Source organism: Actinomadura sp. NPDC049753, from assembly GCF_040674655.1.
Lineage (GTDB): Bacteria > Actinomycetota > Actinomycetes > Streptosporangiales > Streptosporangiaceae > Spirillospora > Spirillospora verrucosospora.
Genome location: NZ_JBFARL010000040.1, coordinates 1 through 48,237, shown reverse-complemented (window position 1 = coordinate 48,237; position 48,237 = coordinate 1). Strand labels below are relative to the sequence as shown.

Sequence of the window (48,237 nt, the reverse complement as noted above, 5' to 3'; positions counted from 1 at the left end):
GGCCAACCCCAGCACACGCCGCCGCCGCAGGCCGCCGGGGGCCGCCTCCTCGATCCTCGGCAGCGGCGGCGGCGGCGTCACGGGCCCGGCCGAGACCCGGTTCGCCTCGGCCTCCCTGGCCGCCAGGTCCCGTCGCAGGGCGGGGGAGAGGAGCGCCGAAAGGTCGGCGGGGGTCAGCGCCGCGAGGACGTCCGTGAGCGCAGGCCGCTGGGCCGGTTCCTTGTCCAGGCAGGCGGCCACGGTGCTCCGCAGCGACGCGGGAAGCCCGTCCAGACGGGGCTCGCCGTACATGATCTCGTAGAGCAGCGCGCCCGGGTCGCCCTCGCCGAACGGCCGGGCCCCCGTGGCCGCGTAGACCAGCACGCCCCCCAGCGCGAACACGTCCGCCCCGGGCCCCGCGTCCTTGGCCCCGGCGACCTGCTCGGGCGCCAGGTACGCCAGCGTGCCGATCATGCCGCCGGTACGGGTGATCTGCGTGGCGTCGACGACCTTGGCGATCCCGAAGTCGATGATCCTGGGCCCGTCCTCGGCCAGCAGGATGTTGCCGGGCTTGAGATCGCGGTGCACCAGCCCCGCCCCGTGGACGGCCTGCAGCGCCTCGGCGAGCCCCGCGCCCAGAGCGCGAACAGCGGATTCGGGCAGCGCCCCGCCGTCCTCGACGGCCTCCTTCAGCGTGGGCGCGGGCACGAAGGCGGCGGCGAACCACGGCTGCGGCGCGTCGGCGTCGGCGTCCAGCACGGGCGCCGTGTACAGCCCGCTGACCTTGCCCGCCGCGGCGATCTCACGCCGGAACCGCTCCCGGAACCCCGGATCCTCGGCAGAGTCCGGCCGAATGAGCTTGAGAGCCGCCAGCCGCCCGCCCGGCGACCGGGCGAGGTAGACGACCCCCATCCCACCCGCCCCGAGCCGCGCGAGGATCCGATAACCGCCGACCCCAACGGGATCCCCCGGCTGGAGTGGCCCCATCCCGCCCCCACCTCGACAGAACAAATCTGTCTGTAAGACTATCGGATCCGCTTAACCCGAGAGCGTGTCCGCAAACTCGCTACGGACAACGGCTGGATCGACTTCGAGTTGTGTGTGGGCATCGAGTTCATCGCAGTACACGTCATCGGTGCATCACCCACGATGCTCAAGGGATCTGGGGCAGTGCCCTGGAAGCACAACTAACGCTGAGCGGCGAGACGGACTGAGCACTCGTGACGCGTGTGTGGCTGACGCTGACCAACCTCCGGTCGGCTGCTGCATGGGGCGAGACGCCCAGCGCTTGGTGGTCCTGACGGCAGCGCGCCCCATTGGCAGCCGGTTGGGCTGATGCCAGCAAACGCGTCACGACGCACAGCCCGGCCCTCGGGGCGGCCCGCTCCGGCGCTCGAACTGAACAAGGCGCGGGCGGACGTCGACCGTCCTGATCTGTACTCGGTCGGGCTGGCGGGATTTGAACCCACGACCCCTGGCACCCAAAGCCAGTGCGCTACCAAACTGCGCTACAGCCCGCACACCACCGCCGAACGCGATGACGCGAGAAGTGTAGTCCCGATCGGCCCCCGCCCGCTCCGCCCCCGGCACGTCCACCCCGAAGACCCTGTACGCTACGGGATGGCGATCGAGGCCCACCCGGCCCCTGAGATCGCCTTGCGGGCGTAGCTCAATGGTAGAGCCCCAGTCTTCCAAACTGGCTACGCGGGTTCGATTCCCGTCGCCCGCTCCCACTGAGAAGGCCCAGGTAGGAACCCTGTTTCCCCACCTGGGCCTTACTGTTTGCCATGATCGCTAAGGTTTCCGTGCCCGTTGCGTGCCCGATCGTTTCAGCGTGCCCTCGTCGCTCTTGTCACTGGCCCGAGCGACCTTGAACGCCTCACCCAGCGCCGCCGCAATCACCCTGTCCCGATCCTGGCTGGCGTGCTGGTAAATCAGTGCCGCCCGCGATGTCATCCTGGTTCGACTGCGAACCTTCGTGATCAGGGGCCTGGCCGTCATTGGCGGAGATCAGCACGGTGGTGGATCTTGCGTCCTCAACTCGGCCCTTCGCTCCCGAGCGTGTCTCCAGCCGCCAGGTAGCTGGGCCTTCGGTGCGTCCGGGCCTGCTCTGCTGGGTCCGCGAGTGGATATCGGCGGTGCCGATCATGGCGTTCGTGTCGAGCGGTGTCTTCGCCCACGTGGTGAAGACGAGGGTGACCGTGCCGGCTGGGCGCGGCGGTCCCATTCGGCACGGTTCGGTTGGTCAGACCTCCCCCGCTGACGACGGGCCGGTGTGGCCGCCGTAGGTGGCGATCTTGTATTCGGTCGCGGCCAGCGACAGGGTCAGCTCCTTGAGCTGGCGGCGGATCGTGTCGCGGTGTTCGAGCAGCAGGTCAAGGCGCTCGGGGACGGTGTCGTCGCCCTCGTCGGCCAGTCGCATGTAGTGCTGAAGGTCGCGCATGGCCATCCCGGACAGGCGCATGCGGGTCAGGAACACCAGTCTCCGCACCGCCTGCGCGTCGTAGCTGCGGTGGCCGTTGGCGTCGCGCGCCACCTCGACCAGCCCGATCCGCTCGTAGTAGCGCAGCGTGTGCGGCGACATGTCGAGCAGGTCGGCGACCTCCGTGATGGTCATGGGGTCGGTGGCGGCGCCGACGTCGACGAGGCGGTGGATCACCTCGACCGACATCGGGCCGTCGACCTCGTCGAGGGCGGCGAGCGCCCTCGACATCAGATCGTCCGTGGCCATGGTGACACTCTAGATCGGCCGGGCGGATGCGGTGGCGCCGGGGAAGTCGGCGGCACGCGCGGTGGGGGCCCAGCGTTCGAGCTCCTCCAGGTTCTGCCGGTAGGACCTTCCGATGCGCTCGACCGCCTCACGCCCGAGCGGAAGGCGCAACGGCAGCTCGTCACCGGCGACCAGGTCCACGATGATCTCCGCGGCCCGTACCGGATCGCCCTCCTGAAGCCCGTCGGCGCTCGCCATGTCGTTGCGGACGGCCCCCAGCAGCCCGGTGTAGGCGGCGCTGGCGTCGGCGACCCCGAGCACGTCGGGCGCGTTGAACGAGGTGCGGAACCGGCTCGGCTCGACGATCATCACCCGGACCCCGAACGGCGCGACCTCGCCGGCCAGCGCCTCCGACCAGCCTTCGAGCGCGAACTTGCCGGCCGAGTACGCGCCGACACCGGGGAAGGAGATGCGCCCGCCCTGGCTGCTCATCTGCACGATCGTGCCCGACCCCTGCTCGCGGAAGTACGGCAGGACGGCCCGCACGAGCGCCGCCGGACCCAGCAGGTGCAGTTCCAAAGACGCGCGAAGCTCCTCCTCGCCGACCTCCTCGGCCGCGCCGACGACTCCGCGGCCGGCGTTGTTCACCAGCACGTCCACCCGACCGAACCGGTCGACCGCCGCCCGTACGACGTCACCGGCGCGCCCTGTGTCACGCACGTCGAGCTCGGCGACCAGCACCTGGTCGCGGTGGGCGTCCGCGAGGTCGGCCACCGAACCGGGCCGCCGCACGGCCAGCACCACGTTGTCGCCCCGCCCGATCACGCACTCGGCGATGGCACGGCCGAAGCCCGCCGACGCGCCGGTGATGATCCATGTCCGCTGAGTCCCTGCTTGAGATGTCATGCCGGTGACGCTAGGAGTTCGAGCGCGCTCGAACGCAAGCGCGGCGTCCGCGTCGCCTGGTTCCGAACCCAACGGCCGGATACGCCCACCACGAGCCAAAGCCGGCCTCGGTTCGCTGGGGACCCTTCAGTTCGCCGCGAACCCTGAAGGTATCGGTGGCGGAGTTCTGCGAACCGTCGGGATGTTCGCTCGGCAGCGGTGCATCGTGCGAGGTCGGAGCCGCGCTGACGCGAGGGCTGCGGTCGGTGACCGTAGTCATCCCGTTGGGGCAACCGGAGGGGGGCAGAATGCGTCTGAGTGTGGAGACCGCGGCTTGCGCCATGAGGCAAGATCCGCCACGACGGTTGGAGCCACGATGACCGCACCCGAGAAGCGCATTCCTGGGCAGACCAACGCCGAGTATGAACGACGCCAGAATCCCAACGCGAACTTCATCGGAGCGCAGTCGCTGCAGGGCGGCGGAGACCCTTCCTTTTCGATCAGGGCCTCTCAGGCTTTTCTCGCTTGGCTCGACCGTCGCAGGGGCCGCAAGTCGAGTTAGGTGCGGCGCGGCCCGTGGCGGCACGGTGGCTGGCCCCCGAAAGCGGCCGGTTTGCCGAGAGCGGGCGCAGTTCGGGGACGGGGGCCGCCGCCCACGCCTCACACCTTGACCGCGCGGGCGGCGGACCGTGCCAACGGCGCTTCGCCGCTGCTCGTGCTGTACTTCGCGGACGAGGCGCGAGATGGACGACGTGGTCGGACGGCTCGGGGCGGCCGGGCACGAACCGGTGCCGGTGGAGAACCCCTATTGGACCGAGAACGGCGCTCTGACCTTCGCAGGCCCGGACGGCTGGCGCGTCGTTCTGGTGCCCAAGCCCGTCTTCTGACGGCTGGACGTGCCCGCGATTCGCGCATCGACAGCGCCGTGCCGGCCGCCACCGTCGAACGCGGCGTCCGCACGGGGTGTGCGGACGCCGCGGTGGTCAGTGAGTGGCCAGGAGGGTACGGGCCTTTGTTGCCGCGGTGGTGATCGCTTTGGGGAGGTTCTCGGGGTGGCGGCCGCCTGCGTTCGCTAGTGGGCCCTTGCCTCCCGCGCCGCCGCCGACCTCGCGGGCCGCGCCGGTCAGCAGGTCGCGGGCCTGGACTCCGGTGGACGCGCCGGCCGCCGCGACGAGCACCGCCTTGCCGTCCGACTCGGTGCCGAGGACGACGAGGCCGCGCTGGTCGCGGCGGGTGAGGACGCCGGTCGCGATCGTGCGCAGGTCCGCGCCGGTCAGGCCGGGGACGGTGTGCGCCACCAGCCAGCCGCCGGGCACGGGCTCGGCGAGGGACGCCAGGCGGTCGGTGTGCCGGTCGAGTTCGGCGCGGTGCATCTCCTCCAGGCGGCGCCGGGTCTCCACGAGTGTTTCCAGGCGTTGCCGGAGGCGGTCCGGGGCCTGGTCGGGACGGACGTTCAGCAGCGCCGCGAGCTCCTTCAGCAGCAGCGCGGTGCGGTCGTGGTGGCGGAGGGCGTCGGCGCCGGTGAGGGCCTCGATCCGGCGCAGGCCGGTGCCGATGGAGGACTCGCCGACGATGTGGACGGGGCCCGCCTGCGATCCGTGGCCGACGTGGGTGCCGCCGCAGAGTTCGCGGGAGGCGTCCCCGATGTCCACGATGCGGACGTCGTCGCCGTACCGCTCGCCGAACAGTGCGATCGCGCCCGCGCGCTCCGCCTCCGCCCGGGTCGCCTCCCAGACGCGCACCTCGGGGTCGTCGAGGAGGTAGTCGTTGACGAGGGTCTGGACGCGGTCCGTGTCGACGGAGGAGAAGTGCGCGAAGTCGAAGCGGAGGCGTCCGGGCTCCACGCGGGAGCCCTGCTGCGCCGCGTGGTCGCCGAGGGTGCGGCGCAGCATCGCGTGCAGGACGTGGGTCGCGCTGTGCGAGCGGGCGGTTGCCGCGCGGCGTTCCGCGTCCACGATCGCCTCGGCGTCGTCGCCGGGACGGACCTCGCCGTCCACGATGCGGACGGTGTGGACGTGGAGGCCATCGAGTCCCGGGCGGGTGTCGACGACCTCCAGGGTCGCGCCGGACGTGCGGATCGTGCCCGTGTCGCCGACCTGGCCGCCCGACTCCGCGTAGAACGGGCTGCGGGTCAGGATCACCTCCAGTTCGTCGCCCGTGGTGGCGGTGGGTACCTCGCCGTCCGGGCCGAGCAGGGCGCCGATCTGTGTTTCCGCTGTTTCGGATGAGTGGCCGACGAAGTCGGTGAGGCCGTGCGCCGCGGCGACGCGGCGGTAGAGGTCCTGCCGCGCGACCGCGCCGCCCTTGCGGCCCTGGCCGGCGCGGTGCGCCTGGCGGCGCTGCTCGTCGAGGAGCTCGGCGAACGCGTCCTCGTCGACCGTGAGGCCGGCCGAGCGTGCCGCGTCGACCGTCAGGTCGATGGGGAAGCCGTAGGTGTCGTGCAGTTCGAACGCCGTCCGCCCGGAGATGGAGGTGGTGGCGCGGCCGATCGCCGCGTCGAGGAGCTGGGAGCCCTGGCGCAGCGTCCGCTCGAACGCCTCCTCTTCGGCCCTGACGACCTGCTCGATGAGCGCGGAGCGCCGGGAGAGCTCCGGCCAGGCGTCGCCGAGGTTGCCGACGACGCTGGAGGTCAGCGCGGGCAGGGTGGGGCCGTCGATGCCGAGCCTGCGCGCGTGCCGGATCGCGCGGCGCATCAGGCGGCGCAGGACGTAGCCGCGGCCGTCGCGGGAGGGCATGACGCCGTCCGCGATGAGGAACGCGACCGAGCGGGAGTGTTCCGCGACGACGCGGAAGGACGTCGAGTCGTCGCCGCCGTCGCGGCCCGGGTAGGCGCGGCCCGCCATTTCCTGGACGAGCCGGAACGTCGGCGCAAGCAGATCCGTCTCGCACACGGTGTCCACGTCCTGCAGCACCGCCGCGAGCCGGTCGAGACCGAGCCCCGTGTCGATGTTCCGTGCAGGGAGCTGGCCGAGAATCGGGTATTCGTCTTTGCCGGAGCCCTCCCCACGGAGGTTCTGCATGAAGACGAGGTTCCAGAGCTCCTGGTACCGCTCGCCGTCCACCGCGGGTCCGCCTTCACGGCCGAAGGACGGCCCCCTGTCGTAGTGGAGTTCGGAGGACGGGCCGCAGGGGCCGGGGATGCCCATCGACCAGTAGTTGTCCTCCATGCCGAGCCGCTGGATCCGCTCAGAGGGGACACCCACGCGCCGCCAGAGCCGGACGGCTTCGTCGTCGTCGAGGTACACGGTGACCCAGAGGCGTTGCGGGTCGAGGTTGTAGTGGCGGGTGAGCAGTTCCCACGCCCAGGCGATCGCCTCTGCCTTGAAGTAGTCGCCGAAGGAGAAGTTGCCGAGCATCTCGAAGAACGTCGCGTGCCGCGTGGTGCGGCCCACGTTCTCGATGTCGGACGTGCGCGCGCACTTCTGCACGGACACGGCGCGCGGGTGCTCGGGCGTGGTCTCGCCGAGGAAGTACGGCTTGAACTGGTTCATGCCCGCGTTCGCCAGCAGCAGCGTGGGATCGGACGGGATCAGCGGGCTGGACGGCACGACGCGGTGGTCGCGCTCCTGGAAGAAGCCCAGGAAGGTCGAACGGATGTCAGTCGAGCGCATGGGACGGCCTCACGAGGTCGATGGGATGACGGCGCACACCGCCGAGCCGGGCCGGGCACGTCTGCACGTTCCCCAGCTCGGCGCGGCTAGCTCGCCGTCCCACCTCGTGAATGACCATCGCCGTCCACGTTACCGCCGGGCGTCCTCCGCCTGCACGTCCATTTGGCGGGCGTCGTACTCGGCGCGGGCGGCGTCGATCTGGCCGAGGTGGTCCTCGGCCCAGGCGACGAAGGTGCCGGCCGCGTCCATCAGCGTCGCGCCCAGCGGTGTGAGCGAGTACTCCACGCGGGGCGGGACCACGGGGTAGACGGTCCGGGTGACGATGCCGTCGCGCTCCAGGCCGCGCAGCGTGACGGTGAGCATCCGCTGGCTGATGCCGTCGATCTCGCGCCGCAGCTCGGTGAACCGCTTGGTCCGCTCGCCGAGCACCGCGATGACCTGCAGCGACCACTTGTCGCCGATGCGGTCGAGGATCTCGCGGGCGCGGCATCCGACGGCGGTGTGCTCCATTGGTTCCCTCCAGGTGACCGGGGCAGAAAAAAGTGCCTTCTTGTGCCGGGTATCGGGTTGTCCGCACCATGGAAGCGGTTCCCGAAAGGAACTGTCTTACCTTCCATAACCGTAGGAGACACCATGACGGCCCAGCTTGTCGAGATCCCCGGCTACGTCGCCGGGACCTGGACCATCGACCCCCTCCACTCCGGGGTCGGCTTCACCGTCCGGCACCTGATGGTCAGCCGGGTCCGCGGCCGTTTCGGGACGTTCGAGGGGACGATCGTGACCGGCGCCGACCCCCTCGACTCGTCGGTGACCGCGACGATCGACCTGGCGTCGGTCGACACCGGGAACGCGCAGCGCGACGAGCACGTCAGGTCGGCCGACTTCCTGGACGTCGAGAAGCATCCCGCCATGACCTACCGCTCGACCGGCGTGCGCCGCGACGGCGAGGACTTCGTGCTGGACGGCGAGCTGTCGCTGCGCGGCATCACCCGGCAGGTCCCGCTCCGGCTGGAGGTCGGCGGCTTCGGTCCCGACCCGTTCCGGCAGGACGACCCGTTCAAGGGCGCCCGCGCCGGGTTCACCGCGACGGGTGAGATCAGCCGGCTGGAGTTCGGCGTGGGCGCGGCGACGACCGTGGCGGGCGGCGGGCTCGCGCTGAGCGACAAGATCCAGATCGTGCTGGAGATCGAGGCGGTCCTCCAGGACGGCTGACCCGGCGCCGCGCAGCGTCAGCCCCGGAGCAGGGAGGGCAGCGCGTCCAGCGTCGTGATGCGCGCGACGTCCAGGGGGGCGGGGGCCGGGCCGCCGGAGCGGTCGAGCCACACGCCGGTGAGGCCCGCGGCGGCGGCGCCCCGCGCGTCGATGACGAGCCGGTCCCCGACGTAGGCGGCCGCGTGCGGTTCGGCGCCGAGGGCCGCGCAGGCCGTCAGGAAGATCCCGGCGGCGGGCTTGGCGGCGCCCGCCTCGCTGGAGGCGACGACGACGGGGAGCCGGGCGGCGAACCCGATCCGCTCGACCTTCAGGCGCTGCTGCGCGGCGTCCCCATTGGTGATCACCCCGAGCCGCAGGCCGTGCGCCGCGAGGGCGTCGAGCGCCGGTCCGGCGTCCGGGAACGGGCGCCAGGCCGCCTGGTAGCGGGCCACGTACCCGGTGAGCCACGCGTCGGCGCGGGCGTCGTCCCAGTCGCCGAGGCCGAGCTCCCGGGCGAGGGTGACGATCCGGAGGCGGCGCTGCTCGGCGAAGCTCAGCTCGCCCGCCAGGTACCGGTCGACCGCCTGCTCGGTCAGCTCCGCCCAGCGCGGGGCGAGGCGCGCCGGGTCCTCGTCCGGGAACATCCCGACGACGGCCCGGCGCGCGGCGTCCTCGTGGTCGAGGAGCGTCCCGTCCAGGTCGAACAGCACCGCCGTGATCATGAGAGGCGGGCGGTGGGAGAGGCGTTGCTCCGGTCGTGCAAGAAGGCTCCTCGTGTCGTGCGTCCGGTCGTTCCCATGATGGACGCCCGAACGCCGCGGCGGAGGGACGCCGCTGGGGTCGGGCCCGGAAAAGGGGCGGGCCCCTGACCGGCGTCCGGTTGGTCAGGGGCCCGAAGTCTCGGCTGTCTGAGGGGCTGGGAGTACCCCTTCTGCGAACAGCTCAGCCGAGACCGCTCTTGATCGCGGTGATCAGCTCACCGCCCGTCGTGTCGCCGCTGAGTTCCCAGAAGAAGGCGCCGCCGAGACCCTGGTCGCCGGCGAAGCCCATCTTCCCGCGGATGGTGGACGGGGTGTCGTAGCTCCACCACTCGCTGCCGCACTTGCCGTAGGCGGTTCCGGCGACCGTGCTCGTCGCGGGGCACCGGCCCTTGATGACCTTGTAGTCCTCGATGCCGGCCTCGTAGGTGCCGGGCGCGGCGCCCGTCGCGGTGCCGCCCGGCTCGGACTGGGTGACGCCCGTCCAGCCGCGGCCGTAGAAGCCGATCCCGAGCAGCATCTTGCTCGCCGGCACGCCCTTGGCCTTGAGCTTGGAGATGGTGTCGGTGGTGTTGAAGCCCGCGTGCGGGATGCCCGGGTAGGACGTGAGGGGCGAGTGCGGCGCCGTCGGCCCCTTGGCGTCCCACGCGCCGAAGTAGTCGTAGGTCATGGGGTTGTACCAGTCGACGTACTGGGCGGCGCCTCCGTAGTCGGTGACGTCCATCTTGCCGCCGTCGCTCGCGTCCGCGGTGATCGCGGCGGTCACGAGGTTGCCGGACCCGAACTTGGCGCGCACCGCCGCCATCAGCTTCCTGAAGGCGTCCGGCCCGCTGGTGTCGCAGGTCAGCCCGCAGGCGTTCGGGTACTCCCAGTCGATGTCGATGCCGTCGAACACGTCGGCCCAGCGCGGGTCCTCGACCAGGTTGTAGCAGGACTCGGCGAACGCGGCCGGGTTCTGGGCGGCCTGGCCGAAGCCGCCGGACCAGGTCCAGCCGCCGAACGACCACAGCACCTTCAGGTCCGGGTGCAGCTTCTTCAGCTTGCGCAGCTGGTTGAAGTTGCCGCGCAGCGGCTGGTCCCAGTTGTCGGCGACGCCGTCGACGCTCTGGTCGGCGGTGTAGGCCTTGTCGTAGTCGGCGTAGGAGTCGCCGATCGCGCACCGGCCGCCCGTCACGTTGCCGAACGCGTAGTTGATGTGCGTCAGCTTGGCGGCCGAGCCGCTCGTCTCGATGTTCTTGACGTGGTAGTTGCGCTGGTAGACGCCCCAGTTGGTGAAGTAGCCGACGACCTTGTTCCCGCCGGGGTTGCCGCCGCCGCCCTCGTCGGTGGTGACCGACACCGGCGCCGACGCGGGGGAGGTGTTCCCGGCGGCGTCCTTGGCCTTGACGGTGAAGGTGTAGGCGGTCTTGGCCGAGAGCCCGCCGACGGTCGTGCTGGTGCCGGTCACCGACGCGGCCTTGGCGGAGCCGTTGTAGACGTCGTAGCCGGTGACGCCGACGTTGTCGGTCGACGCGGTCCACGCCAGCGACACGCTGGTGGCGGTCTTGCCGGTGGAGCGGAGGCCGGAGGGGGCCGAGGGGGCCTGGGTGTCCTTCTCGGGGGGCACGGAGCCGTCGCAGGTCGCACCGTTGATCGTGCAGCCGGTGAACCAGCCGGAGCCGGTGCCGCCGAACCCGAAGCTCGTGGTCGCGCCCGCGGCGATGGTGCCGTTCCAGCCGGTGTTGGCGAACGTGTAGTGGTTCCCGGAGACGGTCTTGGTCGCGTTCCAGACGTTGCCGACGGACGTCCCGGACGGCAGGTCCGCCTCCAGCTTCCAGCTGCTGATCGCCGCGCCGGTGCCGTTGGTGATGGTGCAGTTGCCGTCGAAGCCGGTGCCCCAGTCGGAGGTCTTCTTGCAGGTGGCGGTGACCGCCTCCGCCGACGACGCCGGGGGCGCCGTGAGCAGGGCCGTGGCCGCCGCAAGTGTCGCTGCGCCGGCGAGCGCGATGGCCCGCCGTCCGCCCGGTCGTGACATGGTTCTCCGTTCGGTTCGGCCCCCGAAGCAAACAGGAATCCCCGCCAACTCTTAGGAAAGTTTCCTAAGAATTGGCCCGATCGTAACCGCGCCGAACGGCCCCGACAAGGGCTCCCGGGAGACCCGCGGACGCCGGAACGAGTGGTCTAAGCGACTGCCTGGACTCATACGGTCACCGGGCGCGCAGAAAAATCAGGACGCGCCGAACCACCCCGGCATGTCGAGCCGCCACAGGTCCGCGGGCGTCATCCGGCGGAGATCGTCCTCCAGGGCCCGCATGCGGTCGGCGCCGAGCGCCCGGACCCAGTCGCCCCGGATCCGCTCGAAGATCCGCTCGGACCGGACGAGGGAGTCGACCCCCCGTGCGGTCAGCCGGACGATCTTGCGGCGCGCGTCCCGCGGGTCGGCGCCGCGCTCCAGGTAGCCCGCCCGCTCCAGCGACTCCACCATCTTGCCCGCGGCCTGCTTGGACACCCCGAGCCGGCGGCCGAGCTCCACCGCCGTCGTGCCGTCCGGGCCGATGGCCTGGAAGACGAAGCCGTGCATCGGGCGCAGGTCCGGATGCCCCTGCCGGGCCAGCTCGGCGTGCAGCTCGTCGATGATCACGCGGAACGCCAGGAAGAGCCGCAGCGGCAGCTCGAATCCGGGCGCGTCGCGCGGTCCGCCGTCACTTGACATGAAAGACAACCTCGTTGACTATATGGACAACCACATTGTCTAAGTTAGGGGACGGGGAGCCATGACGCTCATCCGCAACGCCGAGAGCCGCCGGACCGAGACGCCGAACGGCGTGATGACCACGGCCGCCACGCCGACCCAGGGCGGCACCGAGGGGATCGCGGTCTGGCGCGTGAAGGGGACACCGGGCAAGACCGGTCCGCTGCACGCGTTCGACACCGAGCAGGTGTGGACGTTCCTCGACGGCGACGCCACCGTCGACCTGGACGGCCGCAAGCTGGAGGCGGGCGCCGGCGACACCGTCGTCCTGCCCGCCGACGCGCCCCGCCAGATCACGGCCGGGGACACCGGCTTCACCGCCGTCGTCGCCGCCCACGCGGGCTGCCTCGCCTACGACCCCGAAGCCCTCGTGGACGAGACCCGGTGCGCCATCGCGCCCCAGGGGGACGAGCGGATCGTCCCGCCCTGGGCCGCGTGACCGGAGGCTCCGGGGATCAGGCGCCGAGGTAGGCCAGGACGGCGAGGACGCGGCGGTTGTCGTCCTCGGACTGCGGCAGCCCGAGCTTGCCGAAGATGCTGTTGGTGTGCTTGCTGATCGCCTTCTCGGTCACGAACAGCTTCGCGGCGATCGCGGCGTTCGAGCGGCCCTCCGCCATCAGCCCGAGCACCTCGCGCTCGCGAGGAGTGAGCTGCTGCAGCGGCTCCTCGCGGGCGTGCCGGGTGAGCAGCTGGGCCACCACGTCGGGGTCGAGCGCGGTGCCGCCGCCCGCGACCCGGCGCACCGCCTCCACGAAGACCTTGACGTCCGACACGCGGTCCTTCAGCAGGTAGCCGATGCCGCCCGTGCTGTCGGACAGCAGCTCCCGCGCGTACAGCTGCTCCACGTGCTGCGACAGCACCAGAACCGGCAGGCCCGGGACCTCCTTGCGCGCCTCCAGCGCGGCCCTGAGCCCCTCGTCGGTGAACGTCGGCGGGAGCCGGACGTCCACGACCGCCACGTCCGGGCGGTGCGTGGTCAGCGCCCGCAGCAGGGACGGCCCGTTGTCGACCGCCTCGACGACCTCGAACCCGAACGCCTCCAGCAGGCGGATCAGCCCGTCCCGGAGGAGGGCGAGGTCCTCGGCGATGACAACGCGCACGGCAGCTCCATGGTCACGACGGTCGGCCCGCCGACCGGGCTCGTCACCGCCATCGTCCCATCGAACGCCGCCAGCCTGCGCTCGATACCGCGCATTCCGCTCCCGGCCGCCGGATCGGCGCCGCCCGTCCCGTCGTCACCGACGATCATGAGCAGCCGGTCCCCGGGGTGCTCGATCTGCACCCAGGCGCGCCGCGCGGCCGAGTGCTTGACCACGTTGGCGAGCATCTCCGCGACCGCGAAGTACGCCGCCGACTCCACCGGGGCGTCGCCGCGCCCCGGCAGGTCGATCCGGACGTCGACGGGCAGCGGCAGGGTGAGGGCGAGGGCGCGCACCGCGCCGTCGAGGCCCCGCTCGGCCAGGACCGGCGGATGGATGCCCCGGACCAGGTCGCGCAGCTCCGTCAGCGCCGTCCCGCTCGCCTCGCGGGCCTCGGCCAGGAGCTTCTGCGCCGTCTCGGGGTCGTGCTTCATCATCTCCTCGGCGAGGCCGATGTTCATGCTCAGCGCGACCAGCCGGGCCTGCGCGCCGTCGTGCAGGTCGCGCTCGATGCGGCGCAGCTCGGCCGCCGAGGCGTCCACCGCCTCCGAACGCGTCTCGGTGAGCCGCTCGACGCGCTCGGCCAGCGCGTCCCGCGTCGGAGCGAGCAGCGACTGGCAGAACCTGGCGTGCGCCCTCAGGAACAGCGGCCCCAGCGGGACGGACGCCGCCGTCAGCGCCGCGCCCAGCACGAGGGTGCCGACGAAGCCGATGACGCCCCAGTCGCCCAGCGGCCAGAAGGGACCCCACCCGTAGTCGGTCAGCAGCGACACCCACGGCGCCACGAACACGCCCTCCAGCCCGTAGATCGTCATGCCGCCCGCGAGGATGCCGAGGACGAGCGCGACCGGCACGTTCAGGAGCGTCCACAGCAGGTCGCGCCACGAGGCCGGATCGGCGAGGACCCACTTCAGCCGGCCGAACACGCCCGCCCCGGCCGGCTCCGGCCGGTACGGGACGGGGATCCGCACCCCCGACCACCCGGCGGCCCACGCGCGCTGCTGGTTGGCGACCGTCCTGATCGCCTGGAACATCACCGGAGCCAGGACGACCCCGAACCCCAGCGGGATGAACGCGATCGACAGCACGGTCACGATGAACAAGGGCAGGTTCACCGCGTACGCCAGCACGATCTGGACGACGGACCGTCCGAAACAGGTGAGGGCGCGCCGCCCGTACCCGCGCAGTAGCTCGCTCACCGTTCCTCCAAGGGTTCGCCGTGGGACCTCCACCATTGTCATCGTTCGCCCCTCGTGGCTCGGTGGTGCTAGACCCCCTCTTCGTGACCGATGCGGTGGGGTTAGGCCTACCGTCATTCGAGCGTGACAAGACAACCGGCCCCGTTCCCTGGACAATGCACAGGCGACACTCAGGGGAGAAAGCGAATTCAAGCTGTGACAGCGACCATCAGCCAGACGTCCGACGGCCAGGGCCCCGGGCCCGCCCTGCGGCCCATCACCGAGCGCATCGCCGAGGAGATCGGCGTCCGCGAGGGGCAGGTGCGGGTCGCGGTGGACCTGCTCGACGGCGGGGCGACCGTCCCGTTCATCGCCCGCTACCGCAAGGAGGCGACCGGCGCGCTCGACGACGCCCAGCTCCGCGCGCTGGAGGAGCGGCTGCGCTACCTGCGCGAGCTGGACGAGCGCCGCGCCGCGATCCTGGAATCGGTCGAGTCGCAGGGCAAGCTCACCGACGAGCTGCGGGCGCAGATCATCACGGCCGACTCCAAGGCGCGGCTGGAGGACATCTACCTCCCGTTCAAGCCGAAGCGGCGGACGAAGGCCCAGATCGCCCGCGAGGCCGGGCTCGAACCGCTCGCCGAGATGCTGCTCGGGGACCCGTCCCGCGACCCGCAGGCCGAGGCCGCGGCGTTCGTGGACGGGGAGAAGGGCGTCGCCGACGCGGCCGCCGCGCTGGAGGGCGCCCGCGCCATCCTGGTCGAGCGCTTCGCCGAGGACGCCGACCTCATCGGCGCGCTGCGCGAGCGGATGTGGAACCGGGGGCGCATGGTCTCGCGCGTGCGGGACGGCAAGCAGGAGTCGGGCGCCAAGTTCTCCGACTACTTCGACTTCGCCGAGCCGTTCGCGAAGCTGCCCTCGCACCGCGTCCTCGCGCTGTTCCGGGGGGAGAAGGAGGAGGTCCTCGACCTCGACCTGGAGCCCGAGGAGGCGGGGGAGGACCCGGCCGCGCGCAGCTCCTACGAGGTGGAGATCGCCCGCCGGTTCGAGATCGCCGACCGGGGGCGTCCCGCCGACAAGTGGCTGTCGGACGCGGTCCGGTGGGCGTGGCGCACCCGGATCCTCGTCCACCTCGGCATCGACCTGCGCACCCGGCTGCGGCAGGAGGCCGAGGACGAGGCGGTCCGCGTGTTCGCCGCCAACCTGCGCGACCTCCTGCTCGCCGCGCCCGCCGGCACCCGCACGACCATGGGCCTCGACCCGGGCCTGCGCACCGGCGTCAAGGTCGCCGTCGTGGACGCGACCGGCAAGGTCGTCGCGACCGACACCATCTACCCGCACGAGCCGCGCCGCAGGTGGGACGAGTCGGTCGAGACGCTCGCCCGGCTGGCCCGCGAGCACCGGGTCGACCTGGTCTCGATCGGCAACGGCACCGCCTCGCGCGAGACCGACAAGCTCGCCGCCGACCTGATCGCCCGGCATCCCGACCTCAAGCTGACCAAGGTCATGGTGTCGGAGGCGGGCGCGTCGGTGTACTCGGCGTCGGAGTACGCGGGCCGCGAGCTGCCCGGCATGGACGTCTCGCTGCGCGGCGCGGTGTCCATCGCCCGCCGCCTGCAGGACCCGCTCGCCGAGCTGGTCAAGATCGACCCCAAGTCGATCGGCGTCGGCCAGTACCAGCACGACGTGTCCGAGGTGAAGCTGTCGCGCTCCCTCGACGCCGTCGTCGAGGACTGCGTGAACGCCGTCGGCGTCGACGTCAACACCGCGTCCGCGCCGCTGCTCACCCGCGTGTCCGGCATCGGCGAGGGCCTCGCCGACAACATCGTCGCGCACCGCGACGCCAACGGTCCCTTCCGTAGCCGCGCCGGGCTGAAGGGCGTCCCGCGGCTCGGCCCGAAGGCGTTCGAGCAGTGCGCCGGCTTCCTGCGCATCCCCGGCGGGGACGACCCGCTCGACGCCTCCAGCGTCCACCCCGAGTCCTATCCGGTCGTCCGCCGGATCCTGGACTCCGCGGGCACCGACATCAAGTCCCTCGTCGGCAACACCGCCGTCCTGCGCTCGCTCAGGCCGGCGGAGTTCGTCGACGACACCTTCGGGCTGCCGACCGTCACCGACATCCTCGCCGAGCTGGAGAAGCCCGGCCGCGACCCGCGCCCGGCGTTCCGGACCGCCACGTTCAAGGAGGGCGTCGACAAGCTCGCCGACCTCGAACCCGGCATGCTCCTGGAGGGGGTCGTCACCAACGTCGCCGCGTTCGGCGCGTTCGTGGACGTCGGCGTCCACCAGGACGGGCTCGTGCACATCTCCGCGATGTCGGACAAGTTCGTCTCCGACCCCCGCGAGGTCGCCAAGCCCGGCGACATCGTCCGGGTGAAGGTCCTGGACGTCGACCTGCAGCGCAAGCGCATCTCGCTCACGCTGCGCCTGGACGACGAGCCGGGCCGCGACCAGCAGGGCGGCGGCGGGCGGCGCGGCGAGCAGCGCGAGCAGCGCGAGGGCGGCGCACGTCCGGCTCGCGGCGGGCAGGACGGGCGCGGCCAGGGCCAGCGGGGCCAGGGCCAGCGCGGTCAGGGCCAGCGCGGTCAGGGCCAGCGGGGGCCGGGCCAGCGCGGTCAGGAGCAGCGCGGTCAGGACCAGCGAGGCCAGGACCAGCGAGGCCAGGACCAGCGCGGCCGGAACCAGCGCGGCGGGCAGCGCCGCGGTGGCCAGGGAGGCGGCGACTTCTCCGGCGGCGGCGCCATGGCCGACGCGCTCCGGCGCGCCGGCCTGGACAAGGGCCTCCCCAGCAAGGACAAGGGCCGCTCCGGCAAGAAGCGCTGACACCCGGCGACACGCGTCGAACGGCGTCCCGTTGCCCGGCGGCGGGGCGCCGTTCAGTCGTCGCCGAAGCCGCGCCAGCGCCCGTCCGAGCCCGTGTCGGTCGGCGGCCGCGGGCGGACGGGACGCCGCGGCTGCGGCGCCGCCTCGGGGCGAGGAGCTTCGGGCCGGGCGTAGGGGCCCTCGCCGAGCGGGTCCTGCGCGTACGGGGAACGCTGCTGCGGCACCTGCGGCGCATGCCGGTACGCCTGGCCTAGCCTCGGGCCGCCCAGCGCCGGCCCGCCGGCCGCCGTGCCGCCGAACGGGTCGATCGCGTCGGCGGCCTCCGCGGAGGCGTCGTCGGGCCCGGCCGGAACCGGCCGGTGCCGGGGGAACTGCAGGACGGCGACCGCGCCCAGCGCCAGCGCGCCCAGCCGCATCGCCGAGTGCGCCGCGTCCTGCGGCCACGGCTCCGCGTAGAGGAACGTGCCCATGGCCAGCAGGTAGGTCTTGGCGCTCACCGTCATCACGGTGGCGACGATCGAGACCCGGCAGCGCTGGAACGCCATGACCATGATCCCGAACCCGATGGCCGCCGCCAGCACCGTCAGGTACGGCCACGGCGTCGCGGCGATGCGCAGGCTCGTGGCGTGCGCGTCGTCGCTCCACCCCTTGATCGCCAGCTCGGCGGTGCCGACCGGGAAGCCCGAGCTCAGACCGTAGGCGATGCCGGTCACCGGGCGCGCGTGCCGGCCGTCGGGCCGGTGGTCGCCGAGGACGAGGATCAGCACCGGCACCAGCACCGCGGGGGCGACCACCGCGGCGATCCTCCACAGCGGCGCGTCGGCCGAGCCGATCGGCTCGTCCCCGCGCAGCGACGCGGTCAGCAGCAGGATCGCCCCGCCGATCAGCACCAGGCTGAGCCACTCGCGCGGGGTCAGCCGCTCGCCGAAGAAGACCAGCGCGATGAGCAGCAGCGGCACGATGCCGGACATGAAGATCGGTACCGCGGTGGACAGCGGCAGGTGGCGCAGCGCGAGGATCTGCAGGCCGAGGCCGCCGAGCACGATCCCGAGCGCGATCAGGAAGACCCAGTTGCTCACGATCGTCCGCACCATGTGCGGGATGCGGTTGCCCCGTACGGCGGGCATCCGGTCGGCCGCGAGCTTGAACACGGCGAACCCGAGGTAGTAGAGACCGGTCGCACCGAAGGCCGCGGCTATCCCGTTCATCCCGGACGAGTATGGGGGTCCCGGTGCTCCATGTCACTGCCCGTGCGGCGGCGCTGACTCGGATTCGCCGGGCTTGCGGGCCACCGATGTCCGCAGCCGGGGCCGCGACCCCATAGACTTGGCCGCGCGAAGGCGCGGAGCCGTATTTCGGCGTGCCCGCGCCGCAGAGAGACTGACCGGCCGAGCACCACGGCGCAGCCCGCTGCGTGGAGGCCGAGGGCTCGCACGTAAAGAGGAAGAGAACGCGTCGAACGCCGCGGCCGAGACAGCGCCCGATCAAGGAGACCGACCCCAGTGAAGACCGATGTCGAGGAGCTGACCCCCACGCGGGTCAAGCTCACCGTCGAGGTTCCGTTCGACGAGCTCAAGCCGAACCTCGACAAGGCGTACAAGGAGATCTCGCAGCAGGTGCGGATCAAGGGCTTCCGGCCCGGCAAGGTTCCCGCCCCGCTGATCGACAAGTACGTCGGCCGGGGCGCGGTCCTCCAGGAGGCGGTCAACGACGCGCTTCCCGAGCTGTACGGCCGCGCCGTCGAGGAGTCCGAGATCTTCGTGCTCGGACAGCCCGACGTCGAGGTGACCGAACTGGAGGACGGCACCCAGTTCGCCTTCACCGCCGAGGTCGACATCCGGCCGAAGTTCGAGGTGCCCGACTACGACGGCCTGGAGGTCGTCGTCGAGGACGCCGAGGTCACCGACGAGCAGGTCGGCGAGACCATCGACAACCTCCGCGAGCGCTTCGCCTCCCTCACCGGCGCCGAGCGCGCGGCCGAGGAGGGCGACTTCGCCACCATCGACCTCGTCGCGCGGATCGACGGCGAGGAGATCGAGGACGCCTCCACCGCGGGCTACTCCTACGAGGTCGGCAGCAACTCCGCGATCGAGGGGCTGGACGAGGCCATCGTCGGCCTCGCCGCGGGCGAGGACAAGACCTTCACCGGCACCCTGGTCGGCGGCGAGCACGCCGGCGAGGAAGCCGAGATCACCGTCACCGTGCAGAGCGTCAAGGTGAAGAACCTGCCCGACCTGGACGACGAGTTCGCCCAGCTCGCCAGCGAGTTCGACACGATCGAGGAGCTGCGCGAGGACGTGCGCGTCCGGCTCGGGCGGCAGGTGAAGCTGCAGCAGCTGTCCGAGGCGCGCGACAAGGCCCTCGAGGCGCTCCTGGAGAAGGTCGACATCCCGCTTCCCGAGAAGGTCGTGGAAGAGGAGATCGGCCGCCGCAACCAGCAGCTGGAGCAGCAGCTCCAGATGGCCGGCATGACCAAGGACGACTACCTCAGGGAAGAGGAGAAGACCGCCGAGGAGTTCGACACCGAGGTCGCCGACGCGGCCCGGCTCGCGGTCAAGGGCGGCTTCGTGCTCGACCAGCTCGCCGTCCAGGAGGAGCTGAACGTCGAGAACGAGGAGCTCAGCGAGTACGTCGTCTCGCAGGCGATGCAGATGGGCGTGCAGCCGCAGCAGCTCGCCGAGTACCTGACGCAGAACAACCAGCTCCCGGCGATCGTCTCGGAGGTGCTGCGCAGCAAGGCGCTGAACCTCGTGGTCGAGCACGTCACGGTCAAGGACGAGTCGGGCAACGAGATCGACGTCGACGCCGTGCAGCGCGAGCTGAACGGCGAGACCGTCCAGGCCGAGGACGCCGGCGAGGACGCCGCCGACGTGCAGGCCGAGGGCGGCGCGCCGGAGGAGGCCCCCGAGGAGACGGCTGAGGCCGCCGCTGAGGAGACCCCGGCCGACGAGGCTGCCGACGAGCAGGACGGCAAGACCAAGGACGCCTAGAGCTTTTCCTGGACGTCCGTGAGGCACCGGGCACGCCCCGCACCCGTACGACGGGTGCGGGGCGTGCGCGTGAGCGGGGTCCTCCGGGCCGGATGCGAGGCGAAGATCGTCCGTGGGCCCGCGCGTCGCCCGGGCCGCGCCGGGTACGCCCCTGGCGAAAAGCCGGGCCCCCGGGCGTGAGTGGGCCCGTGAGCGCGTTAATGTCCAATCATCCGAACCGATTAAAAGGACCGGAGGAACACCCGGTGAGCATGCCTCCGACTTTCGACGAGTCGTCGCGGATCCAGGCGCGGGTCGCCGAGGCGCCCCTGTTGCCTCTGGGCGACCAGCTGTTCCAGCGGCTGCTGCGCGAGCGCATCGTCTTCCTCGGCCAGCAGGTCGACGACGACATCGCCAACCGCATCTGCGCCGAACTCCTGCTGCTGTCGGCCGAGGACGGCCGCCGCGACATCACGCTCTACATCAACTCGCCAGGCGGCTCCGTCACCGCCGGCATGGCGATCTACGACATCATGCAGTACGTCCCGAACGACATCGTCACGGTCGGCATGGGCCTGGCCGCCTCGATGGGCCAGTTCCTGCTGTGCGCGGGCGCCCGGGGCAAGCGCTACGCCCTGCCGCACGCGCGGATCATGATGCACCAGCCGTCCGGCGGCATCGGCGGCACCGCCTCCGACATCAAGATCCAGGCCGAGCAGATGCTGTACGTCAAGAAGACGCTCGCCGAGAAGATCGCCGAGCACACCGGCCAGGAACTCGACCAGATCGAGCGCGACTCCGACCGGGACCGCTGGTTCACCGCCGACGAGGCCAAGGACTACGGCTTCGTCGACCACGTCGTGCTCAGCGCCAACCAGGTGCCCTCCGAGGGCCCCGTCTCCTGACGACCTCACAACGATTCGGAGGCACACAGTGAGCGACCTCATCCGACCCGGTTTCAGCGATATGGTCCGGCCCGCCGCGTACGCGGGCGGTTCTCCGAAGCCGGTCGACGACCGTTACATCATTCCGTCGTTCGTCGAGCGCACCACGTACGGGGTCAAGGAGATGAACCCGTACAACAAGCTCTTCGAGGAGCGGATCATCTTCCTCGGCGTGCAGATCGACGACGCGTCCGCCAACGACGTGATGGCCCAGCTGATCACGCTGGAGTCGATCGACCCCGACCGCGACATCAGCATCTACATCAACTCGCCGGGCGGCTCGTTCACCGCCATGACGGCGATCTACGACACGATGCAGTTCGTCAAGCCCGACATCCAGACCGTGTGCATCGGCCAGGCCGCGTCCGCGGCGGCGGTGCTGCTCGCGGCCGGGACGCCGGGCAAGCGGGCGGCGCTGCCCAACTCGCGGATCCTGATCCACCAGCCCGCGACCGAGGGCAGCTACGGCCAGTCCAGCGACATCGAGATCCAGGCCCGCGAGATCATGCGGATCCGCGATCTGCTGGAGTCGATCCTGGCCGAGCACAGCGGCAAGGGCATCGACGAGGTCCGCCGCGACATCGAGCGAGACAAGATCCTCACGGCGGCCGAGGCCAAGGACTACGGCCTCATCGACGACGTCTTCGCCAGCAGGAAGCGGAAGGCCGAGGTAGTGTCGTCCTGAGACGGCACGAGGACGAGGGAGTCCCCCAGCCCGGTCGTCACACTTCCGGGCGAGGGGCTTTCCAAGTCCGCTGGAGGCGGTAACGTCGAATCCGACGTCGTGAGCCTCCGGGACGCAGACCAGCTGCGCCGCATCCTCCAAGGCTGGCGGCCCCACGAAAAGGAGACGGTTGGGTGGCACGCATCGGCGACGGTGGTGACCTGCTCAAGTGCTCGTTCTGCGGGAAGAGCCAGAAGCAGGTCAAGAAGCTCATCGCGGGTCCGGGCGTGTACATCTGCGACGAGTGCATCGATCTCTGCAACGAGATCATCGAGGAGGAGCTCTCCGAGACCTCCGACCTCAAGTGGGACAACCTGCCCAAGCCGCGGGAGATCTACGAGTTCCTCGACTCCTACGTCATCGGGCAGGAGACGGCGAAGAAGGCGCTCTCCGTCGCCGTCTACAACCACTACAAGCGGATCCAGTCGGGTGACACCGGCCGTGACGACCTGGTCGAGCTGGGCAAGTCCAACATCCTGCTCCTCGGTCCCACCGGATCCGGCAAGACGCTGCTCGCGCAGACGCTCGCCAAGCTGCTCAACGTCCCGTTCGCCATCGCGGACGCCACGGCGCTGACGGAGGCGGGCTACGTCGGGGAGGACGTCGAGAACATCCTCCTCAAGCTGATCCAGGCGGCCGACTACGACGTCAAGAAGGCCGAGACCGGGATCATCTACATCGACGAGGTCGACAAGATCGCTCGCAAGAGCGAGAACCCGTCGATCACCCGGGACGTGTCGGGGGAGGGCGTCCAGCAGGCCCTGCTGAAGATCCTGGAGGGCACCACCGCGAGCGTGCCGCCGCAGGGCGGCCGCAAGCACCCGCACCAGGAGTTCATCCAGATCGACACCACGAACGTGCTGTTCATCTGCGGCGGGGCGTTCGCCGGCCTGGAGAAGATCGTCGAGTCCCGGGTCGGCAAGCAGGGCATGGGCTTCGGCGCGCAGATCCGCTCCAAGTCCGACTTCGAGGAGTCGTCGGCCGTGCTCGGCGACGTGATGCCCGAGGACCTGCTGAAGTTCGGCATGATCCCCGAGTTCATCGGCCGGCTCCCGGTGATCACCTCGGTGCACAACCTGGACCGCGAGGCGCTGATCAACATCCTCACCGAGCCGAAGAACGCGCTGGTGCGCCAGTACCACCGCCTCTTCGAGCTCGACGGGGTCGACCTGGAGTTCACCGACGACGCCCTGGAGGCCATCGCCGACCAGGCCATCCTGCGCGGCACCGGTGCCCGCGGCCTCCGCGCGATCATGGAGGAGGTGCTCCTGTCGGTGATGTACGAGGTGCCGAGCCGCCAGGACGTCGCCCGCGTCGTCATCACCCGCGAGGCCGTGCTGGAGCACGTCAACCCGACCCTCGTCCCGCGCGACCGCCCCAAGCGCGAGCCGCGGGAGAAGTCGGCCTGACACGGCACGAGATCCGAAGCGCGAGATCTGAACCGCACGAGAGCAGCGGGCGCCCACGCGGCACCGCTGCTCTCGGCGTTTCCGGCTAGGGGCGCGTCTGCTCGGCGGCCTCGCGGGACGGGTGGTTCCTGAGGGCGAAGTCGACGGTGTCCAGCGCCCACGCCCAGGACGCGTCGGCCGCGCGGGCCGTGTGGCCGAAGGCGCCCGCCAGTTCCAGGCTCACGTAGCCGTGGAACACGCTGCCGAGGAAGCGCACCGCGTCGGTCTGGTCGGGTTCGGGAAGGTCGTACCCGCGCAGGATGGCCCTCGTCATCTCCGCGTGCCGGGGCCCGGCGCTCGCCGCCGCCGTCTCCGGGTCGAGTTCGAAGCGGGCCGCGGCGTACCGTCCGGGATGCTCGGCGGCGTAGGCGCGGTAGGCGCCGGCGCACGCCACGAGAGCGTCCTTGCCCGCGCGCCCCGCCACCGCGCCCGCGACCCTGTCGGCCAGTTCCTCCAAGGCCAGCAGGGCGACCCGCACTTTCAGCTCCCGCGCGTTCTCGATGTGCGCGTACAGGCTCGGGTCCCTGACGCCGAGCCTGCGCGCCACCGCCGAGACGGTGAGCCGGTCGAAGCCGATCTCGTCGGCCAGCTCCGCCGCCGTCCGGGCGAGGCGTTCGGCGGTGATGCCCGCGCGTGCCATGGAACCCCCTGCCTAAGGTAACTTGGTATTTGCCTAATTGTATTAGGAAGAGCCGGGGGGACGGACATGACCGAGTGGATCACCACTCCCATCGACATGCGCATCGTGCGCGGCGCGCTCGAACTGGAGCGGACGGCCCGCGGAGTGCTTCCGCACCGGCTGCCCCTCGCCGCCCGTCTCCAGTTCCACGACGAGTACATGGCGAGGACGGAGGAGCAGCCGTCGGGAGTGCGGCTGGCCTTCCGCACCCGGGCCACCGCCGTGGAACTGGACGTCCTGCCCACCAAGCGGGCCTACGAGGGCGCCCCTCCGCAGCCGGACGGTCTCTACGAGCTCGTGATCGACGGGCGTCCGGCGGGCCGGGGCAGCGTGCCCGGCGGGAACCTGGCCGTCATCGACATGGCGACCCAGAAGGCGGTCACCAGGCCGGGTGAGCCGGGCACCCTCAGGTTCGCGGGCCTGGCCCCCGAGGCCAAGGACGTGGAGATCTGGCTGCCGCAGGTCGAACCCGCCGAGCTGATCGCGCTGCGCGCCGACGCCCCCGCCGAACCCGTCCCGGACACCGGACGCCCCGTGTGGCTGCACCACGGAAGCTCGATCAGCCACGGCTCCACCGCCGCCGGCCCCACCTCCACCTGGCCCGCGGTGGCCGCAGCCCGGGGCGGGGCCGACCTGATCAACCTCGGCTTCGGCGGCAACGCGCTGCTCGACCCGTTCACCGCGCGCGCCATCCGCGACACCCCCGCCGACCTGATCAGCCTCAAGATCGGCATCAACGTCGCGAACGCCGACGCGATGCGGATGCGCGCGTTCGGGCCCGCCGTGCACGGCTTCCTCGACACCGTCCGCGAGGGGCATCCCGACACGCCGCTGCTGCTCGTCTCGCCGATCCTGTGCCCCGTCCAGGAGCACACGCCGGGCCCCCTGGCCCTCGATCCCGAGGGCCCGGGGCTGCGGTTCCGGGCCACCGGCGACCCGGCGGAGGTCGCGAGCGGGCGCCTGACGCTCACCGTCATCAGGGACGCGCTGGCCGGCATCGCCGCCCGGCGCGCCCAGGACGACCCTCACCTGCACTACCTCGACGGCCGCGCGCTCTACGGCGAGGCCGACTACGCGGAGCTGCCCCTGCCGGACGGGATCCATCCCGCCCCCGAGAGCCACCGCCTCATCGGGGAACGCTTCGCGGCACTGGTCTTCGAGAACGAGCACGGAGCCTTCGCGGCCCGCTGAGCCAGGGGGAGGGGGCCGGGCGCCCGCCCGGATGCCGCTAGGCGGCCGGGCCGGGGGAGATGTCGCCGACCAGCGCCGCGACCTCGTCGACGAGGGCCTTCTGGTGCGGCTGGAGGTCCTGGCCCGCCATTCCGGAGACCACCGGCAGGAACGGGTCGTCGAACGGCTCGGCGCCGGCCAGGGTCTCGATGACCGCCAGACCGCAGAACGGCACGTACACCGGGTTGTAGCCGCCCTCGTGCGACATCGCGATCCGGCCGGAGCACACGTCCTCGGCGACGTCCATGAGCCGCCGCGTCATGGTCCGGTAGCCCGTGGAGGTGAGCAGCTGGCGGGCCAGCGGGTCCATCGCGCTGCCGTCGAAGCCCGAGGCGACGAGGATGAGATCCGGCCGGAACCGCTGCAGGGCCGGCGCCACCACCTGGTCCATGGCGTACAGGTAGCCTCCGTCGCCGGTGCCCGGCGGCAGCGGGACGTTCAGCGCGTACCCGAAGCCGGCGTCATCACCGCGTTCGGTGAGCGCGCCGCTGTTCGGCGGGAAGCAGTTGTCCTGGTGCAACGAGATCGTGAGCACGTCCGGGTCGCCGTAGAAGAAGGACTGTGTCCCGTTGCCGTGGTGGACGTCCCAGTCGACGACCGCGATGCGCCGCACCCCGAGGACGTCGCGGGCGTGCCGGGCGGCGATGGCGAGGTTGCCGAAGATGCAGAACCCCATGCCGCTGCCCGCGACGGCGTGGTGACCGGGCGGGCGGACCAGGGCGTACCCGTTGGCGACGTCGCCGTTGACGACCGCCTCGACCATCGTGACGACGCCGCCGGCCGCCAGGGTCGCGATCTCGTAGCCTCCCTTGCCGAAGGGGCTGAAGCCGTCCCCGGCGTCGCCGCCCTTCGGCCACCCGCTCTCGGTCTTGATCCGCTCCAGGTGGTCCCGGGTGTGGACCTTCAGGATCTCCTCTTCCGTGGCGTGCCGCGGCCGCACCCGCTCCAGCCGGTCGATGAGCCCGGACACGACGATCAGTTCGTGGATGCGCCGCTTGGTCTCGGCGTTCTCCATGTGCATGTAGGGCTGCAGCCCGGCCGCCGGGTCCGCCCCGAACAGGCCGGCGTTCGATCCGGTGTCATGCCAGCCGAAGATCTCGTGATACAGGTAGCCCGTGGCCATCGCTTGTTCCTCTTCCGGTGACGAGAGCGCTTTGCCCAGTGGAGGCACCGGTCGCCGCAGGTCCGCCTGCGGGCCCGGTCGCGTTATGGGACCGCGGGCCGGGCGTCCGGGACATCCGTAGAACTGCGGAGTCGCTCGGCCGGCGCGGGAGCGGCCCCCGCCGCCCGGGGCCCGGGCGCGAGCGCGGCTTCGGATCGTGACGCCGGGAGATCTTGTCCGGGCACCCGTCCGCGCCATAGATTCGGGGCTCTCGTCGTGGCTCGCTGCCCGACCGTGCGCGGCCAGGAGGTGCCATGCCCGCATATCGGCATCTCGCGCTCGCGGCCGAGATCGGGATGCTGGTCCACGAGCCTGACGCGGTCCAGGCGCGCCGGGAGATGCTGCGCCTGCTGAACGAGGTCGTGGACGGCGACGCCGCGTCCCTGATCGCGGTCGACCCGTTCGACGGGAAGCACCGCCAGGTCGCCGGGGTGGGCTACACGGCCGAGACGGCGCGCTCGCTGGCCGTCGACTTCGCCCGCACCCCCTGGTTCGACGACGTGCTCAACGCCGAACTCCCCCCGTCCATCTCCGAGGAGCCGAGCCAGAGCTTCCGCCGCGGCTGGTTCTACGAGGAGCACGTGGAGCCCGCGGGATTCCGGGACGGCATGACGGGGGCCCTGCGGCGCGACGGGCGGTACGTGGGCCTCGTGCACCTCTCCAGCGGACGGCACGGCGCGTTCGACACCCGGGGACGCCGGCTGCTCGCATCCCTCATGCCCGCGCTGGCCGCGGTGGCGGATGTGGCGGGGCGCGCCGCCCACGCCGGCGGAGTGCGGCCCTCGGACCGCGTCGCCCTCGTGTCCGGCGGCCGGATCGTGCCGGTGCCGGAGCGGGAGCGGCCGCAGGTGCTGGAGGATCGCGCCTTCCGGGAGGTCGTCGCGGAGTTCCGGGAGTCGGGCGGGCGGCGGCTCCACGCACTCTGGCCCCTCGACCGGACGTGGCACCGCTTCGGGCTGCTCTCGCCCGAGCTTCCCGTCTGCCCGCCGGGGGCGGTTCTCGTCCACACGCGGCCCGCCGTGGTGCCGTACGGACTGACCGGCCGCGAAGTGGAGGTCCTGACGCGCCTGGCGATGGGGATGTCCAACGACGTCATCGCCCAGCAGTTCTTCCTGTCGCCGCGCACGATCCACAAGCACGTCGAGCACGTCCTGCAGAAGACCCGGACGTCGAGCCGGACCGAGGCCGCGGCGCTCGCCGTGCGCGAGGGCATCCTGCGCCCCGTTCCCGGACTGCCCCGGCGCGCCGGGGTGCGGGCCTTCCTGGCCCGTGCGGGCGGTTGATTCGCGCCGCCCTCGCGCGGGACCGGGACGTCAGCCGCGGGACTCGCCGAGACCGGCCTCGCGGGCCAGGACGATGGCCTGGGCGCGGTCGGCGACGTGCAGCTTCATGAAGATGTTCGAGACGTGGTTGCGGACGGTCTTCTGGCTGAGGTAGAGCGTCCCGGCGATCTCGGTGTTGCTGCGGCCCTGCGCGATCAGTTCGAGGACCTCCCGCTCCCGCTCGGTGAGCTGCGGGAACGCGGCCTGCCGCGGGTCGGGCATGTCGGTGAAGTAGGTGAGCACGCGGCGCGCGATCTCCGGGCCGTAGATGGCCTCGCCCGCCGCGACCGCCTTCACCGCGCGGGCGATCTCCTCCGCGCCCGACTCCTTCAGCAGGTAGCCGCGGGCGCCGGCGCGCATCGCCGCGAAGACCGAGTCGTCGTCGCGGAACATCGTCAGCACCAGCACGCCGATGCGCGGGCTGGTGCGGGTGATGGTGCGGGTCGCCTCGATGCCGTTGCCGCCGGGCATGTGCAGGTCCATGATGACCACGTCCGGCTGCAGCTCCGCCGCGAGCCGCACCGCGCCCGGGCCGTTCTCGGCCTCGCCGACGACCTCCACCCCGAGCGCCTGCAGCAGGCCCTTCAGCCCCTGCCGGAACACCGGGTGGTCGTCGGTGATGAGCACCCGGATGGTCTCGGTCATCTCCGCCCGTCTCTTCCGATGGAGGGACGATGGTACCCGGCGGCGATCCGCGCGGAGGCGAGCGGCAGGCGGACGGTGACGACGGTCCCGCCGCCGTTCCGGGACGTGATCGCGCAGCTGCCGCCGAGCTCGGCGGCCCACTCCTTCATCGCGGCCAGGCCGCGGCGCGGCCTCGGCTGGCCCCCGTTGCGGAGGGCGTCCGGCAGGCCGGGCCCGGTGTCGGCGACCATCAGGTGGAGGTCGGCCTCCCGGGTCAGCCTGACCGTCACGGCGCTCCCGGGGGCGTGCAGCCGGACGTTCGTCAGCGCCTCCTGCGCGATCCGGTACGCCGCGACCTCCACCGCGGCCGGCAGTCCCGCGGGCTCTCCGTCGAACCGGACGTCCACCCGCTCGCAGCAGCCGTCGGCGAACGACTCGATGGCGCCGACGAGGCCGAGGTCGTCCAGCGCGGGGGGCCGCAGACCGTGCGCGAGGTCGCGGATCTCCCCGACGGCCGTCGCCAGCCGGTCCCGGACCTCGGCGAGCACCGGGTCCATCCGCTCCGGCTCGCCGGCGAGGGTGATGCGGGCGGCGTCCAGCGACATCGCGAGGCTGGCGAGCGTCGGCCCGAGCCCGTCGTGCAGGTCGTGGCGCAGCCGGCGGCGCTCCTCCTCGCGGCTGGCGAGGATGCGCTCGCGGGAGCGCTGCAGGTCGGCGGTGAGGCGGTGGAGGTGAGGGATGGTCGCGGCACGTGCCGCCACGGCCCCCGCTGTGAACGCGCCGGCCAGCACGGCGGCGCGTGCCAGTCCCGCTCGCATCCCGTCCCTCTCCCTCCGCCCCGCCGTCGCGGGACTTCGCCGCCACCCTTTCCGGCGAGGCGACCCGGTGTCAGGTGACCAGTGTCCCGATCGCGGCGGGAAAACGCTCTCTGGCCCGTCCCGCCGCGTGTCGCGGGCGCCGCGCACGACCGGATCGAAGTGATCTGCGGGGACGTGGGCGGTGCGACAGGGGCTCGCCGGTGCGGATCTCCTCCGCGCGACCGGCCGTCCTGGGCCGTCCACCCCGCGCGTCCCCGTAGAATCGTCAGCCGTGACACAGCCCAGCACTGAGCGCGGCCAGGGGGCCGCCGCGGACGTCGACCTTCCCACCCAGTACCGACCGGCCGATGTAGAGGGCCGGCTCTACGAGCGGTGGGTATCGGCGGGGCTGTTCACCGCCGATCCGGAGCGCGCGCCGGAGCGGCCGGCCTTCTCGATCGTGATCCCGCCGCCGAACGTGACCGGCTCGCTGCACATGGGCCATGCCCTCGACCACTCCATCCAGGACACCCTCGTCCGGCGCCGCCGGATGCAGGGCCACGAGGTGGCGTGGGTGCCGGGCATGGACCACGCGGGCATCGCCACGCAGAACGTGGTGGAGCGCGAGCTGGGCAAGGAGGGCCTGTCGCGGCACGACCTCGGGCGCGCCGACTTCGTCGAGCGGGTCTGGCAGTGGAAGGCGGAGTCCGGCGGCCGCATCCTCGGCCAGATGCGCCGCCTCGGCGACAGCGTCGACTGGACGCGCGAGGCGTTCACGATGGACGACGACCGCGCCCGCGCCGTCCGGACGATCTTCAAGCGGCTGTTCGACGACGGCCTGATCTACCGCGCCGAGCGCATCATCAACTGGTGCCCGCGCTGCCTGACGGCGCTGTCGGACATCGAGGTCGAGCACGAGGAGGTCGACGGCGAGCTGGTCTCGATCCGGTACGGGTCGGGCGAGGACGAGATCGTCGTCGCGACCACCCGGGCGGAGACGATGCTCGGCGACACCGCCGTGGCCGTCCACCCTGAGGACGCCCGGTACGCGCACATGGTCGGGCGCGAGATCGAGCTCCCGCTGACCGGCCGCCGCATCCCGGTCGTCGCCGACGAGCACGTCGACCCCGCGTTCGGCACCGGCGCCGTCAAGGTGACCCCCGCGCACGACCCGAACGACTTCGAGATCGGGCGGCGGCACTCGCTGCCGTCCCTGTCGGTCATGGACGAGCGCGGCGTCGTCACGGCGCACGGGCCGTTCGCCGGGCTGGACCGCTTCGAGGCGCGCCCGGCGGTCGTGGCCGCGCTGCGCGAGCAGGGCCGGATCGTCAAGGAGGTCCGCCCCTACAAGCACTCGGTCGGGCACTGCCAGCGCTGCTCCACGGTCGTCGAGCCGCGCGTGTCGCTGCAGTGGTTCGTCAAGGTCGAGTCGCTGGCGCGGGCCGCGGGCGACGCCGTCCGCGACGGCCGCGTCAAGATCCACCCGCCGGAGATGGCGTCCCGCTACTTCGAGTGGGTCGACAACATGCACGACTGGTGCATCAGCCGCCAGCTGTGGTGGGGGCACCGGATCCCGGTCTGGTACGGGCCGGACGGCGAGGTCGTCTGCCCGGGGCCTGACGAGGAGCCGCCCGCCGGGTGGACTCAGGACTCCGACGTCCTCGACACGTGGTTCTCCTCCGCGCTGTGGCCGTTCTCCACGCTCGGCTGGCCGGACGAGACGCCCGACCTGAAGCGGTTCTATCCCACGTCCGTCCTGGTCACGGGCTACGACATCCTGTTCTTCTGGGTCGCCCGCATGATGATGTTCGGGCTGTACGCGATGGACGGCGTCCAGCCGTTCGACACCATCGCCCTGCACGGAATGGTCCGCGACCAGTTCGGCAAGAAGATGTCCAAGTCGTTCGGGAACGTCATCGACCCGCTCGACTGGATCGACGCCTACGGCGCCGACGCCACCCGCTTCACGCTGCTGCGCGGCGCGAACCCGGGCGGCGACGTCCCGGTGGCCGAGGAGTGGGCGCAGGGTTCGCGCAACTTCTGCAACAAGCTGTGGAACGCGACCCGGTTCGCGCTCATCAACGGCGCGCACACCCGCGGCGACATGCCCGCCGAGCTCTCCACGGTCGACGCCTGGGTCCTGTCCCGGCTGCACGCGGTGATCGCCGAGGTCGACGCGCACCTGGAGGCGTTCGACTTCGCGAAGGCGTGCGAGGCGCTCTACCACTTCGCGTGGGACGAGGTCTGCGACTGGTACGTGGAGCTGGCCAAGGTGCAGCTCGCCGACGAGCGCGCCGAGGCGACCCGCCGCGTGCTCGGCGAGGTCTTCGACAACCTGCTGCGGCTGCTGCACCCGGTCGTCCCGTTCGTCACCGAGGAGCTGTGGACGTCCCTGACGGGCGCGGAGACGGTCGTCACCGCGCCGTGGCCCGCCGCCGACCCGGCGCGGCGCGACGCCGGCGCCGAGGAGCTCGTCGGCTCGCTCCAGCGGATGGTGACCGAGGTGCGGCGGTTCCGCGCCGACCAGGGCCTCAAGCCCGGTCAGCGGGTCGCCGCGCGGATCGAGTGGAACGGCTCCGCGCTGCACCGCCACGAGGACGGCATCCGTTCGCTGCTGCGCCTCACCGAGCCGGAGGACGGCTTCTCCTCGACGGCGTCCCTGCCGGTCGAGGACGTGAAGGTGCACCTCGACACCGCCGGGGTGATCGACGTCGCCGCCGAGCGCAAGCGGCTGGAGAAGGACCTGGCCGCCGCCCGCAAGGAGGTCGACCAGGCGCGGCGCAAGCTCGGCAACGAGGCGTTCATGGCGAAGGCGCCCGAGGCGGTCGTGGCGAAGAACCGCGACCGGCTCGCCCAGGCGGAGTCCGACATCGGCAGGCTGGAGTCGCAGCTGGCCGCGCTCCCGGCGGGCTGACCTCCGCCGGGGGGCCGGCCCGGCCGCTCTTGACACGGGTGCTGACACGGCGATCCTTCGGCACGGCGGCGCCTGCCGCAGTTACGATCCGGTAGGGCCCGTGGGCCTTTGCGGTAGTTGAACCATCAGGAGTGCAATGGCCGATTCACCACCTCGGTCCGGCACGCCGGACTCCCCGTCCGGCGATGACCTGGACGAGGCGCAGGTCATCGAGGACGGTCCCGGGCCGGAGGCCGCCCCGGCGCCCTTCGGCGGCGCGCGCCCCTGGTGGTCGGTCGACATCGGCGACGGGACCGGCCCGCACGCGATGGTGAACGGCACCGGCCCGCAGGCCATGCCGCCCCTGCGGGAGGTCTCGGGCCCGTACGCCATGCCGAGGAACGGCACCGGCCCGCACGCGATGCCGGTCTCGGCGAACGGGTCGGGAGCGCTTCCGGTCGTGGGCACGGGCCCGCACGGCGTCCTGCGGGACGGCACCGGCCCGCTGCCGCGGGTGACCGGCGCGCCGGCCGGGCCCGGCGGAGGCCTGCCGAAGCCGCTGCTGGTCGCGGGCGCCGTGGCGGTCGCGGGGGTGCTGCTCGTCGCGGGCGTGCTGGCGCTGCGGAGCGGCGGCGCCGCCGAGGACACCGGGGCGGCGGCCGGTCCCGGGCCGTCCAAGAAGGTGGTCAAGGCGGGGCCGACGGCCGGGGGCCTGCACAAGGATCCGCTGACCTCGCCGCAGGCGAGCGTCGCGTACCCGTTCGTCGCGGGCGCGGTCGAGTCGGGCGGCGTCCCGGTGGCCGGGAGCGGCCTCGCCGTCTACACCGAGGAGCCGGTGCGCAAGGTCAACGTGCTGTTCGTGGGCGGGACGGGCCGGATCGGCGATCCCGCGGACTTCCTCCAGGAGACGCAGCCGACCACGTTCATCGCCGGGCAGGACGCCGACCCGGGGCGCAGGGGCGGCAAGGCGGTGTGCGGCACGTTCGCCGTCCTCGCCGAGACCCACACCTACTGCGCGTGGGCGACCAAGGACTCCTTCGGAGTCGTCGCGTCCAACAAGCCCACGGCGAACCCGCAGTTCCCCCTGATGGCCGACCTGATGCACCGCATCAGGAAGGACGTCGAGAAGCCGAAGTGACGTAGAGGCGCTCGGTGTCGGCGCCCACCGCGTCCAGGACGAGTCCGGTGAAGTGGACCGTGCCGAGGGCGACCACGCGGTGCCCGAGCGTCGCGAGCGACTCGGGCGTGATCGCGGCGGGCCCTACCACGTCCCACCGGGGCGGCAGGGCGCGGGTGAACCGCAGGTGCGGCAGCGCGAGCCGGACGAACGTCACGGGCAGCGCGCCCAGTTCGGCGACGGCGCCGTCCAGGTCCTTGTGGTCGGGGAGGCAGACCACGACATGGTCGATCGTCCCCCACGCCTCCCGGGCGGCGGTGAGGGCGGCGGCGACCCCGGTCCGGTCGATCGCGGAGTCGACCAGCATCCGGGTGGCCGACCCGGGCACGTCGTGCCATGACAGGCGGCCGGGCAGGACGATCGAGGACAGCACGTCCCGCACCGTCCCGGCGGGGGGCTCGGCCGCTCCGGGGAGGCGGCGGGCGGCGACCACGCCGAGTTCGGCCGCCGCGCGTCCGAGGCCGGCGGGGAGCACGTCCCGGGGGAGCCCGCTGCCGCCGGGCCCGACGAACTCCACGGCGCCGAGGACGCCCGCGACCTCGGCCGACTGCGGCGCCGACAGGACGCGCGTCCGCGGCCCGGCGACGCCGAGCTTCTCCTCGGCGATCTCGGCCGCCGTGTCGCCGAGGACCCCGGCGTGCTCCCGGAAGACGGGCGTGATCGCGGCCACGTCCGGGGGGAACAGGGCGACCTCGTCCGACCGTCCGCCCATGCCCGCCTCCAGGACGAGCGCGTCCGCGCCGGCGCGGCGCGCGTGCAGGACGCCCGCGATCGTGAAGAGCCCCGACGGCGACAGGTAGCCGCCGGACGGCGGGGGGAGCGCGGCCACGGCCTCCCCGAGGACGTCCGCCAGGAGGGCGAGTTCCCCGGCGGAGACGGCACGCCCGTCCACCCTGATGCGGTCGCGCTCGGTGCGCAGCCCGGGACTCGTGACCGTGCACACGCGCAGCCCGGCGGCCCCGAGGAACGCCGACGCGTAGGTCGCCGCCGTTCCCTTCCCCTTGGAACCGACGACGGTCAGGACCGGGACGCCCGGCGCGAGGAGGCCCAGCGCGTCCGCCAGGGCGCGGGCCCGCCCGAGGTCGCGGGTCTCGCCCGGGGCGCGCCGCTCCCATTCGCGGAAGAACACCTCCATCCCTCCAGTGTGGGCCCGGACGGAGGCGCGCCCGCCGCCGAGTAGGCTCTGTGACCGTGAGTCAGGTATCCGAGCCGTCCGATTACAGGGCCACCGTCGGCGCGATCATGGGGCGCGGGGTCGAGTGGGAGATCGACCCGACCCTCGACCGGATCGCCGACCTGGTCGACGTCCTGGGGGCGCCGCACCGCGCGTACCCGGTGATCCACATCGCCGGGACGAACGGCAAGTCCACCACGGCCCGGCTCGTCGAGGCGCTGCTGCGCGAGCGCGGCCTGCGCACCGGGCTCTACACCAGCCCCGAGCTGACGACGCTGCGCGAGCGCATCGCGATCGACGGGGAGCCGATCAGCGAGGAGCGGTTCGTCGAGGCGTTCAACGACGTGCTGCCCTACCTGCAGCTGGTCGACGACAAGCACGAGAACAGGCTGTCGTTCTTCGAGGTGCTCACCGCGATGGCCTTCGCGGCGTTCGCGGACGCGCCGGTCGACGTGGCGGTGGTGGAGGCCGGCATGGGCGGCGCCTGGGACGCCACGAACGTCGCCGACGGCGCCGTCGCGGTGATCACGCCGATCGGCCTGGACCACACCCGCTACCTGGGCGACACGCTGGAGCAGATCGCCGGGGAGAAGGCGGGCATCATCAAGCCGGGCGCGATCGCGGTGCTGGCGCAGCAGCCCGTCGAGGCCGCCGAGGTGCTGCTGCGGCGGGTTGTGGAGACCGGCGCGGCGGCGGCGCGCGAGGGCGTCGAGTACGGCGTGCTCAGCCGGGACGTCGCCGTCGGAGGCCAGCAGATCTCGCTGCGCGGCCTGCACGGCGTCTACGACGAGATCTTCCTGCCGCTCTTCGGCGAGCACCAGGCGAGCAACGCCGCGACGGCCCTGGCCGCCGTGGAGGCGTTCGCCGGCGGCGCCCCCACCCGGGGCGAGCCGAACCTGGAGGCCGCGACCCGGATCGCGCCCGGCGAGTCCTTCCTCGGCGGCGAGGAGGGGCAACTCGACCCGGCCCTGGTCCGCAGCGGCTTCGCCAAGTCGGCCTCGCCGGGCCGGCTGGAGGTCGCCCGGACGGGCCCGACCGTCCTGCTGGACTCGGCGCACAACCCCGCCGGGATGGCCGCGACCGTCGCCACGGTCACCGAGTCGTTCGGCTTCACCCGGCTCGCCGGGGTCCTCGCCATCGCCGCCGACAAGGACGTCGCCGGGGTCCTCGACCAGCTCGAACCCGTCCTGGCCGAGCTGGTGGTGACCCGCAACTCCTCGGCGCGCTCGATGCCGCCCGAGGAGCTGGCCGAGATCGCCGAGGGGGTCTTCGGCGCCGAGCGCGTCCATGTCGTCCAGCGGCTGGACGACGCCATCGACCGGGCGATCGGTCTCGCCGAGGAGACCGGCGAGTACCGGGGCGCCGGCGTGCTGATCACCGGCTCGGTGGTCACCGCGGGCGAGGCCCGCACCCTGCTGCGCGTCGAGGAAGGCCGGTGACGGGCATGAGCGCGCGGACCGCCCCCAACCCGGCGCGGAGGCTGTTCGCCACCGTCCTGGCGTGCGAGGCCATCGTGATCGCGCTCGCGATCCCGGTGGCGGTGACGGTGCTGGACGTGGACGGGGCTACCGCCGGCGGCGTGTGCGGCGGGCTGGCCGTCGCGTGCGTCGCGCTGGCCGGTCTGCTGCGCTTCCCTTGGGCGGTGCCCGCGGGCACGGTCCTTCAGGTGCTGATCTTCGCGACCGGGTTCATGGTGCCGGCCATGTTCTTCCTCGGTGTCGTTTTCGGGGCACTTTGGGGTACGGCCATTTGGCTGGGACGCAAGGTGGGCGGCGCTCCGCCGCGCTAGGTTCGCGGGGACGGCACCATTGCGTCCGCCGATTCTCGCGTCATTCCATTATCGCGTTATTTGGACAAATTACCCTTCCGGGAAATGCGCGTGCGGCGGACGACGACGTCCTAAGGAGCACGCCGTGTCCTCCCACGCACGCGAACACCCGCCCGGCGACCTCACCGGGACGCGGCCCGCCGGGCCTCCGGCGCGCCCCGCCGAAGGGGACGCCCGGCGGAGGCTCGCGACGCTCGGCGCGCTGCTGCTGACGTTCACCGCGCTGCCCGCGGCCGTCCTGGTGGTGCCCGACGCGTCCGGCGACGTCGTCCCCGCCGCCGCGAGCGCCCTCGCGCTCGGCGACGCCGAGATCCCCGGGCTGCTGCACGCCACCGGGCTGTCCCTGCCCGCCCTGCTGGTCACGGTGCCGCCCGCCGCCGTCGCCGCCCGCCGGCTCCCCGCGTGGGGCGTGCTCATGGCAGGGCTCGCGGTGCTGCTCGCCGGCATCGGCGCCGCAGGCCTCGCCCGCTCGCTGCCCGACATCGGGGCGGTCCGAGCCGTCCAGGGCGTCGGGGCGGGCCTCATGCTGCCCGCGAGCCTCGTCCTGGTCTGGGAACGCCGGAACCGCGCCCTGGCGGCCGCCTGGGCCGGGGCCCTCGCGGGCACGCTGATCCTCGCGATGCCGCTGGCGCTGAAGGCCGTCCCCGTGCCCGCCGACGGCGCCGCCGTCCCTGACTGGCGTGCCGCGCTCGCGCCCTGCCCGCTGCTCGCCGTCGCCGCCGCCGTCGCCGCGATCGCCCACCCCCTCCTGCGCGGACGCCGCCGCCGGCGACCGCCCGCGCTCCGGCGCGCCGAACGCGGCCGGCTGCTCCTCGTACTGGTCCCGGCGGGCGGCTTCGCCTTCCTCTCCGTCGTCGCCGCGCACGGCTGGTCGCCCGGCGCGCGGCTCCTCCTCGCCGGGCTCACGCTGCTCGCCCTGGCCGGCCTCGCCCTCGCCGGCGGCCGGGACGCGGCAGCCGGCGGCCCGTCCGGCGGCGCGGGCGCCATGATCGCCGTCGGCCTGCTCTCACAGCCCGTCGCGGGCCCGCTCGCGGGGCTGGCCGCCGCCGAGGCGGGGGCCGGGGCCCCGCCGCTGCTCCCCTTCGCCGTGGCGGCCGCCGCCGCCCTCGCGGGGGCGCTCGCGGCCACCCGCGCCGGGACGCGCGGAGCCGTCCGCACCGGCCACCTCCTCATGATCTCCGCCGTGCCGCTCGGCCTCGCGGGCGGCGCCCTCGGCCGCTGGGCGCTGCTCGCCCCCCTCGTCCCCCTGGGCGCCGGCGCGGGGCTGGCCCTCGCCGCCTCGCTCCGGGACGCGAGGGTCGGCGCCGCGCTGTTCGGGCTGTCGCTGTGCTTCCCCGCGGTGCTGGCCGGGCAGCTGCTCGTCCTGTCGCTGCAGGCCGGGCGGCTGGAGCGGATCCGTCCGCTCACCGACGCCCAGCATGTGCGCGCGCTCTCGGAGGGCTACCGCATCTGGCTGGTCGTCGCCGGGGTGGCCGCCGTCCTGCTCGCCGGAGCCACCGCCCGCCTGTGCGCCCGACACGCCGCGGCACCGCGCCCCCGCGCCGCACGGCTCCCCGGGAATGCCGCCGCGGACCCCGGGGCCGGGTAGGATTCGCGCGCTTACCGAATCCGAAATGCTCTAGGAGAAACTGTCGTGTCCGAGCGCACTCTTGTCCTGGTCAAGCCCGACGGCGTTCGCCGCGGCGTCGTCGGCGAGGTCATCTCCCGGATCGAGCGCAAGGGCCTGAAGCTCGTCGCGCTGGAACTGCGCACCCTCGCCCGCGAGACCGCCGAGGCGCACTACGAGGAGCACAGCAGCAAGCCGTTCTTCGGCGAACTGGTCGAGTTCATCACCGGCGGCCCGCTCGTCGCCATGGTCGTGGAGGGCCCGCGCGCCATCGAGGCGTTCCGCTCGCTCGCCGGCGCCACCGACCCGGTCAGCGCCACCCCCGGCACCATCCGCGGCGACTTCGCCCTGGAGATCGGCGAGAACATCGTCCACGGCTCCGACTCTCCCGACTCCGCCGAGCGCGAGATCAAGCTCTTCTTCCCCGAGGTGTGATGCTGTGCTAGCCCAGGGGGGCGACCCCCTGGAACCCCCGTTGCGAGCCGGGCGATCCTCACGCCACGGTGCGGGTTCCGTGCCCGTGCGGGTTGTCGTCGTGGCGCTCCGGTCGCCCGGCTCGGCGGGTCGTGCGACCTCCAGGCGCTAGAGCGCCTTCCGGCCGCCCGACCCGCGCCCCGGCTCAGGTCGACTCCGAGAGCGTCACGACGTGCACGTCCAAGAGCGTTGGACGTGGAAGGCTCGCGCCCTCCTGGACAAGGGATCTCGGCCGGGGCATGAGTGCGGCTGTGCCCTGGGCTGAGGGGCGGTTGAAGCGGGCTTGGATGTTCCTCATCTGAAAAACAGTCCGAGGGGGCGGTCGTCGCTCGTCCCAGAATCGGCTTGTGGGCGGGTAAGGGCGTGCCCCGCGGCACGTCGGGCGCCTTCATGCGCCGGTAGATCCACGGCCCGGGGTTCGGCTTTTCTGCTGCCGAGCCGAGCGAAGCTCTGAGGCGAATCGAACCGTGTTGCGGCGTGGGGCTGTGTCGGGCCGGGGAAGACCCCCTAAGATCCTCGGATACCCGGTGGCGTCGGGCCTGCCGTGGGCGCCGCGCGTCTTTGGCCGACCGGCCGCCGGGTCAGTCCGCCGGGTTCTCTTTATGGAAAACCGGGCTGGTCAGGACGCGTTTTTTTCGCGACGCGCGGCGCGGGGGTGACTGCCCGCGGAGGTACGCGCACGTTACGATGGACGCGCCGCTATACACGCCCGTCAATCATGAAGGGCTCCCTTTCTTCATGGGTAACAAGCTGTCGTTTCTTGGCCGTGACATGGCGGTCGATCTTGGTACCGCCAACACCCTGGTGTACGTGCGCGGGCGTGGCATCGTCCTGAACGAACCCTCCGTGGTGGCGATCAATACCAATACCGGGAAGATCGTCGCGGTGGGCATCGAGGCGAAGCGGATGATCGGCCGCACACCGGGCAACATCGTCGCGGTCCGTCCGCTGAAGGACGGCGTCATCGCCGACTTCGACGTCACCGAACGGATGCTGCGCTACTTCATCCAGAAGGTGCACAAGCGCCGGCACTTCGCCAAGCCGCGGATCGTCGTGGCCGTGCCGAGCGGGATCACCGGGGTGGAGCAGCGCGCGGTGAAGGAGGCCGGCTACCAGGCCGGCGCCCGCCGCGTCTACATCATCGAGGAGCCGATGGCCGCCGCGATCGGCGCCGGGCTCCCCGTCTACGAGCCGACCGGCAACATGGTCGTCGACATCGGCGGCGGCACCACCGAGGTCGCGATCATCTCGCTCGGCGGGATCGTCACCAGCCAGTCGGTGCGCGTCGGCGGCGACGAGCTCGACCAGGCCGTGATCTCTTTCTCCAAGAAGGAGTACTCCCTGATGCTCGGGGAACGCACCGCGGAGGAGATCAAGATGGCGATCGGGTCGGCCTATCCCGGCGGCGACGACGAGCCGCACGCCGAGATCCGGGGCCGCGACCTCGTCAGCGGGCTGCCGAAGACCGTCGTGATCTCCGCCGAGGAGGTCAGGCGGGCGATCGAGGAACCGGTCAACGCCGTGGTGGACGCGGTGAAGACCACCCTCGACAAGTGCCCGCCCGAGCTCTCCGGCGACATCATGGACCGCGGCATCGCGCTCACCGGCGGCGGCGCTCTGCTGAAGAACCTCGACGAACGGCTCCGCGAGGAGACCGGGATGCCCATCCATCTGGTGGACAACCCGCTCGACTCGGTGGTGCTCGGCACGGGCAAGTGCGTCGAGGACTTCGAGTCGCTCAGGCAGGTGCTCGTGCCGGAGCCGCGGCACTGATTCGGACGTGGCCGGCCAGGGGACGCGAGGGGTCGTCCCCCGGGCGAGCCGACTCGGACATAGTCCGCCGAGGGGGACGCGGGGGCGTCCCCCCTCGTGAGGCACTGGGCTCCCGGCGGACCAGGGAACGGGAGGTCGGTGCGTGAAGGACACCCGGCGCACCCGCGTGGTCCTCGGCGCATTGCTGGTCGTGGCGCTCGCGATGATCACCATTGACTACCGCGGCGGGCACGACTCGCCGCTGCGCGGCCTGCGCGGCGTCGGCGCGACGGTGTTCGGCCCGGTGGAGCGGGCGTCGGCGTCCGTCGTCCGGCCGGTCGGCAACACCTTCGACGCGATCACCGACGCGCCGGGCGAGCGGCGCCGGGCCGACCGGCTCGCCCGCCAGAACCAGCGGCTCCGCGAGCAGCTGCGCTCCAGCCGCCTCGACCAGGACCGGTCCGCGCAGCTGCGCAGGCTGCTCGGCACCGCGGGAATGGGCGGCTACAAGATCCACGCCGCGCAGGTGATCTCCGCGGGGCAGGGCTTCGAGGACACCGTCACCATCGACGTCGGCAGCCGCAGCGGCATCCGGCCCGACATGACCGTGATGAGCGCCGACGGCCTCGTCGGCCGCGTCACCCGCGTCGGGCCCGCGACCGCCACCGTCCTGCTCGCCACCGACCAGACGTCCTCCATCGGCTCCCGGCTGGAGGAGTCCAAGGAGATCGGCATCACCCAGGGCCGGGGCCGCCGCGGACTCGGCCGGGGCAGCGCGACGCCGCTGCGGTTCCAGCTGCTCGACGCCGCCGCCCCGATCCGGGTCGGCCAGCGGATCGTCACGCTCGGGTCGCAGGGGCAGAAGCCGTACGTCCCGGGCGTCCCGATCGGCGTGGTCGAGCGGATCGAGCGCTCCACCAGCGGGCTGACCCGCACCGCCTACGTCCGGCCGTTCGTGCGGTTCACCAGCCTGGACGTCGTCGCCGTCGTGGTCGCCCCGCCGGAGACCGACCCGCGGGACGCGGTCCTGCCGCCCAAGCCCCCGCCGCCCCCGACCCCGACGCCGACCGCGACGCCGTCGGCGAGCAAGAGCCCGAAGACGAAGCCGCGCCACTCCAAGAGCCCGTCCACGAATCCGACCCGGGGGGACTGACGTGCTGAACCCGCCCGAGGCGTCGCCGGCCGGCCGCGCCGCGGTGACCGCCGTGGTGATCGTCGTGACGCTGATCCTGCAGGTGTCGGTGGCGAACCGGCTGCCGCTGCCCGGCGGCGTCCAGCCCGACCTGGTGCTGCTCGCCGTCGTCGCGCTCGCGCTCGTCGCGGGCTCCATGACCGGAATGGTGGCCGGGTTCCTCGCGGGGCTCGCCGCCGACATCATCCCGCCCGCCGACCACACCCTCGGCCGGTACGCGCTCGTCTACTGCCTCATCGGGTACCTGTGCGGCGTCGCCTCCGCCGAGATGGACCGCCAGTCCGCGGTGCCGTTCCTCGCCGTCGCCGCCGGCGCGCTCGCCGGGACCGTGCTGTACGCGGGCACCGGGATGATCCTCGGCGACCCGCGCGCCGAGTGGGCGACCGTGTCCAGCATGGTGCCGCTGCAGGTGCTCTACGACGTCATCGCGAGCCCGTTCGTGGTGTGGGCGGTGCTGCGCGTCACCCGCCGTTACGAACGCGGGGAGCGCGCCCGCGGCGACCGCCTGGCCGTGCCCGCCGCCCGCTACCGCGCGATGTCGGGGCGGAGCGGGACCCTGTGAACCCGAGGACCCACTTCCGCCTCGTCGTCCTGTACGTGCTCGTCGCCGCGCTGCTGCTCGTCCTGATCGGGCGGATGTGGGCGCTCCAGGTCCTGGAGGGCGAGCACTACCGGGCGGTCGCCGCGGAGAACCGCACCCGCGACATCGTCGTCCCCGCCACCCGCGGCATGATCCTGGACGACCGCGGCAGGCCGCTCGTGCGCAACCGCAGCGCCCTCGTCGTGTCGGTCGACCGCACCACGCTGTCGCGGCAGAAGGACGGCGGCCAGACCGTCCTGAAGCGGCTCGCCGCCGTCCTCGGGACGTCCCAGGACGAGATGTCCAAGCGGATCCGGCTGTGCGGGCCCGGCATCAAGCGGCCGTGCTGGCCGGGCTCCCCCTACCAGCCGATCCCCGTCGAGGACCACGTCGACCCCAAGCGCGCCCTGCAGATCATGGAGCGGCAGGAGGACTTCCCCGGGATCACCGCGCAGGTCCAGGCCGTCCGCGACTACCCGCGGCCGGAGGGCGCGCGTCCCGCGCAGCTGCTCGGCTACCTCCAGCCCGTCACGCAGGAGGAGCTCGACAAGCGCAAGGGCCTCAAGGTCACCGGTTACAGCGGCGTCGACCTCGTCGGGCGCGACGGCCTCGAAGCGCAGTACGACTCGGCGCTCAGCGGCGAGCCCGGGTTCCGCAAGGTCCTGGTCGACAGCCAGGGCCGCGTCACCGGCACCGCGCAGGAGAAGCCCCCGACGGCCGGCGGCAACCTCGTCACCAGCATCGACGCCGGCGTGCAGGGCGCGGCGGAGAAGGCGCTCAAGAACGCGATCGACGGCGCCCGCAAGCAGGGCCGCCCCGCCGACGCCGGGGCCGCGGTCGTGATGGACGTGCGCACCGGCCGGATGATCGCGATGGCGAGCTACCCGACCTACGACCCCGGCATCTGGACCGGCGGCATCTCCCAGGACGAGTACGACGCGCTCCTCGGCAAGAAGCAGGGCGAGCCGCTGATCTCCCGGGTCACCCAGGGGCAGTTCGCGCCCGGCTCCACCTTCAAGATCTCCTCGGTGGCCGCCGCGGTGAAGGACGGCAACAGCCTGACCGGCACCTACGACTGCCCCGGCTCCTACAACGTCGGCAACCGCGCGTTCCGCAACTTCGAGGGCGAGGAGCTCGGGGCGATGTCGCTGCACACGGCGCTCGTCAAGTCCTGCGACACGATCTTCTACCGGTTCGCCTACCAGGAGTGGCAGCGCGACGGCGGGATGAAGCCGAAGAAGAACCCCTCGGACCCGATGGTGAGGATGGCCCGTGACTACGGGTTCGGGTCGCGCACCGGCGTCGACCTGCCCAGCGAGAGCGAGGGCCGCATCCCGGACCGGGGGTGGAAGAAGAGCTTCTGGGACGCCACCAAGGCCGCCAACTGCAAGGGCGCCAAGACGGGCTATCCGGAGGTCGCCAAGACCGACCCGGCCCGCGCCGCCTACCTGAAGGCCGTCGCGACGGAGAACTGCACCGAGGGCTACGTCTGGCGGCCCGGTGACGCGGCGAACTTCTCGGTCGGGCAGGGCGACGTCCTCGTGACGCCGCTGCAGCTCGTCCGCGCGTACGCGGCCATGGCGAACGGCGGCAAGCTGCTGACCCCGCGGCTCGGTGTCGCGGTCGTGCGTCCCGACGGCTCGATCGTCCGCCGGATCGACGCGCCGCCGCCGCGCAGGCTGCCGGTCGACGGCAAGGTGCTCAAGTACATCCGCGAGTCGCTCGCGGAGGTGACGAAGAGCGGCACGGCGTCCGGGGCGTTCTCCGGCTTCGACTTCAAGCGCGTCGACGTCGGCGGCAAGACCGGCACCGCGGAGGTCTACGGCAAGCAGGACACGTCCTGGTTCGCCTCGTTCGGCCCGGTGGACAAGCCGCGCTTCGCGGTGGTCGCGATGGTCTCGCAGGGCGGGCAGGGCGCGCAGACGTCCGCGCCGGCCGTCCGGGAGATCTGGGAGGCCATGTACGGGACGAAGGACCGCAAGGCCATCCTCCAGGACGGGAGACTCCCGTCCGAGCTGCCGCGGATGCCCGTCGAGGGGACCGCCCCATGATCACCGATTCCGGGGTCGGCAGCGTCGACGCCTACGCCGCGCACCGGTCGTGGACCAGCAGGCTCGCCGGTCTGCGCCGGCTCGACCTGCCGATGCTGCTGGCCGTGCTGGCGCTGTCGGCGGTGGGCGCGCTGCTGGTGCGCTCGGCCACCTTCCACCTGCTGACCGAGCAGGGCAAGGACCCCGAGGGCTTCCTCAAGCGGCACATCCTGAACCTGATCATCGGCTTCCTGCTCGGCGGCCTGGTCACCGTGCTCGACTACCGGCTCCTGCGGGCCTACGTCCCCATCCTGTACGGGCTGGCGTGCGTGGGGCTGCTGGCCGTGCTGACCCCGCTCGGCTCGACGATCAACGGCTCGCACTCGTGGATCGTGATCGGCGGCGGGTTCCAGGTGCAGCCGTCGGAGTTCGCCAAGGTCGGGCTCGTGGTGCTGCTGGCGATGATCCTCGGAGAGCCGCGCGACGGGGAGATCGGCCCCGGCCGGCGGGACGTGCTGCTCGCGCTCGTGCTCGCCGGGGTGCCCGGCGTGCTGATCATGCTGCAGCCCGACCTCGGCACCACGCTGGTGTTCATCGCGGTCGTGCTCGGCATGCTGGCGATCTCCGGCGCCCAGAAGCGGTGGCTCGTCGGGCTGGTCGGCGGGGGCGTCGCCGCGGGCGCCGCCGTGTTCTTCTTCGGGCTGCTGAAGGCCTACCAGATCGCCCGGTTCACCGCGTTCCTGAACCCCGAGGCCGACCCGCGCGGCGCCGGCTACAACGCCCAGCAGGCCCGCATCGCGATCGGGTCGGGCGGGGCGTTCGGCAAGGGCCTGTTCCACGGCGAGCAGACGGGCGGCCACTTCGTCCCGGAGCAGCAGACCGACTTCATCTTCACGGTGGCGGGGGAGGAGCTCGGCTTCGTCGGCGCGGCCGTCATCATCGCGCTGCTCGGCGTGGTGCTGTGGCGCGGGCTGCGCATCGCCACCCAGGCCGCCGACCTGTTCGGGACGCTCGTCGCCACCGGGGTCGTCTGCTGGCTGGGGTTCCAGACGTTCGAGAACGTCGGGATGACGATCGGGATCATGCCGATCACCGGGCTGCCGCTGCCGTTCGTGTCCTACGGCGGGTCGGCGACCTTCGCGAACATGATCGCCTTCGGCCTGCTGCAGGCCGTCCACGTGCGCCGCCGCCCGTTCGATTAGCGACCGGCGACCGCGTAGGCTGGACGTTCATCCCCACGTCCCCTGCACGGAGGGTTCCGTCATGCCGGTCGAGTCGCTCTTCCCGCGCCTGGAGCCGCTGCTCCCGAGCGTGCAGAAGCCGATTCAGTACGTTGGCGGCGAGCTGAACTCCCAGCTCAAGGACTGGGACGAGACCACCGTCCGATGGGCGCTGATGTACCCGGACGCCTACGAGGTGGGGCTCCCCAACCAGGGCGTCCAGATCCTCTACGAGATCCTCAACGAGCGCGACGGCGTGCTCGCCGAGCGGACGTACTCGGTGTGGCCCGACATGGAGGCCGTCATGCGGGAGCACGGCATCCCGCAGTTCACCGTCGACGCGCACCGGCCGGTCGCCGCCTTCGACGTGTTCGGCGTGTCGTTCTCCACCGAACTCGGCTACACCAACCTGCTGACGGCGCTCGACCTCGCCGGCATCCCGCTGGAGGCCGCCGACCGCACCGGCGACCACCCGATCGTGATCGCGGGCGGGCACGCCGCGTTCAACCCCGAGCCGATCGCCGACTTCGTCGACGCCGCCGTCCTCGGCGACGGCGAGGAGATCGCGCTCGGCATCACCGAGGTCGTCCGCGAGTGGAAGGCCGAGGGCGAGCCCGGCGGACGGGACGGGCTGCTGCTGCGCCTCGCCGCGTCCGGCGGCGTGTACGTCCCGCGCTTCTACGACGTGACCTACCTGCCCGACGGCCGCATCCAGCGGGTCGCGCCGAACCGTCCGGGCGTGCCGTGGCGGATCGAGAAGCACACCGTCATGGACCTCGACCAGTGGCCCTACCCGAAGAAGCCGCTGGTCCCGCTCGCCGAGACGGTGCACGAGCGGTTCAGCGTGGAGATCTTCCGCGGCTGCACCCGCGGCTGCCGGTTCTGCCAGGCCGGAATGATCACCCGCCCGGTGCGGGAGCGGTCGATCACCACGATCGGCGACATGGTGGAGCAGGGGCTCAAGGAGTCCGGCTTCCAGGAGGTCGGGCTGCTCAGCCTGTCCAGCGCCGACCACAGCGAGATCGGCGACGTCGCCAAGGGCCTCGCCGACCGCTACGAGGGCACGAACACCTCGCTGTCGCTGCCGTCCACGCGGGTCGACGCCTTCAACATCACGCTCGCCAACGAGTTCTCCCGCGGCGGCCGGCGCTCCGGCCTGACGTTCGCGCCGGAGGGCGGCTCCGAGCGGATGCGCAAGGTGATCAACAAGATGGTCAGCGAGGACGACCTGATCCGCACCGTCACCACCGCCTACGAGAACGGCTGGCGGCAGGTCAAGCTGTACTTCATGTGCGGCCTGCCCACCGAGGAGGACGAGGACGTCCTCGCCATCGCCGACATGGCCAGGCGCGTCATCCAGGCCGGGCGTGACGCGACGGGCCGCAAGGACATCCGCTGCACCGTGTCCATCGGCGGATTCGTGCCGAAGCCGCACACCCCGTTCCAGTGGGCGGCGCAGTGCGACCACGAGACCGTCGACCGCCGCCTGCGCGCCCTCAAGGACGCCCTGCGCGGCGACAAGGAGTACGGGCGCGCCATCGGCCTGCGCTACCACGACGGCCAGCCGTCGATCGTCGAGGGCCTGCTGTCGCGGGGCGACCGGCGCGTCGGCAAGGTCATCCGCGCCGTCTGGGAGGACGGCGGCCGCTTCGACGGGTGGAGCGAGCACTTCTCCTACGAGCGCTGGACGGCCTGCGCCGAGAAGGCCCTGGCCGGGGAACCCGTCGACCTCGCCTGGTACACCGTCCGGGAGCGCGACGAGGTCGAGGTGCTGCCCTGGGACCACCTCGACGCGGGGCTCGACCGCGAGTGGCTCTGGCAGGACTGGCAGGACGCCGTCGACGAGACCGAGGTCGAGGACTGCCGCTGGACGCCGTGCTACGACTGCGGCGTGTGCCCCACGATGGGCACCGAGATCCAGATCGGCCCGACCGGCCGGAAGCTGCTCCCGCTGAACGTGGTGTGACGGGGAACGTGGTGTGACGGGATTCGACCGCGTCGTCCCTTGAGCTGCAAGGGTTCCGGGCTTACGGGGGCGGTGCCTGGCCGAACCGGGTCGCAGGCCCCGTACTCTATAGGGAGACCTGTATTTCGACTCGACACGAGTAGGAAGGACCAGAACCCTGGCACCCATGCCGGAGGGTCCGGCGCCGGCCCCCGTGACCCAGCGACTGCGCGTCCGCTACGCCAAGCGGGGCAGGCTGCGGTTCACGAGCCACCGCGACATTTCCCGGGCCGTGGAACGCGCCGTGCGGCGCGCCGGGATCCCTGTCGCGTTCAGCGCCGGATTCACCCCCCACCCGAAGATCTCGTATGCGGGTGCGGCGGCGACAGGGGTGGCCAGTGAGGCCGAATACCTCGAACTCGGGCTCACCGAGACCCGCGACCCTGCGCGGGTGCGAGCCGATCTCGACGCGGCCCTGCCTCCCGGACTCGACGTCCTGGACGTCGTGCCGGTAAGGGCGGGCCACGGCGACGCCCCGGTGAAGCCGGGCGCGTTCACCGATCGGCTTGAGGCGTCCGAGTGGCGGATCCGGCTGGACGGTGTCGCCGAAGGCGACGCCGCCGCGGCCGTGGCCGCCTTCATGGCCGCCGAGAACATCGAGGTAGAACGTCTCACGAAGAAGGGACGGCGCCGTTTCGACGTGCGCGCCGCCGTGTCCGCCTGTGAGCTGGACCGGCGTGCCGCCGAGACGGCGGATGCCCCTTGTGCGATACTTCGAATGGTTGTTCGGCATTCCACACCCGCCGTTCGACCCGACGACATCCTCACCGGACTGCGCCAGGTCGCCGACCTCGCGCCGCCGTCACCTCCGCTGGTGACCAGGCTGGCGCAGGGGCCCCTCGACGCGGACACCGGTGGCCTCGCGGATCCCCTGGATCCCGACCGGGAGACCGGCCTACCGCCCGGCGACGACGCCGGGACGGCCCGCGGCCATGAGCGGCCGCGGTCCGGGGACGCCGCGAGCGCGGATGCCGTCAGCGCCTGACCGTGGGACCGAAGCCGTGGAGGCACGGAACCGGCCCCGCAGGGTACGGAAGGCGCACCCCCGACGACTTCGTCGTCATGGCCGGACCACCGTCCGGCGGTGACGGCACCGACTGACGAGGTGCTCTCGTGCGGCGCACCGCATCGTTCCGCTTCCCGGCGGGACGGGCGGACGCGCCCGGGAGCCTGACGGGAGATTGCCCGGATGCTTGAGAACGAAGCCGATGCGGCCGCGGCCGAAGGCGCCGACGGGACCGTTGACGACGAGACCGCGCGGACCGAGGGAGCGCAGAGCGGGAGCGCCAAGGGCGGGAGCGCCAAGGGCGGGAGCGCCAAGGGCGGGAGCGCCAAGGGCGGGAGCGCCAAGGGCGGGAGCGCCAAGGGCGGGAGCGCCAAGGGCGGGAGCGCCAAGGGCGGG

General features: G+C 72.3%; 39 protein-coding genes, 2 tRNA genes and 1 pseudogene. 25 read left to right on the top strand and 17 right to left on the bottom strand.

Annotated elements, in window-relative coordinates:
• Positions 1–966, bottom strand: a 966-nt coding sequence (locus AB0K37_RS13795; protein ID WP_363979652.1) for a serine/threonine-protein kinase, incomplete at its 3' end; no start/stop codon positions are given.
• A 457-nt stretch (positions 967–1,423) separates the two neighbouring features.
• Positions 1,424–1,497, bottom strand: a tRNA-Pro gene (locus AB0K37_RS13790).
• Between the two features lie 140 nt (positions 1,498–1,637).
• On the opposite strand from AB0K37_RS13790, the gene AB0K37_RS13785 reads away from it, so the two are divergent.
• Positions 1,638–1,708: transfer RNA gene (locus AB0K37_RS13785), tRNA-Gly, on the top strand.
• 516 nt (positions 1,709–2,224) lie between these two features.
• On the opposite strand, the gene AB0K37_RS13780 is transcribed toward AB0K37_RS13785, so the two are convergent.
• Entirely contained in the window at positions 2,225–2,710 is a 486-nt protein-coding gene (locus AB0K37_RS13780) for a MerR family transcriptional regulator (protein ID WP_363979649.1), read from the bottom strand.
• Between the two features lie 9 nt (positions 2,711–2,719).
• Positions 2,720–3,595 (bottom strand): SDR family NAD(P)-dependent oxidoreductase, encoded by an 876-nt coding sequence (locus tag AB0K37_RS13775; protein WP_363979646.1) that lies wholly within the window; start codon positions 3,593–3,595, stop codon positions 2,720–2,722.
• A 722-nt stretch (positions 3,596–4,317) separates the two neighbouring features.
• On the opposite strand from AB0K37_RS13775, the gene AB0K37_RS13770 reads away from it, so the two are divergent.
• Positions 4,318–4,461 carry a hypothetical protein gene (locus AB0K37_RS13770; protein ID WP_363979643.1) on the top strand — a complete coding sequence of 48 codons (144 nt, stop codon included), beginning with the start codon at positions 4,318–4,320 and terminating at the stop codon, positions 4,459–4,461.
• A 96-nt stretch (positions 4,462–4,557) separates the two neighbouring features.
• On the opposite strand, the gene alaS is transcribed toward AB0K37_RS13770, so the two are convergent.
• Both alaS and AB0K37_RS13760 read right to left on the bottom strand, forming a co-directional pair.
• Complete coding sequence (gene alaS / locus AB0K37_RS13765) at positions 4,558–7,185, bottom strand: alanine--tRNA ligase (protein ID WP_363979640.1); 2,628 nt, start codon at positions 7,183–7,185, stop codon at positions 4,558–4,560.
• 129 nt (positions 7,186–7,314) lie between these two features.
• Positions 7,315–7,695: a helix-turn-helix domain-containing protein gene (locus AB0K37_RS13760; protein ID WP_363979637.1), complete on the bottom strand. Its 381-nt coding sequence runs from the start codon at positions 7,693–7,695 to the stop codon at positions 7,315–7,317.
• A gap of 123 nt (positions 7,696–7,818) precedes the next feature.
• Between AB0K37_RS13760 and AB0K37_RS13755 the strand changes: the two genes are divergently transcribed.
• Entirely contained in the window at positions 7,819–8,397 is a 579-nt protein-coding gene (locus AB0K37_RS13755; protein ID WP_363979634.1) for a YceI family protein, read from the top strand.
• Between the two features lie 17 nt (positions 8,398–8,414).
• On the opposite strand, the gene AB0K37_RS13750 is transcribed toward AB0K37_RS13755, so the two are convergent.
• From AB0K37_RS13750 to AB0K37_RS13740, 3 genes are all read right to left on the bottom strand, one after another.
• Entirely contained in the window at positions 8,415–9,086 is a 672-nt protein-coding gene (locus AB0K37_RS13750; protein WP_363979631.1) for an HAD family hydrolase, read from the bottom strand.
• 232 nt (positions 9,087–9,318) lie between these two features.
• Entirely contained in the window at positions 9,319–11,148 is a 1,830-nt protein-coding gene (locus AB0K37_RS13745) for a glycosyl hydrolase family 18 protein (protein WP_363979628.1), read from the bottom strand.
• Positions 11,149–11,340: 192 nt separating this feature from the next.
• Positions 11,341–11,826 carry a MarR family winged helix-turn-helix transcriptional regulator gene (locus AB0K37_RS13740; protein WP_363979625.1) on the bottom strand — a complete coding sequence of 162 codons (486 nt, stop codon included), beginning with the start codon at positions 11,824–11,826 and terminating at the stop codon, positions 11,341–11,343.
• Between the two features lie 61 nt (positions 11,827–11,887).
• On the opposite strand from AB0K37_RS13740, the gene AB0K37_RS13735 reads away from it, so the two are divergent.
• Positions 11,888–12,304 carry a cupin domain-containing protein gene (locus AB0K37_RS13735; protein WP_353832488.1) on the top strand — a complete coding sequence of 139 codons (417 nt, stop codon included), beginning with the start codon at positions 11,888–11,890 and terminating at the stop codon, positions 12,302–12,304.
• A gap of 16 nt (positions 12,305–12,320) precedes the next feature.
• Here AB0K37_RS13735 and AB0K37_RS13730 read toward each other — a convergent pair whose 3' ends face one another.
• Both AB0K37_RS13730 and AB0K37_RS13725 read right to left on the bottom strand, forming a co-directional pair.
• Positions 12,321–12,965 carry a response regulator transcription factor gene (locus AB0K37_RS13730; protein WP_363979621.1) on the bottom strand — a complete coding sequence of 215 codons (645 nt, stop codon included), beginning with the start codon at positions 12,963–12,965 and terminating at the stop codon, positions 12,321–12,323.
• On the bottom strand, positions 12,917–14,203 hold the full coding sequence (locus AB0K37_RS13725) for a sensor domain-containing protein (protein ID WP_363979618.1): 1,287 nt from the start codon (positions 14,201–14,203) through the stop codon (positions 12,917–12,919). Before AB0K37_RS13725 ends, AB0K37_RS13730 begins: the two co-directional genes overlap by 49 nt.
• 195 nt (positions 14,204–14,398) lie before the next feature.
• Here AB0K37_RS13725 and AB0K37_RS13720 point away from each other — a divergent pair, with 195 nt between their 5' ends.
• A complete protein-coding gene (locus AB0K37_RS13720) occupies positions 14,399–17,005 on the top strand; it encodes a Tex family protein (RefSeq protein WP_363979615.1) in 2,607 nt (868 codons plus the stop codon).
• A 53-nt stretch (positions 17,006–17,058) separates the two neighbouring features.
• Here the strand turns inward: AB0K37_RS13720 and AB0K37_RS13715 are convergent, their stop codons facing one another.
• Positions 17,059–18,213 (bottom strand): EamA family transporter, encoded by a 1,155-nt coding sequence (locus AB0K37_RS13715; protein WP_363979612.1) that lies wholly within the window; start codon positions 18,211–18,213, stop codon positions 17,059–17,061.
• 294 nt (positions 18,214–18,507) lie between these two features.
• On the opposite strand from AB0K37_RS13715, the gene tig reads away from it, so the two are divergent.
• The 4 genes from tig to clpX all read left to right on the top strand — a co-directional run bounded on the left by tig (position 18,508) and on the right by clpX (position 23,051).
• The gene (gene tig, locus AB0K37_RS13710) at positions 18,508–19,995 is read left to right on the top strand and encodes a trigger factor (RefSeq protein ID WP_363979609.1); all 1,488 of its coding nucleotides are present in this window, start codon (positions 18,508–18,510) and stop codon (positions 19,993–19,995) included.
• A 251-nt stretch (positions 19,996–20,246) separates the two neighbouring features.
• Positions 20,247–20,879, top strand: coding sequence for an ATP-dependent Clp protease proteolytic subunit (locus AB0K37_RS13705; protein WP_345181000.1), 633 nt, complete (start codon positions 20,247–20,249; stop codon positions 20,877–20,879).
• A gap of 61 nt (positions 20,880–20,940) precedes the next feature.
• Complete coding sequence (locus AB0K37_RS13700) at positions 20,941–21,603, top strand: ATP-dependent Clp protease proteolytic subunit (protein WP_185034410.1); 663 nt, start codon at positions 20,941–20,943, stop codon at positions 21,601–21,603.
• Between the two features lie 173 nt (positions 21,604–21,776).
• Positions 21,777–23,051 carry an ATP-dependent Clp protease ATP-binding subunit ClpX gene (gene clpX, locus AB0K37_RS13695; protein ID WP_149261596.1) on the top strand — a complete coding sequence of 425 codons (1,275 nt, stop codon included), beginning with the start codon at positions 21,777–21,779 and terminating at the stop codon, positions 23,049–23,051.
• A gap of 85 nt (positions 23,052–23,136) precedes the next feature.
• Here the strand turns inward: clpX and AB0K37_RS13690 are convergent, their stop codons facing one another.
• The gene (locus AB0K37_RS13690) at positions 23,137–23,730 is read right to left on the bottom strand and encodes a WHG domain-containing protein (RefSeq protein ID WP_363979605.1); all 594 of its coding nucleotides are present in this window, start codon (positions 23,728–23,730) and stop codon (positions 23,137–23,139) included.
• Between the two features lie 66 nt (positions 23,731–23,796).
• On the opposite strand from AB0K37_RS13690, the gene AB0K37_RS13685 reads away from it, so the two are divergent.
• Entirely contained in the window at positions 23,797–24,960 is a 1,164-nt protein-coding gene (locus AB0K37_RS13685) for a GDSL-type esterase/lipase family protein (protein WP_363979602.1), read from the top strand.
• Between the two features lie 37 nt (positions 24,961–24,997).
• Here AB0K37_RS13685 and AB0K37_RS13680 read toward each other — a convergent pair whose 3' ends face one another.
• Positions 24,998–26,122: a class II histone deacetylase gene (locus tag AB0K37_RS13680; protein WP_363979599.1), complete on the bottom strand. Its 1,125-nt coding sequence runs from the start codon at positions 26,120–26,122 to the stop codon at positions 24,998–25,000.
• A gap of 293 nt (positions 26,123–26,415) precedes the next feature.
• Here AB0K37_RS13680 and AB0K37_RS13675 point away from each other — a divergent pair, with 293 nt between their 5' ends.
• Positions 26,416–27,444: a LuxR C-terminal-related transcriptional regulator gene (locus tag AB0K37_RS13675; protein ID WP_363979596.1), complete on the top strand. Its 1,029-nt coding sequence runs from the start codon at positions 26,416–26,418 to the stop codon at positions 27,442–27,444.
• Positions 27,445–27,474: 30 nt separating this feature from the next.
• On the opposite strand, the gene AB0K37_RS13670 is transcribed toward AB0K37_RS13675, so the two are convergent.
• Positions 27,475–28,128: a response regulator transcription factor gene (locus AB0K37_RS13670; protein ID WP_179836648.1), complete on the bottom strand. Its 654-nt coding sequence runs from the start codon at positions 28,126–28,128 to the stop codon at positions 27,475–27,477.
• The gene (locus AB0K37_RS13665) at positions 28,125–28,925 is read right to left on the bottom strand and encodes a sensor histidine kinase (RefSeq protein ID WP_363979593.1); all 801 of its coding nucleotides are present in this window, start codon (positions 28,923–28,925) and stop codon (positions 28,125–28,127) included. The genes AB0K37_RS13670 and AB0K37_RS13665 overlap by 4 nt, the downstream gene beginning before the upstream one ends.
• A 271-nt stretch (positions 28,926–29,196) precedes the next feature.
• Here AB0K37_RS13665 and AB0K37_RS13660 point away from each other — a divergent pair, with 271 nt between their 5' ends.
• On the top strand, positions 29,197–31,818 hold the full coding sequence (locus AB0K37_RS13660; protein WP_363979590.1) for a valine--tRNA ligase: 2,622 nt from the start codon (positions 29,197–29,199) through the stop codon (positions 31,816–31,818).
• 136 nt (positions 31,819–31,954) lie between these two features.
• Positions 31,955–32,935: a hypothetical protein gene (locus tag AB0K37_RS13655; protein WP_363979587.1), complete on the top strand. Its 981-nt coding sequence runs from the start codon at positions 31,955–31,957 to the stop codon at positions 32,933–32,935.
• On the opposite strand, the gene AB0K37_RS13650 is transcribed toward AB0K37_RS13655, so the two are convergent.
• Entirely contained in the window at positions 32,907–34,109 is a 1,203-nt protein-coding gene (locus AB0K37_RS13650) for a hypothetical protein (RefSeq protein WP_363979584.1), read from the bottom strand. The genes AB0K37_RS13655 and AB0K37_RS13650 overlap by 29 nt on opposite strands.
• 107 nt (positions 34,110–34,216) lie before the next feature.
• Here AB0K37_RS13650 and AB0K37_RS13645 point away from each other — a divergent pair, with 107 nt between their 5' ends.
• The 12 genes and pseudogenes from AB0K37_RS13645 to AB0K37_RS13590 form a co-directional block, all read left to right on the top strand.
• A complete protein-coding gene (locus tag AB0K37_RS13645) occupies positions 34,217–35,587 on the top strand; it encodes a folylpolyglutamate synthase/dihydrofolate synthase family protein (protein WP_363979655.1) in 1,371 nt (456 codons plus the stop codon).
• 5 nt (positions 35,588–35,592) lie between these two features.
• Complete coding sequence (locus AB0K37_RS13640; protein ID WP_363979581.1) at positions 35,593–35,937, top strand: DUF4233 domain-containing protein; 345 nt, start codon at positions 35,593–35,595, stop codon at positions 35,935–35,937.
• Positions 35,938–36,061: 124 nt separating this feature from the next.
• The gene (locus tag AB0K37_RS13635; protein WP_363979578.1) at positions 36,062–37,564 is read left to right on the top strand and encodes a hypothetical protein; all 1,503 of its coding nucleotides are present in this window, start codon (positions 36,062–36,064) and stop codon (positions 37,562–37,564) included.
• A 45-nt stretch (positions 37,565–37,609) separates the two neighbouring features.
• Positions 37,610–38,017 carry a nucleoside-diphosphate kinase gene (gene ndk, locus AB0K37_RS13630; RefSeq protein ID WP_363979575.1) on the top strand — a complete coding sequence of 136 codons (408 nt, stop codon included), beginning with the start codon at positions 37,610–37,612 and terminating at the stop codon, positions 38,015–38,017.
• 777 nt (positions 38,018–38,794) lie between these two features.
• The gene (locus AB0K37_RS13625; protein ID WP_185026548.1) at positions 38,795–39,829 is read left to right on the top strand and encodes a rod shape-determining protein; all 1,035 of its coding nucleotides are present in this window, start codon (positions 38,795–38,797) and stop codon (positions 39,827–39,829) included.
• Between the two features lie 142 nt (positions 39,830–39,971).
• Positions 39,972–40,961, top strand: a complete 990-nt coding sequence (gene mreC / locus AB0K37_RS13620) for a rod shape-determining protein MreC (RefSeq protein WP_363979571.1) — start codon at positions 39,972–39,974, stop codon at positions 40,959–40,961.
• A gap of 1 nt (position 40,962) precedes the next feature.
• Positions 40,963–41,562 carry a rod shape-determining protein MreD gene (mreD, locus tag AB0K37_RS13615; RefSeq protein WP_363979568.1) on the top strand — a complete coding sequence of 200 codons (600 nt, stop codon included), beginning with the start codon at positions 40,963–40,965 and terminating at the stop codon, positions 41,560–41,562.
• Positions 41,559–43,631, top strand: coding sequence for a penicillin-binding protein 2 (gene mrdA, locus AB0K37_RS13610; protein WP_363979565.1), 2,073 nt, complete (start codon positions 41,559–41,561; stop codon positions 43,629–43,631). Before mreD ends, mrdA begins: the two co-directional genes overlap by 4 nt.
• Positions 43,628–44,812, top strand: a complete 1,185-nt coding sequence (rodA, locus tag AB0K37_RS13605) for a rod shape-determining protein RodA (protein ID WP_363979562.1) — start codon at positions 43,628–43,630, stop codon at positions 44,810–44,812. Before mrdA ends, rodA begins: the two co-directional genes overlap by 4 nt.
• A 61-nt stretch (positions 44,813–44,873) precedes the next feature.
• Positions 44,874–46,796: a TIGR03960 family B12-binding radical SAM protein gene (locus tag AB0K37_RS13600; RefSeq protein WP_363979559.1), complete on the top strand. Its 1,923-nt coding sequence runs from the start codon at positions 44,874–44,876 to the stop codon at positions 46,794–46,796.
• A 166-nt stretch (positions 46,797–46,962) separates the two neighbouring features.
• Complete coding sequence (locus AB0K37_RS13595) at positions 46,963–47,820, top strand: TIGR03936 family radical SAM-associated protein (protein ID WP_363979556.1); 858 nt, start codon at positions 46,963–46,965, stop codon at positions 47,818–47,820.
• Positions 47,821–48,024: 204 nt separating this feature from the next.
• A pseudogene (locus tag AB0K37_RS13590) lies at positions 48,025–48,237 on the top strand (hypothetical protein); the annotation flags it as partial.

Coding starts and splice junctions, on each gene's coding strand:
- AB0K37_RS13655 (WP_363979587.1), top strand. CDS start 31,955: ATGGCCGATTCACCACCTCGGTCCGGCACGCCGGACTCCCCGTCCGGC.
- AB0K37_RS13625 (WP_185026548.1), top strand. CDS start 38,795: ATGGGTAACAAGCTGTCGTTTCTTGGCCGTGACATGGCGGTCGATCTT.
- AB0K37_RS13745 (WP_363979628.1), bottom strand. CDS start 11,148: ATGTCACGACCGGGCGGACGGCGGGCCATCGCGCTCGCCGGCGCAGCG.
- AB0K37_RS13705 (WP_345181000.1), top strand. CDS start 20,247: ATGCCTCCGACTTTCGACGAGTCGTCGCGGATCCAGGCGCGGGTCGCC.
- AB0K37_RS13640 (WP_363979581.1), top strand. CDS start 35,593: ATGAGCGCGCGGACCGCCCCCAACCCGGCGCGGAGGCTGTTCGCCACC.
- AB0K37_RS13670 (WP_179836648.1), bottom strand. CDS start 28,128: ATGACCGAGACCATCCGGGTGCTCATCACCGACGACCACCCGGTGTTC.
- AB0K37_RS13770 (WP_363979643.1), top strand. CDS start 4,318: ATGGACGACGTGGTCGGACGGCTCGGGGCGGCCGGGCACGAACCGGTG.
- AB0K37_RS13735 (WP_353832488.1), top strand. CDS start 11,888: ATGACGCTCATCCGCAACGCCGAGAGCCGCCGGACCGAGACGCCGAAC.
- AB0K37_RS13715 (WP_363979612.1), bottom strand. CDS start 18,213: ATGAACGGGATAGCCGCGGCCTTCGGTGCGACCGGTCTCTACTACCTC.
- AB0K37_RS13690 (WP_363979605.1), bottom strand. CDS start 23,730: ATGGCACGCGCGGGCATCACCGCCGAACGCCTCGCCCGGACGGCGGCG.
- AB0K37_RS13650 (WP_363979584.1), bottom strand. CDS start 34,109: ATGGAGGTGTTCTTCCGCGAATGGGAGCGGCGCGCCCCGGGCGAGACC.
- AB0K37_RS13685 (WP_363979602.1), top strand. CDS start 23,797: ATGACCGAGTGGATCACCACTCCCATCGACATGCGCATCGTGCGCGGC.
- AB0K37_RS13645 (WP_363979655.1), top strand. CDS start 34,217: ATGGGGCGCGGGGTCGAGTGGGAGATCGACCCGACCCTCGACCGGATC.
- AB0K37_RS13775 (WP_363979646.1), bottom strand. CDS start 3,595: ATGACATCTCAAGCAGGGACTCAGCGGACATGGATCATCACCGGCGCG.
- rodA (WP_363979562.1), top strand. CDS start 43,628: ATGATCACCGATTCCGGGGTCGGCAGCGTCGACGCCTACGCCGCGCAC.
- AB0K37_RS13600 (WP_363979559.1), top strand. CDS start 44,874: ATGCCGGTCGAGTCGCTCTTCCCGCGCCTGGAGCCGCTGCTCCCGAGC.
- AB0K37_RS13740 (WP_363979625.1), bottom strand. CDS start 11,826: ATGTCAAGTGACGGCGGACCGCGCGACGCGCCCGGATTCGAGCTGCCG.
- alaS (WP_363979640.1), bottom strand. CDS start 7,185: ATGCGCTCGACTGACATCCGTTCGACCTTCCTGGGCTTCTTCCAGGAG.
- AB0K37_RS13665 (WP_363979593.1), bottom strand. CDS start 28,925: ATGCGAGCGGGACTGGCACGCGCCGCCGTGCTGGCCGGCGCGTTCACA.
- AB0K37_RS13755 (WP_363979634.1), top strand. CDS start 7,819: ATGACGGCCCAGCTTGTCGAGATCCCCGGCTACGTCGCCGGGACCTGG.
- AB0K37_RS13595 (WP_363979556.1), top strand. CDS start 46,963: ATGCCGGAGGGTCCGGCGCCGGCCCCCGTGACCCAGCGACTGCGCGTC.
- AB0K37_RS13680 (WP_363979599.1), bottom strand. CDS start 26,122: ATGGCCACGGGCTACCTGTATCACGAGATCTTCGGCTGGCATGACACC.
- AB0K37_RS13675 (WP_363979596.1), top strand. CDS start 26,416: ATGCCCGCATATCGGCATCTCGCGCTCGCGGCCGAGATCGGGATGCTG.
- AB0K37_RS13780 (WP_363979649.1), bottom strand. CDS start 2,710: ATGGCCACGGACGATCTGATGTCGAGGGCGCTCGCCGCCCTCGACGAG.
- AB0K37_RS13760 (WP_363979637.1), bottom strand. CDS start 7,695: ATGGAGCACACCGCCGTCGGATGCCGCGCCCGCGAGATCCTCGACCGC.
- AB0K37_RS13700 (WP_185034410.1), top strand. CDS start 20,941: ATGGTCCGGCCCGCCGCGTACGCGGGCGGTTCTCCGAAGCCGGTCGAC.